The organism is Kitasatospora sp. NPDC092948, assembly GCF_044754805.1.
In the GTDB taxonomy this organism is placed as follows: Bacteria; Actinomycetota; Actinomycetes; order Streptomycetales; family Streptomycetaceae; genus Kitasatospora.
Genome location: NZ_JBIVPU010000009.1, coordinates 114,184 through 169,054 on the forward strand (window position 1 = coordinate 114,184; position 54,871 = coordinate 169,054).

A 54,871-nucleotide genomic window follows, 5' to 3' on the forward strand; every position below is an offset into this window, starting at 1 on the left:
CCCGTGCCTACCGCGAGTTGGAGGCGGCGGAGCTGATCCGCACCCGCCGGGGCGCCGGTACCCGGGTGGCGGCCCCGCCCGCCGGGCCGAAGCACGCACCGACCGATCAACTGGCTTCGCTCGCGGCGGACTTCACCGCCGCCGCGCGCGCCCTGGGGGCCGACGCCGAGGCCGTCCTGACCGCCGTCCACGACGCCCTGCACCGGCACGCCCGGTCCGGCGCCGGGGAGCGGTGAACAGTCGCCCGTCCGAGGAGCAAGACGGTTCGTCTCGCGGGATCGTCGGCGCGGCAGGATCGGGGGCGTTCGCCCGTTGTCGGCCCGGTTGGAGTGGGTGCAGTGAGTGTCGTCGAGATCCCCGGTTCGAAGTCGGTCACCGCGCGGGCGCTGTTCCTGGCGGCGGCCGCGGAGGGGGACACCACGCTGGTGCGGCCGCTGGTTTCGGACGACACGGAGGGGTTCGCGGAGGGGCTGCTCGCGCTGGGGTACGAGGTGGCGCGGGAAGCAGGCGAGTGGCGGATCGGCGGGCGGCCGCAGGGGCCGGGCGTGGACGGGGCGCGGGTGTTCTGCCGGGACGGGGCGACCACGGCGCGGTTCCTGCCGGCGCTGGCCGCGGCCGGACGCGGGACGTTCCACTTCGACGCATCGGCGCAGATGCGGCGGCGGCCGCTCGGTCCGTTGACGACCGCGCTGCGGGAGCTGGGCGTCGAGGTGGAGTGCCACGGGGCGGACGGCCACCATCCGCTGAGCGTGCGGACGGTCGGGGTGAAGGGCGGGGAGGTGACGCTCGACGCGGGGCTGTCCTCGCAGTACCTGACGGCGCTGCTGCTGCTCGGCCCGCTGACCGAGGACGGGCTGCGGATCCGAGTCACCGACCTGGTCTCCGCGCCGTACGTCGAGATCACCCTCGCGATGATGCGCAGCTTCGGCGTCGAGGTCGAGCGGGAGGGAGACGTGTTCCGCGTGCCGCCGGGCGGCTGCACCGCGACCCGGTACGCGATCGAGCCGGATGCGTCGACGGCGTCGTACTTCTTCGCGGCGGCCGCGGTGACGGGCCGCCGGGTGACCGTGCCGGGGCTCGGAAAGGGCGCGCTGCAGGGGGACTTGGGGTTCGTCGAGGTGCTGGAGCAGCTGGGCGCGGAGGTGGAGATCGGAGCGGACGCCACCACCGTCACGGGCCGGACGCTGAGCGGCGGGACGGTCAACATGCGGGACATCTCCGACACCATGCCGACGCTCGCCGCGATCGCGCCGTTCGCGTCGGGCCCGGTGCGGATCGAGGACGTGTACAACACCCGGGTCAAGGAGTGCGACCGGCTGGACGCCTGCGCGGAGAACCTGCGGCGGCTGGGCGTCGACGTGCGGACCGGGCGGGACTGGATCGAGATCCGGCCCGGGGCGCCGCGGGCGGCGGAGATCGCCACCCACGGCGACCACCGGATCGTGATGTCGTTCGCCGTCACGGGGCTGCGCACCCCGGGCATCACGTTCGACGACCCGGGGTGCGTGCGGAAGACCTTCCCGGGCTTCCACGACGCGTTCGCCGCGTGGGCCGGGCAGTAGGCGAGGTCAGTCCTTCACGGCGCCGCCGAGCCCGGACACCATGTGCCGCTGGACCAGCACGAAGAAGATCAGCACCGGGACGGTCATCAGGGTGGAGGCGGCCATGATGCCGCCCCAGTCGTTCTCGTCCGGCTTGAAGAACACCATCAGGGCGGCCGGCAGCGTCTGGTGGTCGGTGTCCAGGATCAGCGTCTTGGCGAACACGAAGTCGTTCCAGGCGGTGATGAAGGAGAACACGCTGGTCGCTGCCAGGCCGGGCGCGACCAGCGGGAAGAGGATGCGCCACAGGATGGTGAAGCGGCTGGCGCCGTCGATCCGGGCGGCCTCCTCCAGCGACTCGGGGACGGCGGCGACGAAGCCGCGCAGCATCCAGACCGCGAACGGCAGCGAGAACGCCAGGTTGACCAGCATCAGTGCGCCCAGCGAGGAGAGTCCGAAGCCGGGGGCGACCGTGCCGATGTCGCGGACCAGGAAGAACAGCGGGATGGTGAGCGCCTCGACGGGGACCATCTGGGCGACCAGGAACATGATCAGAACGGTCGTCCGGAACCGGAACTTGAACCGGGAGAGCGCGACGGCCGCCAGGAAGGCGATCGCGGCGGAGACGACCACCACGACCACGGCCACCGCCAGGCTGTTCAGGAAGTACCGGCCGAAGCCCGAAACCCCCAGCGCGTTGCGGAAGTTGTCGAGCGTCGGGGCGAACGTCCACGGACGCGGATGGGCGGAGGTGATCTCGCCCTTCGGCTTGAGCGCCGAGAGCACCATCCAGTACAGCGGGAAGACGGTCAGCAGGGCGAGCACGATCGCCATCACGTTCGCGCCCTGCCTCAGGACGCGGCTGTCGCGCTTCACAGTTCCTCCCCGGAGCGGCGCAGGCTGCGGATGTACACGGCGGTGACGGCCAGCAGAATCAGCGTCATCAGGACGCCGATGGCCGCGCCGAGGCTGTAGTTCTCCGCGACGAAGGCCTTCTGGTAGGCGTACACGTTGAGGACGAGGTTCTGGCCGGCGATGCCGCCGCCCCCGGTCATCACGTAGATCTGGGTGAAGACCTTGAAGTCCCAGATGATCGACTGGATGACCACGATCACCAGCAGCGGACGCAGCATCGGCAGCATGATCCTGTGGAAGATCGTGGCGGTGCCGGCGCCGTCCAGCCGGGCGGCCTCCAGGACGGAGTCCGGGATGGCCTGGATGCCCGCGTACAGGGTGATCATCACGAACGGGAAGCTGTGCCAGACCACGACCACGGCGACCATCGCGAACGCCGACCACTTGTCGTACATCCAGTTGTGGCCCTGGATGCCGAGCACTTCGTTGACCAGGCCGGAGTTGGTGTCCAGCAGGAACATCCACACCGTGGAGCCGGTCATCGCGGGCGCGGCCCACGCGCCGAGCGCGCCGAACATCAGCAGCAGCCGCGGCCACTTGCCGACCCGGGTCAGCAGCACCGCGCAGACCGCGCCGACCACCAGGGTGGCGACGACGCAGAACGCGGCGAACGCCAGGGTCTGTCCGAGCACCTCCCAGAACTGCGAATCGCCGAGGATGTCCGTGTAGTTGGACAGCCCGACGAACTCGGTCGGCACCCCGCCGGACGCCTGCGGCTGGCCGAACTTGAGCACCGACAGCAGGCCCAGCTGGTACAGCGGGTAGCCGAACAGCGGGATCAGCACCAGTGCGGCCGGCAGCAGCAGCCACAGCGGGACGGGGATCCGGGCGAGCGGCCCGGATCGGCGGCGGCCCTTCGCAGGGGCGCCGCCCGCCGGGCGGACCGGGGAGTCCCCGTGGTCCGCCCGGGCGGTGACGGTCGTGGCAGGCATCGACAACTTCCGCTTCTCGTCTAGACGTTGACGACTACTTGGCGGCGAACGAGGTGTTCATCGCGCCCGCCGCCTCCTTGGTCGCGGCAGCCACGTCGGCCTTGCCGGTGATGACCTTCTGCAGCATCGTCGGCACCACGTTCTGGGCGTCGATCTTCGCCCAGGCGGCGTCCTTCGGGACGAACTTGGTGCCCGCCTCGATGGTGTCCGTGAACGGCTTCAGCCACGGCTGCTTCTGCACCACCTCGGCCCGCGCCGAGGACAGCGTCGGCAGGTTGCCCATCGCGTCGAACAGCGCCAACTGGTTCTTCTTGGAGGCGAGTTCCTTGATGAAGTCGACCGCCAGGCTGCGGTGCTGGGTGGACTTCATGACACCCAGGTCGTTGCCGCCGGAGAACGCCGGCGCGATCTGGCCGGCCGACGCGCCCGGCAGCGGAACGATCGCGTACTTGCCGTTCGCGGCACCCGCCTCCACCGCGCTGCGCGAGGAGTTCGGCAGGATCGCCATGCCGGCCTTCCCCGCCGCGAACGCCTCCACCGTCTTGCCGCCGGTCAGGTCGGCGCACTGCTGCGCCGGACAGATCCCGTCCGAGAACAGGTCGGTGTAGGCCTTCACACCCGCCTGCGACTTCTCCGAGTCGATCGCCGAGGTGTACGACGAACCGCCCGCCGTCGCCAGGTCGCCGCCGTTCGCCCAGACGAACGGCAGCGCGCCGAAGGTGTACTTGCCGCCGACCGCGATGCCCAGCATGTCCCCGTGCGCCGAACGGACCTTCTCCGCCGCCGACTTCAGCTCCGCGTAGCTGGTCGGCGCCGACAGGCCCAGCTCGGTGAACACGTCGGTGCGGTAGTACAGCGCGCGCACGCCCAGCCACCACGGCAGGCCGTACGTCTTGCCGTCCACCACCGCGGTGTCCTTCAGGTCCTGCGGCAGGTCCTTGCCGTCCTCCCAGCTCGCCAGGTCGGAGGTGATGTCGGCGAGGCCGCCCGACGCGGTGTAGCCGAACAGGTCGGTGTTGCCGAACTCCACCACGTCCGGCGCGGAGGACGGGTCGTTGAACGCGCCCTTCATCTTCTCCGCGCGCGGGCCGGCGTCCGTCGGAATGTACGACACCTGCACCTCCACGCCCGCGTGCTTCGCCTTGAAGTCGGCGACGGCCTGCGCCACCACCTGCTCCTTCGGCGCCCGGTTCGCCTCGTCGTACAGCCACACCTTCACGGTGCCGGTCTGCTTGTCCTCGGACGAGGCGGTCTTGGCGGTGCCCGGCGCACAGGCCGTGGCCACAGTGCCCGCCAGCACGGCAAGGGCGGCACCACGGGCCAGCTTCTTCATGCTCAACGTCATCTCCTCGCCGAAAAGCGGGATGTACCTGCACGATCCGGAGAAAACTCGGACATGCGGTGGGGGATCGGTGTGAGCGGGACATTAGAAAGCCGCCGGGCACGGCGACAAGAGCAGAGCGCGAAAGTTCTGCACTGCAAAACGATGTGCTGCGGAACTGGCACCACGCCCCGGCGCGTCGTAGCGTCACACCCCATGACCAGCACTGCCGCCGACAGTCGGCCGCCTGACCGGCCGGAACGCAACCAGTCCGCGTCGCTGCGCCGCGCCCTGGCCGTGCTCGAACACGTCCGCGACCGTGCCGCGGCCGGCCCCGGTCTCAGCCTGACCGCGCTCGCCGAGGGCCTCGGCATGTCGAAGTCCACCGTGCTGCGGCTCGCCGCGCCGCTGATCGACGCCCAGCTGCTGGCCCGCGACCGCGACACCGGCCACTTCCGACTGGGCTCCGGCGCCCTCCAGCTCGGCCAGGCCTACCTGGCCACCCTCGACCTGCGCACCGCCGCCTCCGAGGAGGCCCACCAGCTGATGCGCGAGGTGGCCGGCACCGTCCACCTGTGCGTCCCCGACGCGCCGTACGTGGTCTACGTCGACAAGGTCGAGAACGAGACCGCCGTCCGGATGGCCTCCCGGATCGGCAGCCGCGCCCCCATGTACTGCACCGCCGTCGGCAAGGCCATGCTCGCCTGGATGCCCGAGGACGCCTTCACCACCGTGGTCACCCACGGCCTCCCCGCGATCACCCCCCGCACCCTCACCTCGGCCGCCGCCCTGCGCGCCGAACTCACCCGCATCCGCAGCCGCGGCTACGCCGTCGACGACCGCGAGAACGAACCCGAGGTCCGCTGCATCGCCGCCCCCGTCTTCGACCACAACAACACCGTCATCGGAGCGATCTCCACCTCCGCCCTCACCTCCCGCATCACCGCCGCCCGAGCCCGCGAACTCGGCCCGGTCGTCGCCGCGACCGCCGCCCGCGTCTCCCGAACGATGGGCTCCACCCGCTGACGGCTGTACGGCAACGCGGCAACAGGGCTGGACGGCAACGCGGCAACAGGGCTGTACGGCAACGCGGCAACAGGGCTGGACGGCAACGCGGCTGGACGGCTATACGGCGACCAGTCGGACCCGGCCGCCGCAGAGCTTGGTGAGATCGTCGACGTCGGAGGTCAGCACCACCACGGGCCGCTGCTGACGCAGCGCGAGCTCGGCCACGGCGGCATCGATCGCATACTTGTGGCCGTGCAGGCCGGCCGCCAGGAGGAGGGCCGACGCCGCCGTGGCCTCCTCGTCGCCGACCGGGGCTATGCGCATGCTGGAGAGCAGCCGGTTCAGGCGGGCCCGATCGGTCCGGCTCTGCACCGCCTCGATGATCGTCAGCGCGCTGATCACCACTTCCATGCCGCGGGCGCGCGCTTCCGCGACCAGGGCGACGACCGGCGCGTGGTCCGAGAGCAGCTTGGAGAGCCCCTCGGAGTCGAGAACCAGCGTCCCTTCGTGGCTCAGCCTGCGGCGGGCCATTCGCCCTCCCCGGCGAACACCTCGTCGAACACCTGGCGGGCACGGTCCTGGTCCGCGGCGGGGAGCGGCCCGTTGCGGCGCTCGTGGTCGGCCAGGTACTCGTCCAGTATCCGGCCGCGGAGCTCACGCTCGACGGCGGCGGTGATGAACGCGGAGAACTCGCGCTTGCCTACCCGCTCCCGGATCGCCGCCGCGGTGCCCTCCGGAAGGGAGAGACTGACCCTGGTCGCCGGCCCGTCGCCGATGTTGTAGGCGTGTTCGGTCATGCGGCCAGATTGTCAAAGGAGTGGGAATTGCCCTCGGGGCGACTCGCGGGTCAGGCCTTCGCCGGGGCCGCGGGCTCGCGGCGGAGCTTGGTGCCGAGGCGGTCGAGGCCGACGACCAGGGCGGCGAGGACGACGAACTCCACGGTGAGCTGGACCATTTGGAGGCCGACCCAGGCGTAGCCCTTTTCGGTGGGGTCGAGGAAGAAGTAGGGGTAGCGGAGGGGGAAGTTCGGGAAGGCGGCGGCGCGGGCCTCGGTGAGGAAGGCGTAGCCGAGGGGGTAGGAGAGCCAGAGCGGGAGGTCGCGCCAGCGGGAGGCGTTGCGGGGGGAGAGCACCAGCCAGTCGGCGAGCACCATCAGGGGGGTGGTGTAGTGCAGGAAGAAGCTCGACCAGTGCTGGAGGCGGTCCGGGCCGGAGAACAGGCCGGGCAGCGGGTTCTCGCCGTGGTTGAGCAGCACGTGCGCGACGATGCCGGTGATGGTGATGTACAGGACGACGGCGCCGCGCAGCCGGGGGGCCGGGGCGTCGACGGTTCCGCGCTTGACCATCCAGTAGGCCGCGCCGAGGAAGTAGCCCAGCACCAGCACGTTGCTCTGGAGCGTGAAGTACACCAGCGAGCTGTTGCTGAGGTAGATCCCCAGGAACGCGGACAGGGCTATGGCGCAGCGCCACCACAGGGCGGGGCGGGTCCAGACGGTCATGCGGTCACCGGTGTTCGTCTCGCTGGTGCCCCCCGTGGGCACGACTGGTCGCCGCACTCTACCTGCCGGTTCGACAGTCCGAAAAGATCACCGGTCGGTGGACGGGCCCGCCCCGTACGGGAGTTCGGGGCAGCTCAGTGGTTCAGAGCGGGAGGTGCGCCGGGTTGTGGGTGTGGCTCTCGATTCCGGTCTCCGCCTGGCCGGCCAGCTTGTGGGCGAGGTCGTGGCAGGCGCGGGCGGCGGCCAGCTCCTCGCCGATGACGCTGTCGGAGTCGTCGATGGGATTGCGTCGGGCCATGCCGGTGCCCTGAGCGCCGGGCGCGCTGAAGCCGCTGAGCTGGGCGGTGCAGGTGGTGCGGGACTCGTCCTCTTCGAAGGTCAGGTCGACGATCCAGTGGTTCTGCATGACGTGTCACCTTCCCGTGCGCACCGGCGACGGGCGGCCGGTGCGCCTTCTTTCCAGCGTCCGCCCGCCCCCGGCAAGGGGCAAGGGGCGGCGGTCGGGCCGGTCGGGATCGGGATCGGGATCGGGCTCGGTCGAGGTCGAGGTCGAGGTCGGGGGAGGCCGAGGTCGAAATCGGGGGAGGTCGAGGTCGGGCCGGTCAGGAGAAGTGCAGCTCCGGGTCGGCGACCTGCCCCTCGCCGAACGTCCGGGCGTCCTCGCGGTAGCTGGTCGAGGTCTGCCACGGCCCGCGGTCGCCCTGCCGGGGCAGTCCGTCGACGACGCGCAGGATGTAGCCGGCCGAGAAGTCCAGGAACGGCCGGGTGGGCATCGCCGGGTCGGCGACCTCGGGGCGGCAGACCCGGTGCCCGTGCCGGTCCATGTGGGCCAGCAGGCGGCAGAAGTGCTCGCACAGCAGGCCGATCTTCAGCGTCCAGGACGAGTTGGTGTAACCGATCGCGTACGCGAAGTTGGGGACGCCGGAGAGCATCATGCCCTTGAACGCGACGGTCTCGGCGAGCTGCACGGGCTTCCCGTCCACGCTCATCGGGATGCCGCCGAACGCCTGCACGTTCAGCCCGGTCGCGGTGACCACGATGTCGGCCTCCAGCTCCCGCCCGGACTCCAGCAGCACGCCGCGCTCGGTGAAGGTGCGGATCCGGTCGGTGACCACGGCCGCCCGGCCGCCCCGGATCGCCTTGAACAGGTCGCCGTTGGGGACGGCGCACAGCCGCTGGTCCCACGGGTTGTACGGCGGGCTGAAGTGCTCGTCCACCGGGTAACCCTTGGGCAGCTGGCGGGCGTTCACCCAGCGGATGATCCGCCGGGCGGCCTTCGGGTGGCGCTGGCAGAACGACCAGATCGCGTACTGCTGGGCGATGTTCTTGCGCCGGGCCAGCGCGTAGCCGCGGTCGTCGCCGAGCAGGCGCCGCAGCAGGTTGGCGATGTGGTCGCGGCGCGGCACCGGCATGATGTACGTCGGCGTGCGCTGAAGCATCGTCACCTGCCGGGCCCGCGCGGCCATCGCGGGCACCAGGGTGACGGCGGTCGCGCCGCTGCCGATCACCAGCACGCGCTTGCCGGCGTGGTCCAGGTCCTCCGGCCAGTGCTGCGGGTGGACGACGGTTCCGGAGAAACGTTCCAGCCCCTCGAACTCCGGGGTGAAGCCCTGGTCGTAGCGGTAGTAGCCCATCGCGCAGAACAGCCAGTCGCAGGTCAGCGTCAGCTGCTCACCGGTGTCGGCGCGCTCCACCCGGACGCTCCAGCGGGCGTCCGCCGACGACCAGGACGCCTCCAGAACCCGGTGGTGGTAGCGGATCCGGTCCTGCAAACCGTTCTCCCGGACGGTTTCGTGCAGGTAGGAGAGGATCTGCGGGGCGTCGGCTATCGACTCCTTCTCCCGCCACGGCTTGAACGCGTACCCGAAGGTGTGCAGATCCGAGTCGGACCGGATGCCCGGGTAGCGGAACAGGTCCCAGGTGCCGCCGAGCTCGGCCCGGGCCTCCAGGATCGCGAACGACTTGCCGGGCAGTTCGGTGGTCAGGTACCGGCCCGCGCCGATGCCGGAGATCCCGGCGCCGACGATCAGCACGTCCAGGTGCTCGACGGGCGCGGCGGCCCGGTCGTGGTGCGCGGCGGCGGCGACGGTGGACACGGGCGGCTCCCGGAAGTGGCGAACTGGTGGACGATGCCCCGTCATCGTCCACAAGGCACCGGGGAGTTGCCCAGGTTCAGACTGCACCGAACTGCCCCTTCCCCGCTGCATTCTGCACCACTACCGTGACGGGCATGCCGCCGCTGCCCCCGCCCCGGATCCGCAAGCTGATCCGCCAGGGCGCCGAGATCGCCCTCAACCCGCTGCCCGAGTGGCTGGCCGAACTCGACGCGGCCACCCTGGCCGGCGAGACCCGGCGGCCGATCGCCGACGACCCCGTCCTCTCGGCCGGCCTGCGCCGCGCCAACCGCGCCAACCTGCTGCGCTGGGCCGCCGCCAACGTCGCCGCCCCCGGCGCGCCCGTTCCGCCCGCCCCGGACAGCGAGGAACAGCGGCTGATCGCCCGCGACATCGTCCGCCGCGGCCTGGACGAACCCGCCCTCGACTCCTACCGCGCCGGCGAGAGCGTCGCCGTCCGCCTGTGGACCCGGATCGCCTGCTCCCTCACCGCCGACCCCGGCGAACTCCGGGACCTGCTGGAGGTCTCCCTGTGCTCCGTCTCCGCGTTCGTGGACGCCTGCGTCGGCGAGATGTCCGCCCTGCTCCGGGCCGAACGCGCCGCCCTCACCGGCTCCAACCACGCGGAGCGCCTGCACGCCGTCACCCTGCTGCTGGACGGCGCACCCATCGCCCGGGCCCGCGCCGAGGCCCGGCTCGGGTACCCCCTCGCCAGCACCCACACCGCGGCCGTGCTGTGGGTCGACGACCTCGACGAGGACTTCGCCCAACTCGACCGCGCCGCCGACCTGTTGGCATCCGCCGCAGGCCGGCCGCCGGTCCTCGACGTCACCGCGAGCGCCGCCAGCCGCTGGCTCTGGACCGCCGCCCGCCCCGATCCGTCGATCCTGCGCACGGGCCTGGAACGGCTCCCCGCCGTCCGGATCGCCCTCGGCCCCGCCGCCACCGGCGTCAACGGCTTCCGCCGCAGCCACCTCGACGCCCTCACCACCCAACGCATGCTCGCCCGCCTCGCCTCCGTCCAACGCCTCGCCTCCCACGACGAGATCGAACTGGTCGCCCTCCTCACCCAGGACCTCGACGGCGCCGACCGCTTCGTCCGCCGCGTCCTCGGCGCACTCGACGGCCCCCCGGCCGAAGCCGTCCGCGCCTACCTCGCCGAACAGTGCAACGCGAGCCGCGCGGCGGAGCGCCTGTTCACCCACCGCAACACACTCCTCCGCCGCCTCGCCCGCGCGGACGCGACGCTGCCGCGACCGCTGGCCGAGAACCCGCTCGAAGTGGCGGCGGCCCTGGAGATCCGCCACTGGCGGGGGCGGGCCAAACACTGACGCGCACTGGAAGCAGGAGTGCGCACCACGCACCCGGACAGGTCGCTGCGGAAGCTACTTCGCCGGAGGCGGGATGCCGCATCCTGCGTGCTTGTTCTCCAGCGCCCGCAGGATGCGGGCCGTCACGTGTCCGTCCATGCCCATCTCGGGCAGCTCACTCAGCCGGGTCACCCGCACCGCGCTGTACTCGCCGTCGGACAGGGGCCGCATCAGGAGTGCGTCGACGGGCCTGATGGTGCCCCCGTCGAAGACCAGCTCCATTCCGCCCTGCGCCATCAGGCCAACGTCGAGCAGGGTCGGGGAGACAGGCAGCCCTACTCCCAGACGGTCCTTGACGTGCCGGGTGGTGGTTGCGGCGGGGTGCTCGCGCATGTCCGTGGCCCAGGGGGCGCCAGGGAGGTCCCAGCGCTCCGACCGTTCGTCCTGCACCAGCACAATCTGCGCGTCCGAGGGCCGGCTGCTGGTCTGCGGCGCGTCGGGCTCCACCTCGAACAGGGCGAAGCCGCGCCCTGTGAGACAGGGCATCGCGAATCCAACTCCTTGAATGGTCCGGGGGGTTGATGGAACGGAGGGCCGGGTGCGGCGAAGCACCCTGCGCGGGGCGAACCCCAGATCCGCCAGCGACTTCTCCGGCCACATGTGCCGGAACACCCGCTGGTAGGCGTAGTTGGGGCAGCGAATCTCGCCGGCCTCCAGCCGCCCGACGTAGCGCGCGTCGCAGGACACGTGTTCACCGATCTCCCGGGCGGCCTTCTGGACCCGCTTGGCGAACTCCCTCGGCGAGAGGTTGCCGCGCAGCTCCCGCATCGCCAGGTTGGGGACGAGCGGGGGCCGGCGCGTGCGTGTGGTGGACACCGGCTGTCTCCGTCCTGTCGTCAATGTGTGGCCAACTGGGCCACGCCGGCGTGCGGTTACCTGCCTGCTGGCTCGGCTGGCGTCCACCAGCACTTCGCGTTTGGCAACTGGTACTCACCACCGTCGATTTGGGTCTAAAGTCCACACCCATCACATCGTGGCCCTCCGTAGTCGAGTCGCTACCGGGGGACTTCACTGTGGCCCAGCGCCGCGAAGTGTTCAACTTGCCAAAGTTGCTCGGAGAGTAAGGAGTTGAGTCGGTGAACCGGTCTGAGCTGGACCCTGATGCATCGCCTGAGTCCAAGTTCGGCGCGTTTCTGCGCAGCTCACGTGACGCGCGAAAGTGGACCCAGGAAGAGCTGGGCGCGCGAGTCGGCTACTCGGGCACCCACGTGTCCGCCGTGGAAAATGGTCGACGTCCCCCAACTCCCCGTTTTGCCCGTCAACTTGACAGGGTTCTGGGTACCGAAGACCTGTTCCAGCGCCAGGCGCGCGAGCTACACAGCTCGGCATTGCTCGAAGGGTTCGCGGAGTACGCCGCGCACGAGGCCAGGGCGGTGGAGCTGCGGCTGTTCGACCTCGGAATCGTTCCCGGGCTCCTCCAGACCCAGGGCTACGCCGCCGCCATCGCAGCCGCTGCCGTCCGCCGTGGCAGCATCACGCAGGATCAGGCAGATGAACGGGTCGCGGTTCTCGCTCGGCGGCAGGCGAAGCTCAACCGGGAACCTGCTCCGAGGCTTCACGTGGTGATGGACGAGAGTTGCATCCGTCGGCCGGTCGGGGGTCCGGGGACCATGGCTGCTCAGCTCGAACACTTGGTGGCCGTCGCGAAGCTACCCAACACGCTTCTACAGGTGGCGCCCTATGCGATAGGCGAAGACCGGGCGTTCGACCTGCCGGTGAACATCCTCACGCTTCCCGACCGGTCCCTGATGTCCTACGCCGAATCGTCGCAGCAAGGGCATTTGGAGCGGGACACAAACTCGGTCGAGCCGATACTGACGGCCTACTATCAGTTGCAGGCCCTCGCACTGCCTCAGGCGGACGCCGTGGCACTGCTCTGCCAGTTGAGAAAGGAACTACCGTGAACGAGCCCAAGTGGTTCAAGTCTTCTTACAGCAGCAACGGCGGCAACTGCGTAGAGGTGGCACGGAACCTGGTTGCCACCGAAGGCGTCGTCCCTGTTCGAGACAGCAAGGACCCGAATGGGGCGCACCTCCGATTCAGCCCTGCAAGCTTCGGTGCCTTCATCGGTGCTGTGAAGGCCGGGCGCTTCGGCGAGGTGTGAGCCTGCCCTGCCGACTGGCCTGGAGACCCCACTATCCGTCCCGGCAGTGGGGTCTCGCCAGGTCCGGATCCGCGCTCCCTGGCTTCGCGCCGGGCGTCGGCCCCGGCCGACTCAATCGCGCTGATCCGAACTGTTCGGAAGGATCTCGCCAACATGGCCGCCGCTCCGATCAACGGACCCGGCGCACACTGGTTCAAGTCCAGCTACTCCAATGGCCAAGGTCAGTGCGTGGAGGTCAGCACCGACTACGTGTCCTCTCGCGCCGGGGACAGCAAGGACCCGGACGGACCCGCGCTCAGCTTCTCCCCTTCCGCCTGGGCTGCCTTCGCGGATGCGGTGGGGAGCGGGAAGTTCGGCGATTCATTGTTTCTCGGCTCGCAGCCAGAGGATCAGTAGGGCGAGGACGACGACGCCGGCTCGGTAGCAGTTTGGCCGGTTCGTCGAACCTGGTTGCCATTGCCCGGAGTTGCTTCAGCTTGGCGAAGCACCGTTGCGGATCTTCCGGGAGGAGTAGGCCTTGTCGGCCATGACCCGATCGGGCCTGCTCCTCGGCGGCCCGCTCCCGACGCGCGGAACGCGGATGGTGTCGGGGGCGGCGGGCAGCATCGTGCAGTGAACGGTGTTGCCCGGTGGCCCCGTTCAAGGTGGGGCGTCGCTGCGCTTCCTGCATGCGCTGACGCTATTGACCACGTCGGATGGCTCAACTCTGGGCTGCACCTGAGACGCACCAGCGCGGATACCTGGAGAGGGGCAAGGGCTCGGTTGCGGCGTGGGGCGGGGACTGCGATCGGCTTCAGGTGGAAGCGCTCTTCCGAACATCGTCGCGAGCGTTGATCCGCCAGGCCCGGAAGGAACTGTCCCACGATGGAACATGACGTCGATCTGAGCGGGTGTTCGATGGTGGGGTGATTCCGGGTCACGGCGAGTTGACGTGGAACGGTCCCCGGAAATACCGAACGGCCCGGCTGCTCCGCCGAATTGGCGGAACGGCCGGGCCGTCGGAGTGGCTTCGGATCACAGGCTTCCGGTGATGCTGGCGGCGTAGTGGTTGCCGTAGACGCCGGCCAGCGGGATCGCGGCCGCGGGCTGCCAGCTGCCGTTCACGTGGCGAATCGCGTGCAGGATCCGGTCGTCGTTGGTCACGAAGGTCAGCTGGAGCTCGCTGTCCACCGACGCCGCGGACACACCCGTCGCCGTGAACGAACCCAGCGAGCTCGTCAGATCCGTCAGCGGCATCCACGTACCGTTCGCGAGCCGCGCGCCGTGGTACTGCTTCGTACCACCCGCCGTCGTCACCACGATCTGCATGTCGTTACCCGTGCCGGCCACCGCGACATCGCTGGCCACGCCCACGTTCCCTGCCGCCGTGTACACATCGCCCCAGGTGCCCCACGTACCCGACACCGTACGGATCGTGTGCACGACCCGACCGTCGGCCACCGCCGCCACCTGCAACTGACCGGCCACCGACGCCGCCGACGCACTCGTCACCACAGCGCCGGGCGATCCCGCCTGGGACGACACGTCCGCGAAGCCCGACCACGTCCCGTTCGCCAGCCGCGCCGCGTGGAACAGCTTCCCGCCGGCCACCGCAAGCACGTGCAGGTCATTGCCGATCGAGACCGCCGACAGCTTCGTCACCGTGCCCGGCAGCGCACCCGCCTGCGAGTTGACGTCACCGAACCCGGACCAGGTGCCGTCCGCGAACCGGATGGCGTGGTAGACGTGGCCGTCACCGCCCACCGCCACCACGTGGGTGTCGCCGTTGATCCCGGCGTCCGCGATCGAACCGACCGTGCCGATGTCCCCGGTCTGGCTGGCGATGTTCGCGAAGCCCGCCCAGTTGCCCGCCGCGTCACGCGTCGAGTGGTAGATCCCGCCACCACCGTTGACCAGCACCTGCGCCTTCCAGGTCGAGACCTGCGGAGGGGAGGACGGGTACGGGTTCGCGTGGTCGGTGTAGAGCGGGCCGTTGCACTTGGTGGACCAGGCGGTGGGGCCCTGGCCGGCCAGGATCTTCTCGGCGATCAGGATCTGCTGCTGCTTGGTGGCGAGGTCCGGCCGGGCGGCGTACTGCAGGCCGCTGAACGCCTTCCAGGTGGGGAGGCTGATCTGCAGGCCGCCGTAGTAGCTGTTGCCGGTGTTGATGCTCCAGTTGCCGGAGCTCTCGCACTGGGCGACCTGGTCCCAGCCGGCGACCGAGGTGGCGGAGGCACCGGAGGCCGCGGCGAACGGGACGGCGAGGGCGATCAGGGCGGCGGACGCGGCGGTCCGGCGGCGGAGGGCGGGGCGCGGGGCGTGCAGAGGCATGGCGGAACTCCAGTGGTGACGTCGTGTCAGGTAGAGCCGCGGCAGCGCGGCGGGCCCGTGGGGCCGGAGGTGCGGAGGCGTGCCCGGGACGGCTGCCCTGCGGGTGCAGCGTCGTACGGCGGCGCGGAGAGGTGACGCGGAGAGACTGCGCGGAGAAGTGGTGCGGCGGGACGGCCAGGAGCGGCCCGGAGGAGCGGCCCGGACGGGCGGTCGGTGCTCGGCGCGGTCCGCCGCGAACAGCGGCTTCAGCGGGCGGTACCGGCGGCGGAAGCCGGGCGAGACCCGGTGGGCTTCGGTGACCAGTCGACGGGCGATGGCGACCGGGTCGAGCGGGGAGCGGCTCAGGTGGTGGAGCAGGAAGTCGATCCGGTCGACGGAGGCCTGGGCGGTGACGTGCTGGAGTCCTTCGTCGGGCTCGGCGTGGGCCCGGAGCACGTCCACGGCCTCGGATTCCTCGACCGCGGGTTCGACGTGCGGCGCGGCCGAGTGGGTTCCACGCTGACGTGCACGATGTCCATCGGTGGATCAGCCGCCCCGGGTGACGCTGGCCGGGGCGACGCCCGGGGCCGAAGTGGTGGCGGTCGGGGTCGGGGCCGGGACGGAACCGGTGTCGGCGGCGGGGACGGCCAGGAAGGCGGCGAGGGCGGAGACCGCGGTGGCCTTGACGAGGCGGGAGGCGTTCATGGTGGTGGTCCTTCCGGTGGCTGCGACGAGTGGGTGTCCGTTCGGATTCGGCGCCCCGCGGCTGGCGCTTCGTCCTGCTTGCCGTTCGGGCTGTTTCCCTGGCGGCGATGAACAGCTTCGCCGCTCGTCGGGGCGGGTGGAAGGAGTTCCGGATGGCGCCAATCGGCCTGACCGGATCCAGACAAGTTGTCGTGTACGCGCCGCAAATGATCGGCCATGCCCGACCGGCCGTCCGATATCGGACGGGACGGGCGAAAGATGATCTCGCGTCGGCCTCGAATGACCGTTTGGCTGCAACCGGCCGTCCGCCCGGGGGCGGGCCGACATCCTTGAGGGATGCCGTGCCGGAGGCACTTGGCCTGACGGCCGGAGCGACCGAGATCTACCGGGCGATGCCGGACCATCCCGGACGCGGCGTGGACGAACTCGCCGTGCTCTGCGGGCTGCACGTCGCAGACGCGCAGAGGCAGTGCACTGGTCCAGGTGACCGTCCACGGCCGCACCGGCCACCAAGTCCGCTTCGACGGCGTCGAACTGATCGGCCGTAAGCCCTCCGCCGTCGATGCCGACATCAGCCGCTGCATCCGGGACCGCGACCTGAACCTGCGCGGCGGTGGCGACTTCGACTCCGGCCCGGGCGAGTCCGAGGTGTGGGTACGGGTGGAGCGGGCCGGAGACGCCTCCGTCAGCGCGGCCTCCTTCTGCGTCGAGGGCTCGGAGTGCCGCGGCTGACAGTGCGTCCGTAGGTCGGAGGGCCGGTCGATGCGGCCACCACGCCCGTTCTGTACGGGAGTTCGGGCGCGCATGCTCCGCCGAACCGTTCGCTCGCCGCCCCCGAGCCCCCGGGTTCGCGGCCTGCTACGGCGTGCGGAAGCCGCGGAAGGTGACCTCGGTGCGGATGGTGAAGCCGAGGCGTTGGTAGAGGGCCATGGCGGTGGTGTTGTCGGCGGCGGAGTGGAGGAAGGGGCGCTCGCCGCGGGCGGTGATCTGGTGGACGAGGGTGGTGATGAGGGTCGCGGCGTGGCCCCGGCCGCGGGCTTCGGGGGCGGTGCAGACGGCGCTGACCTCGGTCCAGCCCGGCGGCTTGAGCCTCTCCCCGGCCATGGCGACCAGCGCGCCGTTCTCGCGGATGCCGAGGTAGGTGCCGAGTTCGCGGGTGCGGACGTGGAACGGGCCGGGGCGGGTGCGTTCGACGAGGGCGAGCATCTCGGGGACGTCCGCCGGGCCGAGTTCGACCACCTGGGCGGTGGTGCGGGGGAGTGCGGGGAGCGGGCCGGTGTGGATCAACTGGTAGCCGGGGAGGGTGAATTCGGGCACCCAGTGGTCGGGTGGGAGGGCGGGGCAGTGGAAGAGGAGGGCGAAGGCGTCGGCGCCGAGGAGTTCGAGCAGGTCGTCCCAGCTGCCGGGGTCGGTGTGGGCGTTGAGGGTGGAGATGCCGGCCACCTCGGGGTGGTAGCTGGAGGCCCGGCCGTGGTGGCGGGCGAGGTGGGCGTGCCGGCCGGCGAGTGAGGAGGCGACGGGGTCGTCGAGGACGGTGGTGTGGAGGTCGGACATGAGTCCATGATCGGGGACCGCCTGCCGCAGACCGTGCGGTTCACTCTTGTTACTGGCGAGTTGCATCCCTATCATCACGACTGTGACAGCTTCACTGTCAAACCTGGGAGGCGGTCGCCGATGACCCCCGCAACACCCCCCGCCGACACTGCCGGGCCCCTGGCAGGCGTGCGCGTCCTGGAGCTGGCGGGCATCGGGCCCGGGCCGTTCGCCGCGATGCTGCTCGCCGACCTGGGGGCCGACGTGGTGCGGGTGGACCGCCCCGGCGGACCGGCGCTCGGGCCGGCCCCGGAACAGGACCTGACCAACCGCAACAAGCGTTCGGTGATCGTCGACCTGAAGTCCCCCGAGGGGGCCGGCCTGGTCCTCGACCTGGCCGCCCGCGCCGACCTGCTGATCGAGGGCTACCGTCCGGGCGTCGCCGAACGCCTCGGCGTCGGCCCGGAGCAGTGCCTGGCCCGCAATCCGGCGCTGGTCTACGGCCGGATGACCGGCTGGGGGCAGGACGGCCCGCTCGCCGACCGCGCCGGGCACGACATCACCTACCTCGCCACCTCCGGCGTGCTGGGGCTGATCGGCGAGGCCGGCGGCCCCCCGGCGATCCCCGCCAACCTGCTGGGCGACTACGCGGGCGGCTCGCTCTACCTGGTGGTCGGCCTGCTGGCCGCCCTGCACCATGCCCGGGCCACCGGCGCCGGCCAGGTCGTCGACGCCGCGATCGTGGACGGCGCGGCGCACCTGTCCACCATGCTCTGGGGCCTGCTCGGGGCCGGCCTGTGGCAGGACCGGCGGGGCGTCAACCTGCTGGACGGCGGCGCCCCCTGGTACGGGACGTTCGCCACCGCCGACGGGCAGTGGATGGCCGTCGGCCCGCTGGAGCCGCAGTTCTACGCCGAGTTCACCCGCCTGCTGGAGCTCGGCGAGGACGCCCCCGCGCAGTACGACCTGGCCCGCTGGCCCGAGCTGCGCGAGCGGATCGCGCGGCGTTTCGCCACCCGCACCCGGGCCGAGTGGACGGAACTCTTCGAGGGCCACGATGCGTGCGTGGCACCGGTCCTGACGATGCGTCAGGCAGCGGAGCATCCGCACCTGGCGGCCCGCGGCAGCTACACCGAGCAGCACGGCACCGTCCAGCCGGGCGTCGCCCCGCGGTTCTCCGCGACCCCGGGCGCGCTGCGCACCGCACCCGCCCGGCCCGGGGCGCACACCGCCGAGGTGGCCCGCGACTGGGCCGTCCCCGCACTCGACCCGACAGCCTCCTGAGGGGGAGATCCTTTGCAGCGCGAGCTCTACACCGAGGAACACGAGGACTTCCGGGAGAGCGTCCGGGCCTTCCTCGCCAAGGAGGTCATTCCGCACCACGCCCGCTGGGAGCAGCAGGGCATCGTCGACCGTGACGCCTGGCTGGCCGCCGGAAGGGCGGGGCTGCTGGGCCTCGCGGTGGACGAGCAGTACGGCGGCGGGGGCAGCCCGGACTTCCGGTTCGCCTCGGTGCTGGCCGAGGAGTTCACCCGGGTCGGGGCGAGCGGCCTGGCGATCGGGCTGCACAACGACATCATCGGCCCGTACCTGACGGGGTTGGCCACCGAGGAGCAGAAGCGGCGCTGGCTGCCGGGGTTCTGCTCCGGCGAGCTGATCAGCGCGATCGCGATGACGGAGCCCGACACCGGCTCCGACCTGCAGGCGATCCGTACCAGCGCGGTCGACGCCGGCGACCACTACGTGCTGAACGGCGCGAAGACGTTCATCTCCAACGGCATCCTGGCGGACCTCGTCGTGGTGGTGGCGAAGACCACCGCCGAGGGCGGGGCGCACGGGCTGAGCCTGCTGGTGGTGGAGCGCGGCATGCCGGGCTTCGAGCGCGGCCGCAACCTCGACAAGATCGGCCAGAAGGCCCAGGACACCGCCGAGTTGTTCTTCCAGGACGTGCGGGTGCCGAAGGCCAACCTGCTCGGCGAGGAGAACCAGGGCTTCCTGTACCTGATGCGCAACCTCGCGCAGGAGCGGCTGGCGATCGCGGTCGCGGCGATCGCCGGCGCGGAGTTCCTGGTGGAGGAGACCACGGCGTACGTGAAGCAGCGCACCGCGTTCGGGCGTCCGCTGGCGAAGTTGCAGCACGTGCGCTTCGAGATCGCCGAGATGGCCACCGAGTGCGCCGTCACCCGGGCGTTCGTGGACCGCTGCGTGCTGGAGCACAACACGTACGCCCTGACGCCGGTGGACGCCTCGATGGCCAAGTGGTGGGCCACCGAACTCCAGAAGCGCACCGCCGACCGCTGCCTTCAACTGCACGGCGGCTCCGGCTACATGAGCGACAGCGCGGTCGCCCGGGCGTTCACCGACGGGCGCGTCCAGACCATCTACGGCGGCACCACCGAGATCATGAAAGAGATCGTCGGCCGCTCCCTGCTCGGCTGACCGACACGTCTGAAAGGCACTGACACCGTGACGACCGAAGCGTACGTCTACGACGCGATCCGCACCCCGCGCGGACGCGGCAAGCAGACCGGCTCCCTGCACGGCACCAAGCCGATCGACCTGGTGGTCGGCCTGATCCACGAACTCCGGCGCCGTTTCCCGACGTTGGACCCGGCCGCGATCGACGACATCGTGCTCGGCGTGGTCAGCCCGATCGGCGACCAGGGCTCCGACATCGCCCGGGTCGCGGCGATCGCCGCCGGCCTGCCCGACACCGTCGCCGGCGTGCAGGAGAACCGCTTCTGCGCGTCCGGCCTGGAAGCCGTCAACCTGGCGGCGGCGAAGGTCCGTTCGGGTTGGGAGGACCTGATCCTGGCCGGCGGCGTCGAGTCGATGTCCCGGGTCCGGATGGGCTCGGACGGCGGCGCCTGGTTCGCCGATCCGATGACCGCGTACGAGACGAGCTTCATCCCGCAGGGCATCGGCGCCGACCTGATCGCCACCATCGAGGGCCTGTCCCGCACCGACGTGGACGCGTTCGCCGCCGAGTCGCAGGCCCGCGCCGCCAAGGCCCAGGCCGACGGCCTGTTCGACCGCTCGGTCGTCCCGGTGCGCGACCGCAACGGCCTGGTGGTGCTGGGCCGCGACGAGTTCATCCGCCCCGGCACCACGGTGGACACGCTGGCCGGGCTGAAGCCGTCCTTCGCCGACATCGGCGACCTCGGCGGCTTCGACGCCGTCGCGCTGCAGAAGTACCACTGGGTGGAGTCCATCGACCACGTCCACCACGCCGGCAACTCCTCCGGCATCGTGGACGGCGCCGCGCTGGTCGCGATCGGCTCCAAGGAGATCGGCGAGCGCTACGGCCTCACCCCGCGGGCCCGGATCGTCTCCGCCGCGGTCTCCGGCTCCGAGCCGACCATCATGCTGACCGGCCCCGCCCCCGCCACCCGCAAGGCCCTGGCCAAGGCCGGCCTGACCGCCGCCGACATCGACCTGGTCGAGATCAACGAGGCGTTCGCCGCCGTCGCGCTCCGCTTCATGCGCGAACTCGGCTTCCGGCACGACCAGGTGAACGTCAACGGCGGCGCGATCGCGCTCGGCCACCCGCTCGGCGCGACCGGCGCGATGCTGATCGGCACCCTGATCGACGAGCTGGAGCGCCGCGACCTGCGCTACGGCCTGGCCACTCTGTGCGTGGGCGGCGGCATGGGCATCGCCACCGTCATCGAGCGCATCTGACCACCCGCCACCTCACGTACCCGAAGAAGGACTTCGACACAATGACCGACGTGAGCCCCATCCGCTGGGAGCAGGACCAGGACGGCGTGGTCACCCTCGTCCTCGACGACCCCGCCCAGTCCGCCAACACCATGAACGCCGCGTTCACCGACGCGCTCGAAGCGACCGTCGAACGCCTCGCCGCCACCGAGGAGTTGACCGGCGTCGTCGTCACCTCCGCGAAGAAGACCTTCTTCGCCGGCGGCGACCTCAAGCTGCTCTCCTCGGTCGGGCCGGACGACGCCGAGCAGGTGTTCGCCAACTCGATGCGGATCAAGCGCGCGCTGCGCAAGCTGGAGACCCTCGGCAAGCCGGTGGTCGCCGCGATCAACGGCGCCGCGCTCGGCGGCGGCCTGGAGATCGCCCTCGCCTGCCACCACCGGATCGCGCTGGACGCCCCCGGCAGCAAGATCGGCCTGCCCGAAGTCACCCTCGGCCTGCTGCCCGGCGGCGGCGGAGTGGTCCGCACCGTGCGGATGCTCGGCATCACCGACGCCCTGCTGAAGGTCCTGCTCCAGGGCCGCCAGTACCGTCCCGCGCAGGCGTTGCAGAACGGCCTGGTGCACGAACTCGCCTCCACCGCCGAGGAGATGCTCGCGCAGGCGCGCGCGTTCATCGCCAACAACCCGGTCAGCGCGCAGCCCTGGGACGCCAAGGGCTACAAGATCCCCGGCGGCACCCCCAGCACCCCCGCGCTGGCCGCCAACCTGCCGGCCTTCCCCGCCAACCTGCGCAAGCAGCTGAACGGCGCGCCGTACCCGGCGCCGCGCAACATCCTGGCGGCGGCCGTGGAGAGCTCGCAGGTCGACGTGGAGACCGCGTTCGTCATCGAGGCCCGGTACTTCACCGAGCTGGCCTGCGGCGCCACCTCCAAGAACATGATCCAGGCCTTCTTCTTCGACATGCAGGCCGTCAACTCCGGGGCCTCCCGCCCGGATGCGGTGCCGGCCCGGAAGGCCTCGAAGGTCGCCGTGCTGGGCGCCGGCATGATGGGCGCGGGCATCGCGTACTCGTGCGCGCAGGCCGGGCTGACGGTGCTGCTGAAGGACGTCACCCTGGAGGCCGCCGAGCGCGGAAAGGCCTACTCGGCAGGCCTGTTGGACAAGCAGGTGCAGCGCGGCCGGCTGTCGCCGGAGGAGCGCGACGAGCTCCTCTCCCGGATCACCCCCACCGCGGACCCGGCCGACCTGGCCGGCTGCGACACCGTCATCGAGGCGGTCTTCGAGAACCCCGAGCTCAAGCACAAGGTGTTCCAGGAGATCCAGCACGTGGTCGCCCCCGACGCGCTGCTCTGCTCCAACACCTCCACCCTGCCGATCGGCGTGCTGGCCGAAGGCGTCGAGCGGCCTGCCGACTTCATCGGCCTGCACTTCTTCTCGCCGGTCGACAAGATGCCGCTGGTGGAGATCATCCGCGGCCCGCAGACCGGCGACCGGGCGCTCGCGCACGCCTTCGACCTGGTCCGGCAGATCCGCAAGACCCCGATCGTGGTCAACGACTCCCGCGGCTTCTTCACCTCGCGCGTCATCGGCCAGTTCATCAACGAGGGCGTCGCGATGATCGGCGAGGGCCTCGACCCGTCCTCCGTCGAACAGGCCGCCGCGCAGGCCGGCTACCCCGCGAAGGTGCTGTCGCTGCTGGACGAGCTCACCCTCACCCTGCCGCGCAAGATCCGCAACGAGTCCCGCCGCGCCGTCGAGGAGGCCGGCGGCACCTGGGTCGAGCACCCCGGCGAGATCGTCATGGACCGGATGATCGACGAGTTCGACCGCCCCGGCCGCAGCGGCGGCGCCGGCTTCTACGACTACGTCGACGGCCGCCGCACCCGGCTCTGGCCCGGCCTGCGCGAGCACTTCGGTAAGGACAAGCACAGCGCGCAGCCCGGCGCGGAGATTCCGTTCGAGGACATGAAGGAGCGGATGCTCTTCTCCGAGGCCCTCGACTCGGTCCGCTGCCTGGACGAGAACGTGCTCACCTCGGTCGCCGACGCCAACGTCGGCTCCATCCTCGGCATCGGCTTCCCCGCCTGGACCGGCGGCGTCCTCCAGTACGTCAACGGCTACCCGGGCGGCCCGGCCGGCTTCGTCGCCCGCGCCCGCGAACTCGCCGCCGCGTACGGCGAGCGCTTCACCCCGCCGGCGTCGCTGGTCGCCCTCGCCGAGAGCGGCGGCCGCTACCGCGACTGATCGCTCTCCTCCTGGCCCGCCCGGTCCGCCGGGCGGGCCAGCTCCTCCGCGAGCGACCGCTGGAAGGCCGTCACCAGCGCCTGCACCACCATCGGCTGGATCCGGTCCGTCAACTCCCGCATCCGCTCCAGCTCCTCGGGCTCCGGGCCGCTCTCCCGGTAGGGCCGCCACACGGTGTCCCGGAACAGCCGGTGCAGATCGTGCGCCGTCGCCTGGCTGTGCAGCCGCACCACCGCCCGCGCCGCGACCAGCGTCTCCAACGGGATCGGCACGTCCAGCACCCGCACCCCCAGCGGCAGCAGGCCCGGCTCGACCTTGAACACGTCCGGGTCGTCGGTGCGGTGCAGCGCGCCCATCGCGGCCAGGCCGTCCAGATCCGCGTCCGACAGTGCGCGCCCCGTCCGCCGCTCCAACTGCGCCCTGGTGGCCTCCTCGGCCGACTCCGGCGTCCAGGACGCCACCAGGGCGCGATGGATGGCCAAGTCCAACTCGCCGATGTCCGACGGGAGTTGCGTCAGATACCGGTCGATCGCCGCGAGCGTCAGCCCCTGCCGCTGCAACTCCTCGATCAACTCCAGCCGCCCCAGGTGCTCGGCCCCGTACAGCCCCACCCGCCGCGGCCCCAGCTCCGGCGGCGGCAGCAGCCCCTTCGCCCCGTAGAACCGCAACGTCCTGACCGTCACCCCGGCCCGGGCGGCCAGCTCGTCCACCGTGAACCGCAGCTCCCCGCCGCCCATCGCACCCCAGCCTTCGTGTCAGTGCCACTGTGACACCAGCAGTGTGACACCGGCGTCCGCTGTCGCACCAGGGCGCTACTCTCCCCGCCATGACCGTTCCCGACCTGATCCCGATCGCGTACGAGCCCCACTACCGCACCGACACCATCGGCCACTGGGCCGGCGGCCAGTTCCTCGCCCATGTGACCTGGGCGCCCGCCCGCACCGGCTGCTGGGTCGTCCTGCACACGTTCGACCCGGCCGGTCGGCACCTCGGCTCCACCGTCGAACTCGTCCCCGTCCCCGGCGATTCGGATGCCCGGCTCCACCAGTTGCTGGACGGGCTCCCCGGCCGCGAGTACGGCGACATCGCGATCGCCCCGTTCGCGGAGCACCGCGACGGCGACCTGTTCGGCCTGGTGCTGGAGTCCCACGGCGAGTACCCGCCCGGCGAGGAGCAGTTCGACTGGGCCGAGCTCTACCCGTGCCGCCTCGGCTTCGGCGCGCCGTGGGACGGCACCTACGACACCTGACCGGACGTCAGCAGTCGGACGCGGTCGAGTCGGTGATCCGGTACTGCTCGCGCTTGACGTTCAGCGTCTCGCCGGTCCGGACGTCCCACAGCGCGGCCCAGTCGCCGGCCGCCGGGAACACCAGGTACGGATGCTCCGCCACCGGCGCGGCCCCGTCCCAGCCGGCCTCGGCGACCGGCCGCAGACAGACCCGACGCGGGGCGATCCCGAAGTACGCCGCGGGCTGCCGGCCGTTCCTGGCCTGCTGCTGGGCGACGGCGGCGGCGTGCGAGGCGGGCACCATGATCTGGGTCTGGAACAGGGTGACGAAGCCCAAGCACGTGCAGAACATAAGGAACGCTGCGACCGACAGCCCGCTGGTCGTCCGGAAGGCGTGCAGGTGCCGTGCGTAACCGAGCAGTGAGACGGCGACCAGCGGCCCGACCGCCACGATCAGCGCCTTGGTGTCGGCGATCACCTGCCACATGGAGGGGACCTGCACGTCCTCGCGGTTCAAGCCGAACCCGTCCATGTAGAAGACGTGCAGCGAGAAGCCGAACCCGGGCAGCACGACCAGCACGACCGGCAGCAGCGCCGGGACCAGCCAGGCGGCGGTGGCCTGCCAGGTCAGGCCGCGCAGCAGCAGTCGGAGACCGTTGCCGCACAGCAGGATCGCGCCCGAGACCAGTGCGGCGTTGCCGAACCCGGGTGCGGACGAATCGAGCAGGGCCACCGCGACGGTCAGGGCCACCGCCGCGGTGGCGAGCGCGAGTGCGGCCTTGACTCCGCGTCGTGGCCCGGAGGCCCAGTGCCCGGAGTTGAATGCGGCCCCGGCCGCGGCACCACCGAGCGCGACCACCAGCAGGACGCCCGCCCAGGCAGCCGGGCCCGGCTGCGATCCGCCCAGCAGCACACCGGCAAGCACGGTCGCGCTCAGCAATACGACCGTGACCGGTCCCACCACCTGAGCCGGTACGAAGGGCGCGGAGGTTCGGCCGGGGCGGTCCAACTCGTGGCCGACCGGCCTGGGCGTGCCGTCCGCCGGGGGCGTCGGGGCTCCCGGCAGGGCCCGGACCGCCTCGGCCCCGGCCCGGCGGCGGATGTCCGGGCCCGGTGGCAGGAACAGCTCGCGGCCGGTGTCGAACAGCCGGGTGCGTGACGCTGCCGCGCGGAGCCAGGACGGCACCCGGGCCGGGCGCTGGACCAAGTACCGCCCGCGCGGCAGCTCCTGACGGACGATCGGCTCCATCAGCCGGAGATCGACGTCGACCGGGGTCCGGCCGACCAGCCGGTCGAGCGTCAACCGCACGGCGAGCCCCGCACCGGCCCGCGCGCCGGTGACGCCCGCCTCCACCAGCCAGCGGCCGTGGCGCGGCCCGCCGTCCACCAGCTCGGTGACCAGCCAGCCCTGGGCCGCCAGCAGCGCGGAGAGCGCGCCCCGGCCGTTGGCGGTGCCGGTCACCTCCAGCTCCAGCCGGAACCAGTGGTCGTACCCCGTCATCTTCCTGCCCCTTCGTTCCTGGGGCGGGAAACCTACCTCACGGCCCGGTGCCTGCTCAGCCCCGGGGGAGGAGGTCGGCGTGATGGCGGCGGGTGACCTCCGGGTGGGCCCGGGTGAAGCCCTTCAGCTCGTTCGTGCCGAACTCGGCGTGCAGCGGGTTGGCCGGGTCCCGGGTGACGCCGGGGGCGTGGTGGGCGTGCGGGAAGTCGAGCGGGGTGATCCGGGCGTCGAGGCGCGGGTTGTAGAAGAACGGGACGGAGAAGCGTTCGCGGGCGCCCGACGGGGACAGGACGCGGTGGCTGGTGGCCTTGAGGTAGCCGTCGGTGGCGACTTCGAGGAGTTCGCCGAGGTTGACGACGAAGGCGCCGTCCAGCGGGGGGACGTCCAGGAAGGTGCCGTCGGGGCGTTCGACCTGGAGGCCGCCGACGGTGTCCTGGAGGAGGAGGGTGATGAAGCCGTAGTCCTTGTGGGTGCCGACGCCCTGCTCGGCGCCGTCGGGGGCGGTGCCCGGGTAGCGGACCAGCTTCAGGTGCAGGTGGGGGTGCGGGGCGAAGGCGTCGTCGTAGAAGTCCGGGCGGGCGCCGATCGAGGCGAGGAGCTCGTGCAGCAGCCGGCGGGCGACGGCGTCGAGGCGGTCGATCCAGTGCAGGGCCGCGGTGCGCAGCTCCGGGAGCGCGGCGGGCCACTGGTTGGGGCCCTCCAGCCACCAGTAGGCGGGCTCGCCGGGCGCGGGCACGTGCGGGGGCAGTTCGGGGCCTATGTCGAGCTGGTCGCGCCAGTCGCGGCTGCCGCCGGTGCGTTCGTCGCCGGTGCGCGTGTAGCCGCGAAAGTGCGGGGAGTTGAGGTTGCTGACGGACAGTCGGTCGGCCTCGGGGAGCGCGAAGAACGCGCGCATCGCGGAGGTGAGGCCGGCGGTCTCGGCGGCGGTCACGCCGTGCCCGACGAGCTGGAAGAAGCCGACTCCGGTGGCGGCCTCCCGCAGCTCCCGGCGGAGCCGGTCCCGCTCGGCGGGGGCGCCGTCGGCGAGCGAGAGGTCGATGACGGGGAGGGCGGTGGGGTGCTGCATGGTCATGGGTGCGCGTCCACGGGGAAAGGCCCGGCCGTCACGGCGGGTCACGCCGGAGGTGCCGGGGTGGCGGCGCCCGGCCGGGGCCGGGTGGACCACGGACGGGCGGGGAGGGTGGCGGAGCGATCAGCCGGAGCGTCGACAGGACATGCTCGTGACGCGGAGCAGGTCCACGTGGCGACGGCTGACAAGAAGAAGCACCCCGCCAGGCTACAACCCCCGCCCGGACGCCGACCGGAAAATGACAGTATTCGATCAACCGATCGTTCGGTCGCCGGGCGGCTGCCCGCCCGCCGGTCAGTACCCGGTCGCGCCGTCGATGCGCTCGCGCAGCAGGTCGGCGTGGCCGTTGTGGCGGGCGTACTCGGCGAGCATGTGCAGCAGGATGCGGCGCAGCGAGACCGGCTTGCCGGTGGACTTCTGGATGCCGGTGGCGTCCAGCGAGGGCGCCTCGGCGAGGATCCGGCGGGAGGTCTCGACCTGGGCGTGCCAGCGGGCCAGGGCCTCGGCGAAGTCGCCGTCCAGGTGCTCGAAGTCCTGGTCCGGGTCGTCGTCGGAGTAGTACTGGAGCGGCCTGCTCTCGTCGCCGGCGAACTGGATCTCGAACCACCACTGCTCGACGCCCGTCAGGTGCCGCAGCAGCCCGTGCAGGCTCAAACCCGACGGGGGGAGCGCGAGTTCGGACAGCCGCTCGACCGGGACGCCCGCGCACTTCATGGCGAAGGTCTCGCGGTGGAAGTCCAGGTAGGAGGTGAGCAGCTCGCGCTCGTCGCCCACCAGCGGCGGCGTGGTCCGGCTGTCGGCGTCGGCCCAGGCGGGGGAGAGGTGCAGCGGGGGCGGAGTCGGTTCGGTCGTCATGGCCGCCAGCCTGTCAGAGCCCTCCGACAGCGATCAGTGCTTGCGCGGCTCGCCCCGGTAGGTGCCGAACGACCAGTGGTTGCCCTCCGGGTCGCGCACCGAGAAGTCCCGCGAGCCGTAGTCGGTGTCGTGCAGTTCGGCGACCACCCTGGCGCCGGCGCCCACCGCCCGCCGGTACAGGCCGTCCGGGTCGTCGGTCACCACGTACGCGCCGAACGTGCCGGGCCGCAGCGGCGACGAACCGCCCGCGCTCTCCGCGGGATCCTTCTCGGACCCGATCATGATGCCGCCTCCGGGCGGCCACGCCAGCTCGGCGTGCGACACGTGGTCGCCGTCCGTGTACACGGACGTCGCCTCGAAGCCGAATGCCTCCACCAGGAACGCGATCAACGCCCGGGCGTCCCGCGCCCGCAGCGTCGGCCACACCTGCGGCGGCGGGGGAACAGCGGCCCCGGTCATCTCCGGCCTCCTCGGCTCTCCGGCTGCGACGTGCGCCCCACCGTAGGTCGCGCCGCAGGTCGGAGGGGTGTGCCGCGCCGGAGAGATGACGGGGCGTCATCCCGATGGCGCGATGGCGCGATGGCGCGATGGCGCGATGGCGCGACGGCGCGACGGCGCGACCGCGTGACGGCGAGTCGGTGCGACGGCGCGAGGGCGAGTCAGCGTGACGGCGTGACGGTGGGAGGTCGGGTCGCGCGCCGGCCCCGGTCTCCGCCCGCCGACGGTGACCGGGGCCGGTGGCCGGCTGTCGGCCGGTCCGGGTGGGTGTCGGGGCGTCAGTGGGAGACGGCCAGCTGGACGGCGTGGTGCTTCGGGGTGTCGATCTCGTCCAGCAGGGCCACGGCCAGGTCGGCGTGCGAGATGCGGCCGGTGCCGGTGACGGTGTCGACCGCGGTGAGGTAGTGGCCGGTGGCGGGGGCGTCGGGGGTGAGGTCCATGGGCGGGACGACCATCAGCCAGTCGAGGGGGCCGGCTCCGGTGGCGAGGAGGTCGAACTCGACGACGTGGCCCTGGGAGAACGTCCGGTACTCCACCGGGAATTGGGGGTCGTCCATGATGCGGACCCCCGGGGCGGTCTCCAGCGTGGTGGCGATGCCCAGCACCAGCAGCCGGCCCACGCCGGCCTCGCGCAGGCCGGTGATCAGCGCGTGGGCGGTGGCCGTGAAATAGGCCTCGGACGAGACGTCCAGCCGCACCGAGGCGTTGATCGCCGCGTCGTGGCCGGCCGCCGCCCGGGCGACGGCGTCCGGGTCCGTCGCGTCGCCCCGCACCACCGTCACGCCCGAACCGCCGTCCAGATCCGGGTACTTGGCCGGGTCGCGGACCACCGCCGTCACGCTGTGGCCGCGCCGCACCGCCTCCGCGACCGCCGCGCGGCCGACTCGTCCGCCCGCGCCGAAAATCACGACCTTGCTCATGGCTCCTCCTCGGTGACCTGCTGCGTTCCGTGTCGTCGCCGACGGTAGGACGGGCACCCCCGGTTACTGCAACGAAACCGGGGCGGAGGAGAGTTATCGTCGTACGCGTGGCCACCATCGACGAAGCAGGCGTGTTCGACCTCCGGGAGTGCACGCATCGCTCACCGATCCAGGTCGGTGACAAGTGGTCCGGCGCCGTGCTGCGCTGCCTGGCGGACGGGCCGCACCGCTTCACCGAACTCAAGGCCCGGCTGCGCGGCGTCAACCCGAAGGTGCTCACCGAGACGCTGCGGGCGATGGAACGCGACCGCTGGCTCACCCGCGCCGACCACGGCGGCAACCCGCCGCACGTCGAATACGCGCTGACCGACGTGGGCCGCTCGCTGATCGGCGTGCTGGACACCGCCTGCACCTGGGCCCGCGAGCACAAGCCCGAGAACTGACGGAGCGTCAGAGCGTCCGGCGGTACATCTGGCGGGAGCCGCCCTCCGGGCCGGGTTCGACGGCCTCGGCGGGGGAGAAGCCGAGCCGCTCGTAGAACACCCGGGCGCCGCTGGCCACCGCCCCGGGGTGGTCCGCGCCGAACGTCACCACCTCGACGCCCACCACCCCGTCCGGGCAGCGGGCCAGCGCCTCCGTCACCAGCGCCCGGCCGACACCGGTACCCCGGGTGCGCTCGTCCACCACCAGCCAGTGCAGGTGGCACGCCGCCGCCTCGTACCCGACCAGCAGGCCGCCCACCACCCGCTCGTCGCGGACCGCCACCAGCGCCGTCCCCCCGGCGAGTTGACGCTCCACCGCGCCGTGGAACCCGGGGTCGTCCACCATCGCCCCGAACTAGTGCTCCACCTGCCCGGCCAGCCGCACCAACTCCGCCGCGTCGCCGTCCCGGCCGGTGCGGATCTGCATGTCCATCGGTTCTCCTCCTCCGGCCCCGCCGGATGCCGTGTCGTTCGGATTTCCCGCTGCTACGCGCCCACGTACTCCGCGAGGTGTCGTCCGGTGAGGGTGGTGCGGTCGGCGACCAGGGCGGTGGGGGTGCCCTGGAAGACGAGGCGGCCGCCGTCGTGGCCGGCGCCCGGGCCGAGGTCGATGATCCAGTCGGCGTGGGCCATCACCGCCTGGTGGTGTTCGACCACGATGACGGACTTGCCGGAGTCGACCAACCGGTCGAGCAGGCCCAGGAGTTGTTCGACGTCGGCGAGGTGCAGGCCGGCGGTGGGCTCGTCCAGGACGTAGATGCCGCCCTTCTCGGCCATCTGTGCGGCGAGCTTCAGGCGCTGGCGTTCGCCGCCGGACAGCGTGGTGAGGGGCTGGCCGAGCGTCAGGTAGCCGAGGCCGACGTCGGCGAGGCGGGTCAGGACGGTGTGCGCGGCGGGGGTGCGGGCCTCGCCGGTCGCGAAGAAGGACTCGGCCTCGTCCACCGACATGGCCAGCACCTCGGCGATGTTCCGGCCGCCGAGGCGGTACTCCAGCACCGCGGCCTGGAAACGCTTGCCCTCGCACTCCTCGCAGACCGTCGCGACCCCGGCCATCATCGCCAGATCGGTGTACACCACCCCCGCGCCGTTGCAATTCGGGCACGCGCCTTCGGAGTTGGCGCTGAACAGGGCGGGCTTCACCCCGTTCGCCCTGGCGAAGGCCTTGCGGATCGGCTCCAACAGGCCCGAGTAGGTGGCCGGGTTGGAGCGCCGCGACCCGCGGATCGGGCTCTGGTCGATCGCCACCACGCCCTCCGGCGCGCCGCCCTTCAGCGCCGCACCGCTGACCAGCGAGCCGTGGACCAGCGAACTCTTTCCGGAGCCCGCCACGCCGGTGACCACCGTCAGCACGCCCAGCGGCACGTCCACGTCCACCTCACGCAGGTTGTGCGCGTTCGCCCCGCGGATCTCCAACACGCCTGTGGGGGTGCGGACTTCATGCTTCAGTGCGGCCCGGTCGTCGAAGTGCCGGCCGGTGATGGTGCCGCTGGCGCGCAGCCCGTCCACGCTGCCCTCGAAGCAGACCGTGCCGCCCGCCGAACCCGCGCCCGGGCCGAGGTCCACCACGTGGTCGGCGATCGCGATGGTCTCCGGCTTGTGCTCCACCACCAGCACCGTGTTGCCCTTGTCGCGCAGCCGCAGCAGCAGGTCGTTCATCCGCCGGATGTCGTGCGGGTGCAGGCCGGTGGTCGGCTCGTCGAATACGTACGTCACGTCGGTCAGCGAGGACCCCAGCTGCCGGATCATCTTCACCCGCTGCGCCTCGCCGCCCGACAGCGTGCCCGCCGGGCGGTCCAGCGACAGGTAGCCGAGGCCGATCTCGGTGAACGAGTCCAGCACCTGCCGCAGCGAGGACAGCAGCGGCCCCACCGAAGGCTCGTCCAACTCCCGTACCCAGTCGGCGAGATCACTGATCTGAAGGGCGCACGCGTCGGCGATCGAGCGGCCCTTGATCTTCGAGGAGCGGGCGGCGGCGCTCAGCCGGGTGCCCTCGCACTCCGGGCAGGTGGCGAAGGTGACGGCCCGGTCCACGAAGCTCCGGATGTGGGGCTGGAGGGCGGCCCGGTCCTTGGACAGCATCGACTTCTGGAGCCGCAGCACCAGGCCCTCGTAAGTCATGTTGATGCCGGCGATCTTCATCCTGGTCGGCTCGAGGTACAGGAAGGAGTGCAGCTCCTTCTCGGTGTACCGGTGGATCGGCTTGTCCGGGTCGACCAGGCCCGACTCGGTGTACAGCCGGTAGTTCCAGCCACCGGGCTTGTAGCCGGGGATGGTCAGCGCGCCCTCGTTCAGCGACTTGGTGTCGTCGTACAGCTGACCCAGGTCGATGTCGGAGACGGCGCCCCGCCCCTCGCAGCGCGGACACATGCCACCGGTCCGCGAGTACGTGCGCTTCTCGGTCTTCGAGCCCGCGCCGCGCTCCACGGTGATCGCCCCCGCGCCGTGCACCGTCGGCACGTTGAAGGAGAACGACGGCGGCGGGCCGATGAACGGGTCGCCGAGCCTGCTGAACAGGATGCGCAGCATCGCGTTGGCGTCCGTCGCGGTGCCGACGGTCGAGCGCGGGTCGGCGCCCATCCGCTGCTGGTCCACGATGATCGCCGTGGTCAGGCCGTCCAGCACGTCCACCTCGGGCCGGGACAGCGTCGGCATGAACCCCTGGACGAACGCGCTGTACGTCTCGTTGATCAGCCGCTGCGACTCCGCGGCGACGGTGCCGAACACCAGCGAGCTCTTCCCCGAACCGGACACGCCGGTGAACACCGTCAGCCTGCGCTTGGGCAGTTCGACGCTGACATCCTTCAGGTTGTTCACCCGCGCCCCGTGCACCCGGATCAGATCGTGCGAGTCCGCCAGGTGTTGACGGTCCGCCTGCTTGCCCGCCCGCTCGGCGCCGCTCATCGTCCTCGCTCCTCCGTCCGACAGTGCCCGTGGCGGCACCGCCGCCCCCGATCCAACCACCCGGCCGGGCCGAGGGCCGGGAGGTGTCCGGCCTGTCATCGGCGGACGTGGGTAGAGTGGCTGGCCGAACCACGGGGGAGGCGCGCGATGCGTACACGGACAACGGGACGGCCGGCGACCCTGACAGCCCGGACGGCCGCCGGAGCACTCGCCGCCCTGCTGCTGCTCGGCACCGCGACCGTCACCGTCACGGCCACCGTGGCTGCGGCCGACCCGGGCCCCACACCGAGCGCCACCGCGACGGGTGCCACGGCGACGGGTGCCACGGCGACGGGCGGTGCGGCCGACAGCCAGAGCCGGGCGGACCTGCTGGCCGCCGAGCTGCGCAAGAACCCGGTGTACGTCTCCGCCGCCCGGCCGCGTGAACTGCCGCGCTCGCTGGCCCCGCAGATCGCCGCCCTCGCGAAGCGCACCGGCGTCCCCACCTACGTGCTGGCGGTGCCCGAGCCCAAGGCCGCCCAACTGCTCGCCGTGGTCCACGACCGGCTCGGCGAGAACGGCCTGTACGTGGTGATCGACGGGTACGGCGACGTCATCGCCTCCGCGTTCGGCATCGACGTCCCCGCCGAGGACGCCGAGCGGATCGCCAGGTACAGCACCTCGTACGACGCCGCTCCGCTGGCCCGCTTCGAGGCATTCGTCGACGCGGTGACCCTGAGCAAGGAACAGGCCGGCGCGAAGTCCGACGAACTGGCCGCCCGCTACCGCAACGTGGAGCGGTCCGACCAGTACATCAGCGCCACCGACCGGCAGAACCAGAACCTGGTCCTCGGCATCGTCTCGGTGCTGATCCCCGGCCTGCTGATCGCCCTCGGCCTCCGCTTCTCCCGCCGCTACGACACCCCGTACGAGGAAGCGCCGTCCGCCGCCGGGAAGCCGGCCCGGGAAGGCCGCGGAGGCGACGGCGGGAAGGTCGACCTCGGCAAGCCGACCGCTGCGAAGACCACGAAGACCACGAGGAATGCGAAGGGCGCGAAGGGCGCGAAGACCGCCGCGGCCGTTCGGGCGGCGCGCCACCGCGGCGTGCTGACGGCGACTCTGCTGGCGGCCGTGCTCGCCGTGGCCGGCGTGGTGCTCGCCGCGCCGAAGGTCTACCCGCAGACCGTGGACGGCCCCGACCTGGCGGTGAGTCAGGCCGACCTGGACGCCCGGGTGGACGAGATCGCCGCCGGCCTCGCCGCCGGCCCGATCTACCAGGACCCGTCCACGCCCTACGCGTTGACCGCCGCCGAGCTGCCCGCACTCCGGCAGCGGATCGCCGAACTCGCCCCCGTCGGCCCGGTCCACGTGGTGGTCACCGCGTCCACCAGCGAGGACGAGACCAACCACGACAGCCGCCTGCTGCTCTCCCTGATCCGCCAACGCACCGGCCAGAACGGCGTCTACATCCTGATCGACCCGTCGCTCGGCCGGATCGACCTGAGCAGCTACGGCACCGACCGGGACGTCGAACGCCGGTTCGCCCGGCTGGACTTCAACATCCGCTACCCGTACGGCTCGTACGACGACCCGAAGGTGATGCCGCGCCTCGGCCAGGTGCTGGACGCCGTCGCCGCCGCCGAGCCGCGCCCGGGCGACGACCCCGTGCCCACCGAGGTCACGCTGCCGCCGCTGCGCGGCAACCGGCTGCCGGCGCTGTTCACCGGCGACTTCCGGGGCGGCCTCGCGCTCGGCGCGCTGCTGCTCGGCCTGGTCCTGCTGGCCGTCCGGATCGTCGCCGCCGCCGTCCGCGCCGTGCTCCGCCGCCGCCGGGCCCGGTCCGCCGACCCGTCCCCGGCGCACCCCGCAGCGCACGCCGCCCGTCCCCGGCGCGGCACCGCGCAGCCGTCCCTGCGGCAGCTGCGCGGCTGGGCCGAGGACGACGTCCGCGCACTGGCCGCCGCGCTCGCCGCCGCCGCACCGGACGCGCCCGGCCGGGCCCGCGCCTGGGACTGCCTGGACGCCGCCGAACTGCTCGCCGACGCCCCGCACGGCGCGGACGAGCCCGCCGGGCTGGCCGCCGTCGTGGTGCTCGCCCAGGGCGGGCTGGCCGCACTGCACGGCGACCTCCCCCCGACCGTCTGCCGGCTCAACCCGCTGCACGGCGCGGCCACCGGCGGCCGGGTGCCGACCTGGTTCGCCCGCATCGGCATCGGCCCGCAGTCCGCCCAACTCTGCCCCGACTGCCGGGACGCCCTCCGCGCCGCCGGCGCCAACCGCCGCGACGCCGACCCGGCCGCCCGCCTCCGCCTGGTCGCCGACCGACAGCTGCGCCTGCCCGCGCCGGACGGTCATGCCGTCTGGGACGAGGCGGGGTCGGTGCTGTCGGCTGCTCGTGAGGGTCTCGATCCGCTCGTTCTCAGGGCCAGGGAGTCCGTCAGTGTCCAGTGATCGTCCGGCCGTTCGCCGCCCCCGTGCCGCCGGCCTGCTCGCCGTCCTGCTGTTGGCCTGTGCCGCCCTGCTCGGCACTGGTGGTCCGGCCCGTGCCGACAGCACCCCGGCTGCCGGGTCGGCCGCCACCGTCGTGGACGTGCTGCGCACCGGCCCGATCTACGTCGACCCGGCGTTCGCCGCCGCCGTCACCCCCGCCCAGCAGAAGGAACTCGCGGACCGGATCGCCGCGACCGGCCTGCCGATCAAGGTGGCGCTGGTGCCGCTGGCCAAGGGCGACGCGTTCGACGGCAGCGCCAAGTCGCTGGCCGCCGTGGTCAACGAACGTCTCGGCCTGCCGCAGCTGATCCTGCTCACCAACGACGACTTCGGCACCTGGCTGACCGGCACCGAGTGGCCGACCGACACCCACCAGACCCACGACTCGGCGTTCGCCGTCAGCCTCCTCAAGGAACTGAAGGACGCCGGACTGGCCGCCCGGGTCGGCCGGGCGATCGACCTGATCGGCAGCGGAACGGGCACCGCGGTCTACAAGGCCGAGAGCGAGCGGATGGACCGCGAGTACGCGGCCCGCCCGCACACCGAGTCGCCCGCGCCCGGCACTTCGTCCGGCGGCGGCTCCACCGTCCCGGTCGTCACCGCCGCCGTCGTCGTGGCGGTGCTGGTGTCGGCCGGCGGCGGGTACCTGGTGCGCCGCCGCCGCTCGCACCGCCGGGACGCCGCGTTCGCGCTTCCGGCCGTGGTGTTCGCCGCCGACCTGGCCGCCGACGAGGCGGGGCTGCGCCGGCAGGCCGCCGCCGAGGTGCTCGCCCTCGGTGAGGCCATGGACGGTGCGGACGGCACTGCCACCCCCGGCCTGTCCCGCGCCCTGGATGCCTACGACGCGGCCGGCCGGGTGCTGGACGGCGCCCACGACCTCGCCGACCTGGCGGGCGTGCTCGCGCTGGCCGCCGAAGGGCGTGCCGCGCTCGCCCCCGAGCCCGGCCTGCCGCTCTGCTTCTTCGACCCCCGGCACGGCGCCGCCACCGGCCGCACCGCCTGGCGGCCGCTCGGCCGCCGCGAACAGGTCGACATCGCCGCCTGCGCGGACTGCACCCAGGCCCTGCGGGCCCGGCGCGCCCCGCAGGTCCTCGCGGTCCGCGACCAGGGCCGCACCGTCCCGTACTTCGAAGTTCCCGCCGAGCGCAGCCTGTGGGCCGCCACCGGCTACGGCTCCCTGCTGTCCGGCCCGGACGACACCCTCGCCGCCCGGGTCGGCACCGGCCAGTTCAGCCGCGCCCGGCAGTACTCGACGGATCCCAAGGACTGACCGCAGCCCCGGAGCCGGCCGCGGTGGTGGTCGCCGCGCCGGAGCCGGCCGCGGTGGTGGTCGGCACGCCGCGGGCGGCCAGGCGCTCGCGCAGCCAGGCGACCTCGGGGAGCGTGCCGACCAGCCCCTGATCGGCCAACTGGGCTGCGAACTCCCCGGCTTGGGGCAGCGTCAGGTGCCATGCCTCGCGCAGGGTCTTCAGCACCGCGACCCGCCCTGCCGCCGGATCGGTCAACCGCAGCCGTGCCGTGCCGTGTCGGGCGATCAGCGGGTCGCGCACCCAGCGCGGCGTCCCGTCGACGCCGAAGCCCAGGCACCCCCCGGCCCCGCAGGTGGGGCAGTGGGACTCCGCGTCCCAGCAGACCCGTCCGTCCCGCAGCGCCTGCCCGACGTCCTGCCTGGCCTCGGCCCCGCACGGGCACTCCACCGTCAATGTCACACCCCACGCGGCCACTTCGTCCCCCTTCGGTCAACAGTCCTATTCTTCTCGCAGTAATTGGGAAGCAGACGAAGGGCCGACTCGTGGATCTCACCGGACGCACCATGGTCATCACCGGCGCGGGCCGCGGCACCGGCCGGGCGCTCGCGATCCGGGCCGGGCGGCTGGGGGCGCGGGTGCTGGTGTCGGCGCGCGGGCTGGACGCGGCTCGGCGGACGGCCGCGGAGATCGCCGCCGACAGCGGGGCCGAGGCGGAGGGCCTGGCCTGCAACATCGCCGACCCCGGGTCGGTACGGGACTTCGCCGCCGAGGTCGCGTCCCGCACCGACCGGGTCGACGTCCTGGTCAACAACGGCGCCCGCTACCTGCACGGCGCCGACCTGCTGGGCGCCGACGACGAGGCGATCGTCGACACCATCGCCTCCGGGGCCACCGGCACCGTCCTGGTGACCCGTCACCTGCTGCCGCTGCTGCGCGCCTCGGCCGGCGCCGACGTGGTCAACCTGGTCTCCGCGGTCGGCGAACTGCGCAACCACCGCTCCGACTCGCACCCCGCCTACTACGCGGCGAAGTCCGCCCAGTCCGGCTTCTCCGACGTGCTCTCCGCCCGCCTGCGCCCCGAGGGCATTCGGGTGATCGCGCTCTACCCGCCGGACTTTGACGACGCCGATCCGCTCGCCCCCGCGTGGGACGCCGCCTCCCGCACGGCCGACGACGTGCTCACCGCCCAGTCCGTCACCGACTGCGTGCTGTTCGCGATCGGTCAGCCCCGGGACTGCTTCATCCGCAGCTTCTACTTCGAGCAGCGGTAGGCGTTCCCGGTAAGCGCTTTCACGGTTCGACGAACTCGACGGTCTGCATCATGCCGAGCTCTTCGTGGTGGAGCTGGTGGCAGTGGGCGAGGGCGCGGCCGGTGAAGTCCTGGTACTTGACCAGGAAGGTGACGGAGTCCCCGGGCGTGCCGCCGACCAGGCCGACGGTGTCGTGCCAGACCGGCGGGTCGAGCGGCCGGCCGTTCCGGTGGGTGACCAGGAACTGGTTGGTGTGCAGGTGGAAGGGGTGGCCGTGGTCCGGGACGGTCTCGTCGGTGCGGACGGTCCACCGCTCCACGGCGCCCAGCCGCAGGGTGTGGTTGACGTAGCCGGGGTCGAAGCGGCCGTAGGCGGGGTCGTGGGCGAGGTCGCCGCCCGGGTCGGCCGGGGGCGTGGAGTTGCTGCCCAGCATGCGGTAGGCGTTGGGGAAGTCCCCGGCGAAGGCCCCCGGGTCGACGTGCAGGACCACCTCGCGGTCGGGGCCGGCGATCTCGCGCTCGTCGAGGAACGGCCGGCCGGGCGGCAGCGAGGCGGGCAGCTCCATCGGCGGGTCGACGGACTCCTCCGTCACCTCGACCGTCATCAGCGGCTCGGACACCCCGTCGGCCCGTAGCTCGTACCGGCCGGGCGCCTCGCCCCGGACCAGGACGTCGGCGCGGTTGCCCATCGCCATGACCACCGTGGTCCGGGGGGCCGGCGCGGCGAACCCGATGCCGTCCTGGGCGATCTGGTGCAACGTCAACTCTCCGCCGTCGCCGGAGAGTTGGAGCTTCAGTGCGGTGAAGGCGGTGGCGGCGACCAGCCGCCACCGCTGGACCTCGCCCCGGCGCAGCCCGAGGGTGGGATTGACCGCGCCGTTGACGGTGAAGACGGACGGGACGCCGGTCACCCAGCCGCCCGAGGTGAAGGCGGGGATCCGGCCGTCCTCGACCTTCAGCTCGTTGATGCAGACGACCAGGTCCGCGGCCGCCTTGATCTCCGGCACCCGATCGACGTCGCCCTCGACGACGATCACCCCGGCCATGCCCCCGGCGATCTGCTCGGCGGTGGATCCGTGCAGGTGCGGGTGGTACCAGTAGGTGCCGGCGGGGTGGTCGGCCGGGACGCAGATGGTCGTCGTGTACCGCGGCTCCGGGGTGCCGGCGGCGACCTCGTCGGCCGTGCGCGGGGTGAACTCGCGCTGGACGTTGTCGGCCTCCCCGGACGGGGAGACGTGCATGCCGTGGGTGTGCACGTTGAAGCTGTTCGCGTGGTGCGGCGTGTTGTGGTCGCCGTGGAAGGGCGAGTTGGGCGGCAGCCCGTTGACATGCGTCAGCCGCAGGGTGTCCCCGGCGCGCACCCGCAGGGTCGGCCCCGGAATCGCCCCGTTGTAGGTGCGCGTGGTGACCGTCCCGTAGCCCGGGACGTCGACCTCCGTGAACCGGACGTCCAGCGTCTGCTCCACCGTCGTCGCCACTGCCCTCGCCGCCGCCGCCCGCGAGGCCGGCCCGGCCGGCTGCGGGAAGCGCGCCGCCGCCGGTGCCGCGGTCGCCGACGGCCCGGTCAGGATCGCGTCGGACGCCACCGCGAGGCCGATGGCGGCCTTGAGGACCAGGCGGCGACTGACCACACCACTCTCTCCCATAGCCGGACAATCTATGCCAAACGGCCAGGCGGGACTTCGGCGGCGCACCGGGGTGTCGCTCTCCGGTGGATCGTACGCGTGTTCGAATGAGGCGTACGCTGGGCGGCATGACGTACCAGCTGCAGGGCTCGCTGTTCGACGTCGGCGATCCGGAGGCGGAACCCGCGCTCGGCCCGCTGGACGGGATCGAACGGACGGTGCTCGGGCACGGGGCGTGGATCGACGTGCTGCCCGGCTGGCTGAGCGGCGCCGACACGCTGTTCGAGCGGCTGGCCGACCGGGTGCCGTGGCGGGCCGGGCGGCGGGAGATGTACGAGCGGGTGGTGGACGTGCCCAGGCTGCTGGCCTTCTACCGCGAGGACGCCGCGCTGCCCGACCCCGTTCTGGCCGAGGCCCGGAACGCGCTCGGCGCCCACTACCGGGAGGAACTCGGGGAGCCGTTCGCCACCGCCGGGCTCTGCCTCTACCGGGACGGGCGGGACAGCGTCGCCTGGCACGGCGACCGGATCGGCCGCGGCGACCGCGAGGACACCATGGTCGCCATCCTCTCGGTCGGCCAGGCCCGCCCCCTGCTGCTCCGCCCCCTGGCCGGCGGCGGCCCGACCGTACGCCGCTCGCTCGGGCACGGCGACCTGCTGGTGATGGGCGGCTCCTGCCAGCGCACCTGGGAGCACGCCGTCCCGAAGAGCACCGGCACGGCCGGCCCGCGGATCAGCATCCAGTTCCGCCCGCGCGGCGTCCGCTGAAGCGCCCGGCCGCGCCCCTGCCCCGTACGGGGCGCGGCAGAACTCCGGACCGGTCGGGGCCGGGTGCCGGCTCAGGGGCGGAGGCGCCCCGTGACGGCGGTGTGGGCGATCGGCGGGCGGTCCCGGAGCGCGAGAAGGTCGTTGGCCACGCTCACGACCGTCAGCGGGTGCTCGTCGCCGCGCACCTCGACACAGGCGGCGGACAGCCCCCGCGGGACCGCCCCGGCGTCGAGGAGGACGCGCCACTCGTCCGGCCCGAGCCCCAGGTACTCCAGCCCGGTCAGGCCGGTGATCTCCAGCGGGTCGGCGAGCGTGCCGGGGTGCGCGATGAGAGTGCGCACCCGCGGCAGCCCGGCGATGGGGGCGAGGCCGAGGGGCGCTCCGCTCCGGTGGAAGATCTGCACGACCTCCAGGTCGGGGTGCGCGGCGGATGCGAGGTCGACCAGGTCAAAGTGGTCGCCGATCCGGGCCGTGACCGGCGACCGCTGCTCGTGTCGGCTGACCGGGACGCGGTTCTCGAAACGGCTCAGGACCAGGTCCGTCAGGGATTCGCCGTACAGCTCGGCACCGATGTGCTGCTCGTGGTCGATGAGGACGACCTGCCCGAGGTGGCCGCGCGGGCCGGGCGTCAGGTCGACGGCGAAGTCGTCACCGCCGTTGCTGCCGAAGACGATCCAGCCGGGCGAGCCGACCAGGCCCTGGACGGCGGCGTCGGGCGGGGTGACGACCGCCTCGGTCGCGGCGTACTGCCACGGGCCCGGCCGTCGGGTCGTATCGGCTATGAACAGCCCGTCCAGGGAGGTGAGTTCGCAGCCGACTGCGGACTCGGCGTCCGCCGGCTCCGCGGAGTCGGCCTCCCAGTCCCCCGATCCGTCCGGTCCGGCCGGGCACACCCTGGTCACGCGGTAGAGCGCCTTGAGCTCCTCGGGCAGTGTGACGCCGAGCCGCTTCTCGGCGGTGGCGATCTCCTCCTCGGTTGCGCCGACGGCATCGGGGAGCCGCTCGCGGAGCGTCCGCTCCAGCAGGGCCGGGTCGGCGGACGGCGCCGGCACCGCCCCGGGCGTCGGCGCGGGCAGGCGGCGCCAGGGCTCGGCGACGGCGCCCTCGACCAGGACGAGCGTGCCGGGGCTCGGGTGCCGGAAGCCGGAGGCGGACTCCATCGCCGGGCCGGCGTCGAACACGTGCAGTACCGTTCGCCCGTCCGGCGCGACGTCCGCCGCGAACATCGCCTCGCGGATGCCCGCCGCTGCGAGCGCGTACTGCACTGCCGCCGCGGCCCGGGCGACGGGCTGCCGGTCGCGGGGCACGGCCGGCTGCCCCCGCGGCGGGAGCCGATGGCTCAGGGGCAGGCTCCACCCCGTCGAACTGATGCTTCCCGCCAGGTGGCCGGCGCCGGCGGCCGGGCGGTCGGCGTGCTCGGCCCGGAGGAGTGTCAGCAACGGTTCCCAGGTGTCGAAGTCGTGGAGCGCGGACACAGGTGGTTCTCCAAGCGGTGGGGCGGGTGCGGGCGGCGGCCCGAGGGACTTTACCGACCGCCGCCGACGGCCGTGCCGGGCACGGGTGGTCACCGAGGGTCGTCGGGCGGGCGTTTCTGCAGCTCAGTCAGATTCCCGGACTTGAATATTTGCGAACGAATGTTCGATGCTGGAGTCGTGCACATGTTCGAACAAGACTCGATCGACTCGCCCGGGGCGGGAGCTTTCGCCCCATTTGCCCACGAGCGGGCGGCGAGTGGCGTTCGAACGCTCGAACGGGATCGAACGGTCGTCGTCCCGCTGCGGCCCGGCACCACCCCCGCTCCCGACGCAGTCCTGTCGGCCGTCGCCGAACCCGAGCTGCTGCCCGTCCTCCCCGCCCTCGCGCCGCTGCTCCCCGGCGGCGGACTGCGGCCCGGCACCGCCGTCTCCGTCACCGGGGACACCGGACTGCTGCTCGCCCTCGGGGCCGGCGCATTCACCGGGACGACCGGGGACGCCGCCTGGGCCGCCGCCGTCGGACTCCCCGAACTGGGGCTGTCCGCCGCCGCCGGCTACGGCTACGACCTGCGCCGCCTGCTGCTCGCCGACCACCCGGGACCGCACTGGCCCGACGTGGTCGCCGCCCTCGCCGGCGCCGTCGGCCTGATCCTGCTGCGCCCCACCGGCCCGGTCGCCCCCGCGCTCGCCGCCCGCCTCACCGCCGTGCTGCGCCGCACCCGCTGCGCGCTGCTGGTCGCCGGACCCTGGCCCGGCGCCACCCAGCGGCTCAGTATTCGCACCGGCCGCTGGTTCGGCCTCGGCGACGGCCACGGCCAGCTCGCCGGCCGCCAGGTCGAAGCCGTCGCCGAAGGCCGCGGCACCGCGACCCGCCCCCGCACCGCCCGCCTCTGGCTCCCCGACGCGCAGGGCGCCGCCCGCGCCCTGGCCCCCGCCGAGCCCGCCCTCGCCCGGCCGGCCCTGGAGGCGGTCTGAGCCGGCCCTGCCCCTCCGTCCCCCCTCTCTTTCCCGTCGACTTCCTCAGATCTCCTCCGATTTCCTTCGAGTGACCAGCCATGAAGCACCCCAATCCGATGCGTAGGCCGACATCGTCCGCGAGCCGTGGTGGCGGCGGGCCGCTGTGGGGTACCGCGCGGGCGGGGGAGGGGGGGTCGGGGTGGGGGCCGGCGGCGCAGCGGGTGCTGGTGGTGTGGTGTCCGGACTGGCCGCTGGTGGCGACCGCGCCGGTGGGCGGGGACGTCGGCGCGGTGGCGGTGGTGGAGGGCGGCCGGGTGCTGGCGTCCTCGGACGCGGCGCGCGCCGCGGGGGTCCGCCGGGGGCAGCCGCTGCGGTTGGCGCAGCGGTTCTGTCCGGAGTTGCGACTGCGCGAGCGGGACGAGGAGGCGGAGGCACGCCGGTTCGAGCCGGTGGTCGCGGCGGTCGAGGCGTTCACGCCGCGGGTGGAGGTGCTCCGGCCGGGGCTGTGCGCGATTCCGGTGAAGGGCCCGGCCCGGTACTTCGGCGGTGAGGAGGCGCTCGCGGTCGGCATCCGGGACGCGGTCGCCGCCGTCCTGGCCGAGACCTGGCCGGCCGCCGCGCCCGCCACGCCGGAGGAGTCCGACACGCTGACCGACGAGGCGGAACCCGCCTGGGTGGACGAGGTGTTCACCGAACAGGAGCCCTCACGCCCACCGCTCACCGTACTCGACGGCGGCTCCGCCGAACCCGCCCCGGCCGGGCCGTCCGCCCCGCTCGCGCTGGTCGCCCCCACTCACCCGGAACCGAAGCCGTCGTCGGCCCCCGAATCGCACCCGGAGCCGGGGCCGGGGCCGGAGCCGGAGCCGGGGCACGAGCCGGGGCACGAGCCGTCGCCGGGGCCTGAGCTGTCCCCGAAGCCTGCGTCCGCTCCGCTCGCGCTGGTCGCCCCCGCCCACCCGGGGCCGAAGTCGTCGTTCGTCCCCGAGCCCAAGCTGTCGCCGCAGCCGCAGCCGCAGCCGCAGCCGCAGCCGTCGCCCGCCCCCGTCCCCGAGCCCAAGCTGTCGCCGCAGCCGCAGCCGTCGCCCGCCCCCGTCTCCGAGCCCAAGCTGTCGCCGCAGCCGCAGCCGCAGCCGCAGCCGTCGCCCGCCCCCGTCTCCGAGCCCAAGTCGTCGCCGCAGCCGTCGCCCGCCCCCGAGCCGCAGTCCGAGCCGGAGCCGTCGCCCCCGCGTGGCCTGCTCGGGGTCGCCGACGGCCTGTTCGCCGCCGTGCTGGCGGCCCGTGCGGAGCTGCTGGTGCCGGCGGGGCGGACGCCGGAGTTCCTCGCGCCGTACCCGGTGTCGACGCTGGGGGAGCCGGAGTTGGCGGAGCTGCTGCACCGGCTGGGGGTGGAGACGGTGGGGGCGTTCGCGGAGTTGGCCGCAGACGTGGTGGCGAACCGGTTCGGCCCGACCGGGAGCGCCGCGCACCGGCAGGCCCGCGGGTTGGACCCGCGTCCGCTGGCGCCCAAGGACCAGGGGCTGGACCTCGCGGTCGAGCAACTCTTCGACCCTCCGGAGGAGTTGGCTGAGCCCCTGGTGTTCGTCGGCCGCACCCTCGCGGAGCGCCTGCACGCCCGGCTGGCCGAGGTCGGACTGGCCTGCCAGCGGGTGGCGGTGGAGGTGTCCTGCGAGGGCGGCCGTACCGTGGCTCGGCTGTGGCAGCACGAGGGGCGGCTGACGGCGGCGGCCCTCGCCGAGCGGATCCGCTGGCAGTTGAACGCCTGGCAGTCCACCGGCACGTTCACCGACGCGGACGGCGCGTTCACCGCGCTGCGGCTCGTCCCGGACGGCCTGTTCCCGGACCGGGGACGGCAGTTGGCGCTGTGGGGCGAGGCGGTCGCGGAGGACCGGGTGGAGCGCGCGGTGGCCCGGGTGCAGTCGCTGCTGGGCTACGCGGGGCTGCGGCGCGGCGCGCCGGAGGGCGGCCGGGCCCCCGGCGAGCAGCAGGTGCGGCTGCCGTGGGACGAGGCCGAACTCGGCGGGAACGCCGAGGCGGACGGCCCCTGGCCGGGCCGGCTCACCGACCCGTCGCCGTCCGTGGTGCCGCCGGACCCGGTGCCGGTGCTGGTGCTGGACCGCGACGGGCAGCCCGTCGCGGTGGACGGCCGCGCCGAGGTGTCCGCCCCGCCGGACCGGGTCGAACTGCACGGCCGCACCCTCGACGTGCTCGGCTGGACCGGCCCCTGGCCGGCCGTCGAACGCTGGTGGGACCAGCGCACCGCCCGCCGCCGGGCCAGGTTCCAGGTCGCGGTGGAGGGCGGACGGGCCCTGCTGCTCACCGTGGAGGGCGGCCGATGGTTCGTCGAAGGAGCCTATGACTGAAAGAAATTGACGAAGCGTCAGGACGAGAAGCTGCTCGGGGGGAGCAGCGGCAACCAGCCACCCCCGAGACCGGAGCACCACCCGCGATGGGATTCACCAGTCACCCCTCGCTCCCCTGGACGGAGCTGCAACGCCGGATGACCGGCGCGGGCACTGCCGCCGTCCCGCGCGCACCCGAGGAGCCCGAACGCCCCAGGCCCGCGCCGCCGAAGGACGCCGTCCCGTGGGCCGAACTGCACGTCCACTCGGCGTTCAGCTTCCTCGACGGGGCCAGCGACCCGGAGCAACTGCTCGACGAGGCAGCCGCGTTGGGCATCGAGACGGTGGCGATCACCGACCACGACGGGTTCTACGGGGCGGTCCGGCTGGCCGAGGCCGCCAAGGGCACCGGCATCCGTACCGTGTTCGGCGCCGAACTCACCGTCGGCCCGGACGACCACCTGCTGGTGCTGGCCCGCGACCCGGAGGGCTACCGGCGGCTGTCCGCCGCGATCAGCGCCGCCCAGCTGCGCGGCGGCGCCAAGAACAGCCCGCGCTACCTGTTCGACGAACTCGCCGACACCCACCACGGCCACTGGGCGGTGCTCTCCGGCTGCCGCCGCGGCCGGGTCCGGCACGCCCTGGAGACCGCCGGCGAGGACGCCGCCGAACGTGAACTCCGCACGCTGGAAGAAGCGTTCGGGGCGCAGAACGTGTACGTCGAACTGACCGACCACCGGCTGCCCGGCGACGACCTGCGCAACGACCGCCTCGCCGCGCTCGCCGCCCGCACCGCGCTGCCGCTGGTCGCCACCAACAACGTCCACCACGCCGCACCCGCACAGGGCAGGCTCGCCCAGACGCTGGCCGCGCTGCACGAACGCCGCACCCTGGAACAGGCCGCGCCGTACACCATGGCCGCCGGCACCGCGCACCTGCGCTCCGGCCGCGAGATGGCGAACCGGCTGCGCAGGTTCCCCGGCGTCCAGCAGGCCACCGTCGACCTCGCCCGGGCCTGCGCCTTCGACTTCGCCACCCTCGACCCGCAACTGCCCGGCTACCCCGTCCCCGACGGCCACACCGAGAGCAGTCATCTGCGCGCCCTGGTCGCCGAGGCCGGACCGCGGCGCTTCGGCCCCGACAACGACAAGGCCCGCCGCCAACTCGCCCGCGAACTCGACGTGATCGAGACCCGCGACCTCGCCGGGTACTTCCTGATCGTCCACGACATCGTCGACTTCTGCCGCCGCGAGAACATCTGGTGCCAGGGCCGCGGCTCCGCCGCCAACTCCGCGGTCTGCTACGCCCTCGGCATCACCGCCGTCGACCCCGTCGCCTACGGCCTGCTGTTCGAACGATTCCTCAGCGTCGCCCGCGACGGGCCGCCCGACATCGACCTCGACATCGAGAACCGCCGCCGCGAGGAGGTCATCCAGTACGTGTACGGGCGCTACGGCCGCGCCCACGCCGCCCAGGTCGCCAACGTCATCACCTACCGGCCCCGGCTCGCACTGCGCGACGCAGCCCGGGCGCTCGGCTACCCCGCCGAGCAGGTGGACGCCTTCACCCGGCAGGTCGAGTTCCACGGCACCGTCCGGGACGACGCCGTCATCCCCGCCGACGTCCTCGACCTCGGCGGTCAACTCCACGGCCTGCCACGCCACCTGGGCATCCACTCGGGCGGCATGGTGCTCACCCGGGAGCCGGTCGGCGAGATCTGCCCCACCGAGTGGGCCCGGATGCCCGGCCGCTCCGTCCTCCAGTGGGACAAGGACTCCACCGCCGGCGCCGGACTCGTCAAGATCGACCTGCTCGGCCTCGGCATGCTCGCCGCCCTGCACGACGCCTGCGACCTGATCGAACAGCACTACGGCGAACGGCTCGACCTCGCCACCATCCCCCAACACGACGCCCAGGTCTACGAGATGCTCTGCCGGGCCGACACCGTCGGCGTCTTCCAGGTCGAGTCGCGCGCCCAGATGGCCACCCTGCCCCGGCTCAAACCCAGGCACTTCTACGACCTGGTGGTCGAAGTCGCGCTGATCCGCCCCGGCCCGATCCAGGGCGGCTCCGTCCACCCCTACCTGCGCCGCCGCGACGGCGTCGAACCCGTCAAGATCCCGCACCCCAGCATGGAACGCGCCCTCGCCAAGACCCTCGGCGTCCCGCTGTTCCAGGAACAGATGATGCAACTCGCCATCGACTGCGCCGGATTCAGCCCCGACGAGGCCGACCGGCTCCGGCAGGCGATGGGCGCCAAACGCTCCCTGGAACGCGTCGCCGTGCTGCGCACCCGCCTGCTGGAAGGGATGGCCGAACGCGGCATCCCGCCGGAGACCGCCGAGGACGTCTACGCCAAGATCGAGGCCTTCTCCAGCTACGGCTTCCCCGAGTCGCACGCGATCAGCTTCGCCTACCTGGTGTGGGCCAGCGCCTGGCTCAAGTACCACCACCCGGCGGCGTTCACCTGCGCGCTGCTCGCCAACCAGCCGATGGGCTTCTACTCCCCGCTCAGCCTGATCACCGACGTGCGCCGGCACGGCGTGCGGGTGCGCGGCGTGGACGTCGCGGTCAGCGACCCCGGCCCGACGCTGGAACCCGGGCGGCACCCGTCCTACCCGCACCCGCTCACCGCCGGGACCCCGCAGGCCGCGATCCGGCTCGGCCTCACCTCGGTGCGCGGCCTCGGCCGGGCGCAGGCCGAGACCATCGCCGCCGGGCGCCCCTACGCCGACCTGGAGGACTTCGCCCGCCGCACCGCACTGCCCCGGCCGATCATGGAGGCGCTGGCCACCGCCGGCGCGTTCTCCTGCTTCGGGCTGAGCCGCCGTCAGGCCCTCTGGTCGGCCGGCCTGTACGCCGCCACCGACCCCGACTCGCTGCCCGGCACCCTCCCCGGTGCGGACGCCCCGCCGCTGCCCGCGATGACCCCGATCGAGGAGACCATCGCCGACCTGTGGGCCACCGGCAGCTCCGCCACCAGCCACCCCGTCCAGCACCTGCGCGAGGCCCTGCACCGCTCCGGCGCCGTCACCGCCGCCCAGCTCCGGCACGTCCCGCCCGGCACCCCCGTCGTGGTCGGCGCCCTGGTCACCCACCGCCAGCGCCCGCCCACCGCCGGCGGCGTCCTCTTCCTCAGCCTGGAGGACGAGACCGGCCTGATCAACGTCATCTGCAACCGCCCCGTCTGGCAGGCCCACCGCCGCACCGTCCTGGAACGCGCCGGCCTGCTCGTCCACGGCACCGTCGAACGCACCCACGGCGCGACCAACCTGGTCGCCACCCGCATCGCGCCACTGCGGCTCGGCATCTGACGGCCCGACAGCAGAAATGGGGTTGCGGGCGTCGGTACCGTATGGATTCGATCAAGGGGGGACACATGTCCAGACGTCTTGCCGCGGCCCTCGCCGTGGCCGCATTCGCCGTCGCCGGCTGCACCTCGGCCGGCCACTCGGGCCCGGCCGCCGGGCCGACCGCGCACGCCGCTCCCGTCGACACCGCCGGGCCCGGGCCGGCCTGCAGCGCGGCGCCCAGTCCCACCGAGACCTACGAGGGTGACTGGAGGGGGCCGCTGCCGGACGAAATCCGCTGCCTGCCGCACATCGCCGAGGGCACCTACTCCTACCTGGCGAGCGGCCCGACCCCCGGCGGGTGGAAGGCCCTCGAAGTCCACGTCACCGAGGACACCACCCCGGAGCAGGCCAGGGCCCTGTGCCTGCGCATCACCGACCTCGGGTGGGGAAGCGGCGGTTCGCACGACGTCACCCTGCTCACGGTCGACGGGTCGGGCCACTACCAGTCGGAGCCCGACGCGCCCAGCGCCTGCTTCGACGGGACCCGCTCGACCGTCTCGCCGACCCTGTCGTAGCGGCCCGCGCTCCTGGCCCGGCGGCCCCGCGAACGCCTGCGCGTGGGGCCGCCGGGCATCTCCGGAACGGCCGTGGAAAGCGCTTGCCAGGGTCGATACGGTGGTGCCCGAACAAGGAGGGAACCATGTCCAGACGCCTCGTCAGCACCCTTGCCGTAGCAGCTTTCGCCGTCGTCGGCTGCACCGCCGCCGACCACCCGGGCCCGACCGCCGGCCCGACCGCGCAGGCGACCCCGGCCGCGGCTGTCGACGCAGCTTTCGGCGAACCCGGCCCGGCCTGCAAGGCCGAACCCAGCCCCACCGAGAGCTGGATGGGCGGCTGGGCGGGGCCGCTGCCGGAGGAGATCCGCTGCCTGCCGCACGTCGACCACGGCACCTACTCGCACCACCCTCCCGAGGCGAACGTCCAGGAGGGCGGCGAGAACGCCGTCTCGGTCAATGTCACGCCCGACACCACCCGCGACCAGACCCTGGCCCTCTGCCTGCGGATCACCGAACTCGGCTACGGCCTCGGCGGCCCGGACAACATCACCTTCCTCACCGTCGGCAATGGCGAGGCGACCGGCCGCTACGCTTCGCTGCCCGGGTGGGCCCCCTGCTTCATGGTGCGCTGACCGGCCGCCGCCCCTCGCCGGGCGGGCCCGCGAAGGCCTGGGCGAGCGGCAGCCAGGCGCGGGCGGTGTCGCCCTCGGCGGTCAGGGCGAGGTCGTCGGGGTGGCGGCGCTGGGTGACCAGCAGGCAGAAGTCCAGGGCCGGGCCGGACACCCGGTCGGCGGCGCCCTCCTCGCCCCACGTCCACAACTCTCCGGCGGGGGAGCGGAGTTCGAAACGGATCGGGGCGGCGGGGGCGGGCCGACCGTGAGCGGCGAACGCGAAGCCGACGGTGCGGACGCCCAGGTGGGCGATGTGCCGCAGACGGTCGGTGGGGGTGCGGACCGCGCCGAGCGCGTCCGCGACGTCCTGGCCGTGCGCCCAGGTCTCCATCAGGCGGGCCGTCAGCATCGACCGCGCCTTCATCGGCGGCCCGAACCACGGCAGCCGCGCCTCCGTCGGTGCCTCCGCCAGCGCCCGGGCCACCTCCGCCCGGCCCGCCCGCCAACGCGTCAGCAACGCGGCCGGCTCCTCCCCGACGCCCTCCGCCGCGCCCCGGTCCACCGCCGCGAGCCCGTCCGCGAACTCCCGCCCCAGCGCCGCGACGAACCCCTCCGGGTCGCGCGCCGCGAGCAGCGTCCACCGATCGGTCCACGCCAGGTGCGACACCTGATGCGCGACCGTCCACCCCGCCGCGGGCGTCGCCACCGCGAACCCGGCCGCGTCCAACCCGCCCACCAGGGAGTCCAGTTCCTCCCCCTCGGCCACCAGATCCGCCGCCAGCCCGTCCACCCGCCACCCCTTTCGCCGCCGATTCCCCCACTCCTACCCCGCCCCACCTCACCCGCACCGGTGACCCCGCTCACCCGTCCGCCGCCGGCCGACCTCTCGACGTCCCCGCGGGCCCTGCGCAGCGGGTTTCGTTGCCGGGCGGGCGGCCCGTCGCGTGGTCTGATGAAGAGTCGGGCGGGCGGAGCGGGAGGTCGGTCGGGTATGCGGGTGGCGGTCGTCGGGGCCAATGGCGAGATCGGTCGGTGTGTGGTGACCGAGGCGCTGGCACGGGGGCATCGGGTGACGGCGGTGGTGCGGCGGCCGGCGGAGTACCAGGGGCTGGCGATCAGTGTGGAGCGCGGCGACGTGCTGGAGCCGGCGGACATGGCCCGGGTCGCGGCGGGGAGCGAGGCGCTGGTGAGCGCGGTCGGCGGTGGGGACGGCCCGGGGCGGGGGCGGCTGATCGAGCCGGCCGCACACGCGCTGGTTGCGGGGCTGCGTCAACTCGGCGACCGGGCACCGAGGTTGATGGTGGTGGGAAGCGCCGGCGGGTTGACCGCCCCGGACGGCGCCCGGCTGTGGGACGACCCGTCGGTGACGCCCCGCCAGCTGGAGGTGATGCGGGCGCACGGCCGCGCGCTGGAGTACCTGCGTACTGTCAGCGACCTGGACTGGACGGTGCTCAGCCCGCCGCAGAGCCTGCTGCCGGGCGAGCGCACCGGCGCCTACCGCACCGCCGTCGACGAGCTGGTCGCCACCCCGGACGGCCTGTCCACCATCTCGCTGGCGGACTTCGCGACCGCCCTGGTGGACGAGCTGGAGACGCCCCGCCACCACGGCGAGCGCTTCACCTGCGGCTACTGAGGGCCGGTCGGCAGAGCGGCGGAGTCGCCGTAGTGGTGCGGCCCGAGGATGTCATGGGTGATCTGCGCGATCTGCCACTGGTAGAAGCTGGCCACCACGGTCAGCGCCAGCACCGCCGCGAGTGCCAGGCCCCGTCCGTCCAGCGGCGCGCGCCTGCGGACGACCCTGCCCAGCTGCCGGACGCTCCACAGGACGGCGGCGACGTCGAGCACCAGCCCGGCCACGGCGAGCACCAGGAGGTAGCCGGGCACGCCCGGCCCGTCGTGGCCGCGAAGGGCCGCGTTCAGCTCCTCCAGCAAGGCCAGAACGGCGGGTGCGGTGCAGAGCCAGCCCGCGACGGCGAGCGGTGGGCAGAGCCACATCCAGGGTCGCCACAGCGCCCGGTCGTTCATCACAGTGAAACCTCCGTTGGCGGGACATCCTGCCAGACGGAGGTTTCACTGTGGTCGTCCGAGCCGTACCGCCGACGCGGGCCCGCCGGTTGACGGGCGGTCAGCCGAGCTGGATCGAGCGCTTGGCCAGGCCCATCCAGAACCCGTCGATGACGCTGCGCTGTTCGCCGAGGTCGGCCTCGCCCGCGCCGAGGGTGACGAAGAGCGGGGCGAAGTGCTCGGTGCGGGGGTGGGCGAGGCGTCCGGCGGGGGCCTTGTGCTCGAAGTCGAGCAGGGCGTCGAGGTCGCGGGCCTCCAGGGCGCGGCGGCCCCAGTCGTCGAACTCGGCCATCACGGAGGTGACCCGGCCGTCGGGGGAGAGGGCGCGCAGGTTGTGGGTGAAGAAGCCGGAGCCGACGATCAGCACGCCTTCGTCGCGCAGCGGGGCGAGCTTGCGGCCGATCGACAGCAGCTGCTGCGGGTCCAGGGTGGGCAGCGAGATCTGCAGGACGGGGATGTCCGCGCCCGGGTACATCTCGACCAGCGGGACGTACGCGCCGTGGTCCAGGCCGCGGTCCGGCACGTCCTGCACGGGAGTCCCGGCGGTGCGCAGCAACTTGCGGACGGAGTCGGCGAGTTCGGGCGCGCCGGGGGCGGCGTACCGCACCTGGTAGTAGTGCTCGGGGAAGCCCCAGAAGTCGTACACCAGGGGGATGGTCCGCACCGCGCCGATCGCCAGCGGGGCCTCCTCCCAGTGGGCGGAGACCATCAGGATCGCCTTGGGGCGGGGCAGGTCGGCGGACCAGGAGGCGAGCTGGCCGGGCCAGATCGGGTCGTCGGCCAGCGGGGGCGCGCCGTGCGAGAGGTAGAGAGCGGGCATGCGCTCGGTGGTGGCGGTGCTCATGGTCCGTCCTCCTGGCGTGGTCCGGCGATCCGAAGAGTTCGAAGGTTCAAATTTGAACCGAACGCTGTCGACGGTACACCTGAGTTCAAATTTGAACAACCGGAGTAGGATGCGGGGCATGGACGAACCCCGCTGGCTCGACGAGACCGAGATGGCCGCCTGGCGCGGATTCGTCGAGGCCACCAACCTGGTCGCGCGGCGACTGGAGCGGCAGCTCAAGGACGATGCGGGGCTGTCGCACACCCAGTACGAGATCCTGGTGCAGCTGTCCGCCGTCCCCGACGGCTCGCTGCGGATGACCGACCTGGCCGACCGGCTGGTCACCTCCAAGAGCGGCCTGACGTACCAGATCACCCAGCTGGAGAAGGCCGGACTGGTCGGCCGCCGGTCCTGCCCCAGCGACGTTCGCGGCGTGTTCGCCGAACTCACCGAGCAGGGCCGGCAGGCGTTGCGGGCCGCCGCCCCGGGGCACGTCGCCGCCGTCCGCGAAACGCTGATCGACGTGCTCACCCCGGAGCAGCTGACCGCCCTGGCCGAGAGCCTCGGCGCCGTCGCCGACCGCCTGCGCGCCGCCGACGCGTAGAGAGCGGAAACGTGGGGGCCGGACGCCTGGAGATCGGGCGGCTGGCGATCGGGCGCCTGGAAATCAGAGGGGCGTCGCGCGGACGCAGAGCACGTCCGGCAGATGCGAGGTGAGCAGCGACCAGTTCTCGCCGCCGTCCGCCGAGCCGTACACCTCGCCGTTGCGGTTGCCGAAGTAGACGCCCGCCGGATCGGCGTCGTCGGTGCACAGGGCGTCGCGCAGGACCACGCCGTAGTGGTTCTCGTGCGGCAGGCCGGTCTCCAGCGGCTGCCAGGTCTCGCCCGCGTCGGTGGTGCGGAAGATCCGGCAGCGGCGGTCCACCGGCAGCCGGGCGTAGTCGGCGTCCAGCGGGAACAGGTACGCGGTGCCCGAGGTGTGCGGGTGGGCGGCCACGCCGAAGCCGAAGTCGGCGGGCAGGTTGCCGGCGATCGACGTCCAGGTCCGGCCGGAGTCGTCGCTGCGGTACACCCCGCCGTGGTTCTGCAGGTACATCCGGTCGGGATCGGTCGCGTCCCGGGCGATCTTGTGCACGCACTGGCCGTACTCGGGGAAGCGGTCCGGCAGGAAGTCCGCCTTGATGCCGGTGTTGGACGCCTCCCAGCTGCTTCCGCCGTCGGCGGTGCGGTAGACGCCGCCGGAGGAGACCGCCACCGTCAGCGCGTCCGGGTCGCGCGGGTCGGTGAGGACGGTGTGCATGCCCTGGCCGCCGAAGCCGGCGCCCCAGTGCTCCCGCTGCGGGTGGTCCCACAGTGCGTCGACCAGGCTGAAGGACTCGCCGCCGTCGGTGGAGCGGAACAGCGCGGCCGGTTCGGTGCCCGCGTACACCACGCCCGGCGCCTCCGGGCCGGCCGGCTGCAACTGCCACACCCGCTCCAGCGAGGCGCCCGTCCGCTCGGGGAAGCGCACCGCCGGCTTCGACGGCTCCTGCCAGCTCGCGCCCAGGTCGTCCGACCACCACACCGACGGGCCCCAGTGGCTGCTGTCCGCCCCCACCAGCAGCCGGGTGCGCCCGCCTCGGCGGTCGATGCCCACCGAGTAGATCGCGTTCATCTGGAAGTGCGGGCCGCTGAACTCCCACCTCTCGCGGTCCGAACTGCGGCCCAGGAAAAGGCCCTTCTGCGTGCCGACGGCCAGCAGGACGTCCCGTACGTCGCTCATCGTGAACCATCCGGAATTCGGTTGTGCACGGTCCCGCAGCAGTCTCCTCCCGAGGTCCGACAGGTGCACGGCAGCGCGCCGCGACACCCGGGCCGGGGCATGGTGGAATGCATGGGCGCCCTTGATGGTTTATGATTCAACAACACCCCGATGGAGGAGGACCCGATGGCATCCACGATCGACCTGCGCCGCGCCGACCAGCGCTTCCACACCCGCGCCGGCTGGCTGGACTCCAAGCACTCCTTCTCGTTCTCGCGCCACTGGGACCCGGCCAACACCCACTTCGGCCTGCTGCTGGTCTCCAACGACGACATCGTCGCCCCCGGCACCGGCTTCGACACCCACCCGCACCGGGACATGGAGATCATCACCTGGGTGCTCGACGGCGGCCTGGTCCACCAGGACTCCGAGGGCCACAACGGCGTCATCTACCCCGGGCTCGCCCAGCGGATGAGCGCCGGCACCGGCATCCTGCACAGCGAGAAGAACGACTCCTGGACTCTCACCGGCGAGCCGGAGCACCAGGACCCGGTGCACTTCATCCAGATGTGGACCATCCCCGACGCCGCCGGAATCGCCCCCGGCTACGAGCAGCTCGACATCAACGACCAGCTCGTCCAGGGCGGTTGGACCACCCTCGCGTCCGGCATGAGCAAGCACTCCAACCAGCGCGCGATCGGCATCCGGCAGAAGCACGCCGCGCTGCACGTCGCCCGCGTCCGTCCCAACGAGACCCTGGAACTCGCCACCGCCCCGTTCGTCCACCTCTACGTGGCCCGCGGCGAGGCCGCCGTCGAAGGCGCCGGCCTGCTGCACGAGGGCGACGCGCTGCGCATCACCGGCGCCGAGGGCCAGCGGGTCACCGCCGGGCCGGAGGGCGCCGAGCTGCTCCAGTGGGAGATGAACGCCACCCTGAACTGAGCCCGCAACGCCAAGAGGC

53 protein-coding genes and 2 pseudogenes (1 of these 55 cut by a window edge) are annotated in these 54,871 nt (G+C 72.8%); 26 read left to right on the forward strand and 29 right to left on the reverse strand.

From position 1 onward, the window contains the following. Both ACIQF6_RS24705 and aroA read left to right on the forward strand, forming a co-directional pair. Positions 1-236: the 3' portion of a GntR family transcriptional regulator gene (locus ACIQF6_RS24705; RefSeq protein ID WP_400898546.1), read on the forward strand. It extends 169 nt beyond the left edge of the window; 236 of the gene's 405 nt are visible here — the last part of the coding sequence; its start codon lies off the left edge, out of view; its stop codon occupies positions 234-236. A 102-nt stretch (positions 237-338) separates the two neighbouring features. Continuing rightward, on the forward strand, positions 339-1,562 hold the full coding sequence (gene aroA / locus ACIQF6_RS24710; protein ID WP_400898548.1) for a 3-phosphoshikimate 1-carboxyvinyltransferase: 1,224 nt from the start codon (positions 339-341) through the stop codon (positions 1,560-1,562). A 6-nt stretch (positions 1,563-1,568) separates the two neighbouring features. On the opposite strand, the gene ACIQF6_RS24715 is transcribed toward aroA, so the two are convergent. The 3 genes from ACIQF6_RS24715 to ACIQF6_RS24725 are packed head-to-tail and all read right to left on the reverse strand — an operon-like array spanning position 1,569 to position 4,721. After that, positions 1,569-2,375 (reverse strand): carbohydrate ABC transporter permease, encoded by an 807-nt coding sequence (locus tag ACIQF6_RS24715; protein ID WP_400898859.1) that lies wholly within the window; start codon positions 2,373-2,375, stop codon positions 1,569-1,571. A 38-nt stretch (positions 2,376-2,413) separates the two neighbouring features. Next, complete coding sequence (locus tag ACIQF6_RS24720; protein ID WP_400898550.1) at positions 2,414-3,388, reverse strand: carbohydrate ABC transporter permease; 975 nt, start codon at positions 3,386-3,388, stop codon at positions 2,414-2,416. 34 nt (positions 3,389-3,422) lie between these two features. Continuing rightward, on the reverse strand, positions 3,423-4,721 hold the full coding sequence (locus ACIQF6_RS24725) for an extracellular solute-binding protein (protein ID WP_400898861.1): 1,299 nt from the start codon (positions 4,719-4,721) through the stop codon (positions 3,423-3,425). A 204-nt stretch (positions 4,722-4,925) separates the two neighbouring features. Between ACIQF6_RS24725 and ACIQF6_RS24730 the strand changes: the two genes are divergently transcribed. After that, positions 4,926-5,735, forward strand: coding sequence for an IclR family transcriptional regulator (locus ACIQF6_RS24730; protein ID WP_400898552.1), 810 nt, complete (start codon positions 4,926-4,928; stop codon positions 5,733-5,735). Between the two features lie 99 nt (positions 5,736-5,834). On the opposite strand, the gene ACIQF6_RS24735 is transcribed toward ACIQF6_RS24730, so the two are convergent. The 5 genes from ACIQF6_RS24735 to ACIQF6_RS24755 all read right to left on the reverse strand — a co-directional run bounded on the left by ACIQF6_RS24735 (position 5,835) and on the right by ACIQF6_RS24755 (position 9,311). Further along, complete coding sequence (locus ACIQF6_RS24735; RefSeq protein ID WP_400898554.1) at positions 5,835-6,248, reverse strand: DNA-binding protein; 414 nt, start codon at positions 6,246-6,248, stop codon at positions 5,835-5,837. After that, positions 6,230-6,514, reverse strand: coding sequence for a hypothetical protein (locus ACIQF6_RS24740; protein WP_400898556.1), 285 nt, complete (start codon positions 6,512-6,514; stop codon positions 6,230-6,232). The genes ACIQF6_RS24735 and ACIQF6_RS24740 overlap by 19 nt, the downstream gene beginning before the upstream one ends. Positions 6,515-6,564: 50 nt before the next feature. Continuing rightward, positions 6,565-7,215, reverse strand: coding sequence for a Pr6Pr family membrane protein (locus ACIQF6_RS24745; protein WP_400898558.1), 651 nt, complete (start codon positions 7,213-7,215; stop codon positions 6,565-6,567). A gap of 142 nt (positions 7,216-7,357) precedes the next feature. After that, positions 7,358-7,621: a DUF1876 domain-containing protein gene (locus ACIQF6_RS24750; RefSeq protein WP_400898560.1), complete on the reverse strand. Its 264-nt coding sequence runs from the start codon at positions 7,619-7,621 to the stop codon at positions 7,358-7,360. A gap of 196 nt (positions 7,622-7,817) precedes the next feature. Next, the gene (locus tag ACIQF6_RS24755) at positions 7,818-9,311 is read right to left on the reverse strand and encodes a flavin-containing monooxygenase (RefSeq protein WP_400898562.1); all 1,494 of its coding nucleotides are present in this window, start codon (positions 9,309-9,311) and stop codon (positions 7,818-7,820) included. A gap of 134 nt (positions 9,312-9,445) precedes the next feature. Between ACIQF6_RS24755 and ACIQF6_RS24760 the strand changes: the two genes are divergently transcribed. Next, positions 9,446-10,660, forward strand: a complete 1,215-nt coding sequence (locus ACIQF6_RS24760; protein WP_400898564.1) for a PucR family transcriptional regulator — start codon at positions 9,446-9,448, stop codon at positions 10,658-10,660. Between the two features lie 587 nt (positions 10,661-11,247). Here ACIQF6_RS24760 and ACIQF6_RS24765 read toward each other — a convergent pair. After that, positions 11,248-11,467, reverse strand: a pseudogene (locus ACIQF6_RS24765) (tetratricopeptide repeat protein); the annotation flags it as partial. A 308-nt stretch (positions 11,468-11,775) separates the two neighbouring features. Here ACIQF6_RS24765 and ACIQF6_RS24770 point away from each other — a divergent pair. The 3 genes from ACIQF6_RS24770 (at position 11,776) to ACIQF6_RS24780 (ending at position 13,199) form a co-directional block, all read left to right on the forward strand. Further along, the gene (locus ACIQF6_RS24770) at positions 11,776-12,603 is read left to right on the forward strand and encodes a Scr1 family TA system antitoxin-like transcriptional regulator (protein ID WP_400898566.1); all 828 of its coding nucleotides are present in this window, start codon (positions 11,776-11,778) and stop codon (positions 12,601-12,603) included. Further along, positions 12,600-12,803, forward strand: a complete 204-nt coding sequence (locus ACIQF6_RS24775; RefSeq protein WP_400898568.1) for a DUF397 domain-containing protein — start codon at positions 12,600-12,602, stop codon at positions 12,801-12,803. Before ACIQF6_RS24770 ends, ACIQF6_RS24775 begins: the two co-directional genes overlap by 4 nt. 153 nt (positions 12,804-12,956) lie before the next feature. Continuing rightward, complete coding sequence (locus ACIQF6_RS24780; RefSeq protein ID WP_400898570.1) at positions 12,957-13,199, forward strand: DUF397 domain-containing protein; 243 nt, start codon at positions 12,957-12,959, stop codon at positions 13,197-13,199. A gap of 96 nt (positions 13,200-13,295) precedes the next feature. On the opposite strand, the pseudogene ACIQF6_RS24785 reads toward ACIQF6_RS24780, so the two are convergent. The 3 genes and pseudogenes from ACIQF6_RS24785 to ACIQF6_RS24795 form a co-directional block, all read right to left on the reverse strand. Further along, positions 13,296-13,385 (reverse strand): annotated as a pseudogene (locus ACIQF6_RS24785) (IS5/IS1182 family transposase); the annotation flags it as partial. A gap of 432 nt (positions 13,386-13,817) precedes the next feature. After that, entirely contained in the window at positions 13,818-15,554 is a 1,737-nt protein-coding gene (locus tag ACIQF6_RS24790) for a transglycosylase family protein (RefSeq protein WP_400898572.1), read from the reverse strand. An 84-nt stretch (positions 15,555-15,638) separates the two neighbouring features. Next, positions 15,639-15,797 carry a hypothetical protein gene (locus ACIQF6_RS24795; protein ID WP_400898574.1) on the reverse strand — a complete coding sequence of 53 codons (159 nt, stop codon included), beginning with the start codon at positions 15,795-15,797 and terminating at the stop codon, positions 15,639-15,641. 483 nt (positions 15,798-16,280) lie between these two features. Here ACIQF6_RS24795 and ACIQF6_RS24800 point away from each other — a divergent pair, with 483 nt between their 5' ends. Continuing rightward, complete coding sequence (locus ACIQF6_RS24800; protein ID WP_400898576.1) at positions 16,281-16,529, forward strand: hypothetical protein; 249 nt, start codon at positions 16,281-16,283, stop codon at positions 16,527-16,529. Between the two features lie 126 nt (positions 16,530-16,655). On the opposite strand, the gene ACIQF6_RS24805 is transcribed toward ACIQF6_RS24800, so the two are convergent. Then, the gene (locus ACIQF6_RS24805; RefSeq protein ID WP_400898578.1) at positions 16,656-17,351 is read right to left on the reverse strand and encodes a GNAT family N-acetyltransferase; all 696 of its coding nucleotides are present in this window, start codon (positions 17,349-17,351) and stop codon (positions 16,656-16,658) included. Between the two features lie 120 nt (positions 17,352-17,471). Here ACIQF6_RS24805 and ACIQF6_RS24810 point away from each other — a divergent pair, with 120 nt between their 5' ends. Genes ACIQF6_RS24810 through ACIQF6_RS24825 form a run of 4 tightly spaced genes read left to right on the forward strand, consistent with a single transcriptional unit; the run spans position 17,472 to position 23,236 of the window. After that, the gene (locus ACIQF6_RS24810; protein WP_400898580.1) at positions 17,472-18,614 is read left to right on the forward strand and encodes a CaiB/BaiF CoA transferase family protein; all 1,143 of its coding nucleotides are present in this window, start codon (positions 17,472-17,474) and stop codon (positions 18,612-18,614) included. A 12-nt stretch (positions 18,615-18,626) separates the two neighbouring features. Further along, complete coding sequence (locus tag ACIQF6_RS24815) at positions 18,627-19,769, forward strand: acyl-CoA dehydrogenase family protein (RefSeq protein WP_400898582.1); 1,143 nt, start codon at positions 18,627-18,629, stop codon at positions 19,767-19,769. A gap of 27 nt (positions 19,770-19,796) precedes the next feature. Continuing rightward, positions 19,797-21,011, forward strand: a complete 1,215-nt coding sequence (locus tag ACIQF6_RS24820) for an acetyl-CoA C-acetyltransferase (protein ID WP_400898584.1) — start codon at positions 19,797-19,799, stop codon at positions 21,009-21,011. 41 nt (positions 21,012-21,052) lie between these two features. Continuing rightward, positions 21,053-23,236, forward strand: coding sequence for a 3-hydroxyacyl-CoA dehydrogenase NAD-binding domain-containing protein (locus ACIQF6_RS24825; RefSeq protein WP_400898586.1), 2,184 nt, complete (start codon positions 21,053-21,055; stop codon positions 23,234-23,236). Here the strand turns inward: ACIQF6_RS24825 and ACIQF6_RS24830 are convergent. Further along, positions 23,224-23,973 (reverse strand): MerR family transcriptional regulator, encoded by a 750-nt coding sequence (locus ACIQF6_RS24830; RefSeq protein WP_400898588.1) that lies wholly within the window; start codon positions 23,971-23,973, stop codon positions 23,224-23,226. The two genes, ACIQF6_RS24825 and ACIQF6_RS24830, sit on opposite strands and share 13 nt — an antisense overlap. 89 nt (positions 23,974-24,062) lie before the next feature. Between ACIQF6_RS24830 and ACIQF6_RS24835 the strand changes: the two genes are divergently transcribed. Next, positions 24,063-24,485 (forward strand): hypothetical protein, encoded by a 423-nt coding sequence (locus ACIQF6_RS24835; protein WP_400898590.1) that lies wholly within the window; start codon positions 24,063-24,065, stop codon positions 24,483-24,485. Between the two features lie 7 nt (positions 24,486-24,492). On the opposite strand, the gene ACIQF6_RS24840 is transcribed toward ACIQF6_RS24835, so the two are convergent. From ACIQF6_RS24840 to ACIQF6_RS24865, 6 genes are all read right to left on the reverse strand, one after another. After that, on the reverse strand, positions 24,493-25,965 hold the full coding sequence (locus ACIQF6_RS24840) for a hypothetical protein (protein ID WP_400898592.1): 1,473 nt from the start codon (positions 25,963-25,965) through the stop codon (positions 24,493-24,495). Positions 25,966-26,020: 55 nt separating this feature from the next. Continuing rightward, positions 26,021-27,037, reverse strand: coding sequence for an isopenicillin N synthase family dioxygenase (locus ACIQF6_RS24845; RefSeq protein WP_400898594.1), 1,017 nt, complete (start codon positions 27,035-27,037; stop codon positions 26,021-26,023). A 120-nt stretch (positions 27,038-27,157) separates the two neighbouring features. Then, a complete protein-coding gene (locus tag ACIQF6_RS24850; RefSeq protein ID WP_354644872.1) occupies positions 27,158-27,232 on the reverse strand; it encodes a putative leader peptide in 75 nt (24 codons plus the stop codon). A 96-nt stretch (positions 27,233-27,328) separates the two neighbouring features. After that, on the reverse strand, positions 27,329-27,889 hold the full coding sequence (locus tag ACIQF6_RS24855) for a DinB family protein (protein WP_400898596.1): 561 nt from the start codon (positions 27,887-27,889) through the stop codon (positions 27,329-27,331). Between the two features lie 33 nt (positions 27,890-27,922). Further along, positions 27,923-28,348 carry a VOC family protein gene (locus ACIQF6_RS24860; protein WP_400898598.1) on the reverse strand — a complete coding sequence of 142 codons (426 nt, stop codon included), beginning with the start codon at positions 28,346-28,348 and terminating at the stop codon, positions 27,923-27,925. Positions 28,349-28,665: 317 nt separating this feature from the next. Continuing rightward, a complete protein-coding gene (locus ACIQF6_RS24865; RefSeq protein WP_400898600.1) occupies positions 28,666-29,307 on the reverse strand; it encodes an NAD(P)-dependent oxidoreductase in 642 nt (213 codons plus the stop codon). A gap of 107 nt (positions 29,308-29,414) precedes the next feature. Between ACIQF6_RS24865 and ACIQF6_RS24870 the strand changes: the two genes are divergently transcribed. Beyond that, positions 29,415-29,750 carry a winged helix-turn-helix transcriptional regulator gene (locus ACIQF6_RS24870; protein WP_400898602.1) on the forward strand — a complete coding sequence of 112 codons (336 nt, stop codon included), beginning with the start codon at positions 29,415-29,417 and terminating at the stop codon, positions 29,748-29,750. Positions 29,751-29,757: 7 nt separating this feature from the next. On the opposite strand, the gene ACIQF6_RS24875 is transcribed toward ACIQF6_RS24870, so the two are convergent. Further along, a complete protein-coding gene (locus ACIQF6_RS24875; RefSeq protein ID WP_400898603.1) occupies positions 29,758-30,135 on the reverse strand; it encodes a GNAT family N-acetyltransferase in 378 nt (125 codons plus the stop codon). A 140-nt stretch (positions 30,136-30,275) separates the two neighbouring features. Beyond that, positions 30,276-32,690, reverse strand: a complete 2,415-nt coding sequence (locus ACIQF6_RS24880; RefSeq protein WP_400898604.1) for an ATP-binding cassette domain-containing protein — start codon at positions 32,688-32,690, stop codon at positions 30,276-30,278. A gap of 147 nt (positions 32,691-32,837) precedes the next feature. Between ACIQF6_RS24880 and ACIQF6_RS24885 the strand changes: the two genes are divergently transcribed. Then, positions 32,838-35,120 (forward strand): hypothetical protein, encoded by a 2,283-nt coding sequence (locus tag ACIQF6_RS24885; protein ID WP_400898606.1) that lies wholly within the window; start codon positions 32,838-32,840, stop codon positions 35,118-35,120. Next, entirely contained in the window at positions 35,110-36,429 is a 1,320-nt protein-coding gene (locus tag ACIQF6_RS24890) for a hypothetical protein (RefSeq protein WP_400898608.1), read from the forward strand. The genes ACIQF6_RS24885 and ACIQF6_RS24890 overlap by 11 nt, the downstream gene beginning before the upstream one ends. Here ACIQF6_RS24890 and ACIQF6_RS24895 read toward each other — a convergent pair. Next, positions 36,389-36,883: a hypothetical protein gene (locus ACIQF6_RS24895; protein WP_400898610.1), complete on the reverse strand. Its 495-nt coding sequence runs from the start codon at positions 36,881-36,883 to the stop codon at positions 36,389-36,391. The two genes, ACIQF6_RS24890 and ACIQF6_RS24895, sit on opposite strands and share 41 nt — an antisense overlap. Before the next feature lie 89 nt (positions 36,884-36,972). On the opposite strand from ACIQF6_RS24895, the gene ACIQF6_RS24900 reads away from it, so the two are divergent. Next, positions 36,973-37,680: an SDR family oxidoreductase gene (locus tag ACIQF6_RS24900; protein ID WP_400898863.1), complete on the forward strand. Its 708-nt coding sequence runs from the start codon at positions 36,973-36,975 to the stop codon at positions 37,678-37,680. Between the two features lie 19 nt (positions 37,681-37,699). Here the strand turns inward: ACIQF6_RS24900 and ACIQF6_RS24905 are convergent, their stop codons facing one another. Continuing rightward, the gene (locus tag ACIQF6_RS24905) at positions 37,700-39,304 is read right to left on the reverse strand and encodes a multicopper oxidase family protein (RefSeq protein ID WP_400898612.1); all 1,605 of its coding nucleotides are present in this window, start codon (positions 39,302-39,304) and stop codon (positions 37,700-37,702) included. A 107-nt stretch (positions 39,305-39,411) separates the two neighbouring features. Between ACIQF6_RS24905 and ACIQF6_RS24910 the strand changes: the two genes are divergently transcribed. Further along, the gene (locus tag ACIQF6_RS24910) at positions 39,412-40,050 is read left to right on the forward strand and encodes an alpha-ketoglutarate-dependent dioxygenase AlkB (protein WP_400898614.1); all 639 of its coding nucleotides are present in this window, start codon (positions 39,412-39,414) and stop codon (positions 40,048-40,050) included. A gap of 71 nt (positions 40,051-40,121) precedes the next feature. On the opposite strand, the gene ACIQF6_RS24915 is transcribed toward ACIQF6_RS24910, so the two are convergent. After that, positions 40,122-41,525, reverse strand: coding sequence for an SMI1/KNR4 family protein (locus tag ACIQF6_RS24915; protein ID WP_400898616.1), 1,404 nt, complete (start codon positions 41,523-41,525; stop codon positions 40,122-40,124). Between the two features lie 183 nt (positions 41,526-41,708). On the opposite strand from ACIQF6_RS24915, the gene ACIQF6_RS24920 reads away from it, so the two are divergent. The 5 genes from ACIQF6_RS24920 to ACIQF6_RS24940 all read left to right on the forward strand — a co-directional run bounded on the left by ACIQF6_RS24920 (position 41,709) and on the right by ACIQF6_RS24940 (position 49,303). After that, positions 41,709-42,500: a hypothetical protein gene (locus ACIQF6_RS24920; RefSeq protein ID WP_400898618.1), complete on the forward strand. Its 792-nt coding sequence runs from the start codon at positions 41,709-41,711 to the stop codon at positions 42,498-42,500. Between the two features lie 203 nt (positions 42,501-42,703). Continuing rightward, entirely contained in the window at positions 42,704-44,842 is a 2,139-nt protein-coding gene (locus ACIQF6_RS24925) for a hypothetical protein (protein ID WP_400898620.1), read from the forward strand. Between the two features lie 86 nt (positions 44,843-44,928). After that, a complete protein-coding gene (locus ACIQF6_RS24930; RefSeq protein ID WP_400898622.1) occupies positions 44,929-48,135 on the forward strand; it encodes an error-prone DNA polymerase in 3,207 nt (1,068 codons plus the stop codon). Between the two features lie 65 nt (positions 48,136-48,200). Then, positions 48,201-48,689 carry a hypothetical protein gene (locus ACIQF6_RS24935; RefSeq protein WP_400898624.1) on the forward strand — a complete coding sequence of 163 codons (489 nt, stop codon included), beginning with the start codon at positions 48,201-48,203 and terminating at the stop codon, positions 48,687-48,689. A gap of 125 nt (positions 48,690-48,814) precedes the next feature. Then, on the forward strand, positions 48,815-49,303 hold the full coding sequence (locus tag ACIQF6_RS24940) for a hypothetical protein (protein WP_400898626.1): 489 nt from the start codon (positions 48,815-48,817) through the stop codon (positions 49,301-49,303). Here the strand turns inward: ACIQF6_RS24940 and ACIQF6_RS24945 are convergent. Further along, positions 49,290-50,072, reverse strand: coding sequence for a TIGR03084 family metal-binding protein (locus ACIQF6_RS24945; protein ID WP_400898628.1), 783 nt, complete (start codon positions 50,070-50,072; stop codon positions 49,290-49,292). The two genes, ACIQF6_RS24940 and ACIQF6_RS24945, sit on opposite strands and share 14 nt — an antisense overlap. A 201-nt stretch (positions 50,073-50,273) precedes the next feature. On the opposite strand from ACIQF6_RS24945, the gene ACIQF6_RS24950 reads away from it, so the two are divergent. Then, on the forward strand, positions 50,274-50,915 hold the full coding sequence (locus ACIQF6_RS24950; RefSeq protein ID WP_400898630.1) for an NAD(P)-dependent oxidoreductase: 642 nt from the start codon (positions 50,274-50,276) through the stop codon (positions 50,913-50,915). On the opposite strand, the gene ACIQF6_RS24955 is transcribed toward ACIQF6_RS24950, so the two are convergent. Both ACIQF6_RS24955 and ACIQF6_RS24960 read right to left on the reverse strand, forming a co-directional pair. Then, positions 50,909-51,307 carry a hypothetical protein gene (locus tag ACIQF6_RS24955; RefSeq protein WP_400898632.1) on the reverse strand — a complete coding sequence of 133 codons (399 nt, stop codon included), beginning with the start codon at positions 51,305-51,307 and terminating at the stop codon, positions 50,909-50,911. The genes ACIQF6_RS24950 and ACIQF6_RS24955 overlap by 7 nt on opposite strands. 100 nt (positions 51,308-51,407) lie before the next feature. Further along, positions 51,408-52,190, reverse strand: a complete 783-nt coding sequence (locus ACIQF6_RS24960; RefSeq protein ID WP_400898634.1) for a dioxygenase — start codon at positions 52,188-52,190, stop codon at positions 51,408-51,410. Between the two features lie 118 nt (positions 52,191-52,308). On the opposite strand from ACIQF6_RS24960, the gene ACIQF6_RS24965 reads away from it, so the two are divergent. Further along, on the forward strand, positions 52,309-52,773 hold the full coding sequence (locus ACIQF6_RS24965; RefSeq protein WP_400898636.1) for a MarR family winged helix-turn-helix transcriptional regulator: 465 nt from the start codon (positions 52,309-52,311) through the stop codon (positions 52,771-52,773). A gap of 63 nt (positions 52,774-52,836) precedes the next feature. Here ACIQF6_RS24965 and ACIQF6_RS24970 read toward each other — a convergent pair whose 3' ends face one another. Then, complete coding sequence (locus ACIQF6_RS24970) at positions 52,837-53,931, reverse strand: WD40/YVTN/BNR-like repeat-containing protein (RefSeq protein WP_400898638.1); 1,095 nt, start codon at positions 53,929-53,931, stop codon at positions 52,837-52,839. A 165-nt stretch (positions 53,932-54,096) separates the two neighbouring features. Between ACIQF6_RS24970 and ACIQF6_RS24975 the strand changes: the two genes are divergently transcribed. Beyond that, entirely contained in the window at positions 54,097-54,852 is a 756-nt protein-coding gene (locus tag ACIQF6_RS24975) for a pirin family protein (protein ID WP_400898640.1), read from the forward strand. The last annotated feature ends 19 nt before the right edge of the window (positions 54,853-54,871 follow it).

What these genes read in the sequence shown, in the direction of transcription:
- ACIQF6_RS24930 (WP_400898622.1), top strand. Translation starts at nt 44,929, where the DNA reads ATGGGATTCACCAGTCACCCCTCGCTCCCCTGGACGGAGCTGCAACGC.
- ACIQF6_RS24745 (WP_400898558.1), bottom strand. Translation starts at nt 7,215, where the DNA reads ATGACCGTCTGGACCCGCCCCGCCCTGTGGTGGCGCTGCGCCATAGCC.
- ACIQF6_RS24880 (WP_400898604.1), bottom strand. Translation starts at nt 32,690, where the DNA reads ATGAGCGGCGCCGAGCGGGCGGGCAAGCAGGCGGACCGTCAACACCTG.
- ACIQF6_RS24835 (WP_400898590.1), top strand. Translation starts at nt 24,063, where the DNA reads ATGACCGTTCCCGACCTGATCCCGATCGCGTACGAGCCCCACTACCGC.
- ACIQF6_RS24845 (WP_400898594.1), bottom strand. Translation starts at nt 27,037, where the DNA reads ATGACCATGCAGCACCCCACCGCCCTCCCCGTCATCGACCTCTCGCTC.
- ACIQF6_RS24810 (WP_400898580.1), top strand. Translation starts at nt 17,472, where the DNA reads ATGACCCCCGCAACACCCCCCGCCGACACTGCCGGGCCCCTGGCAGGC.
- ACIQF6_RS24720 (WP_400898550.1), bottom strand. Translation starts at nt 3,388, where the DNA reads ATGCCTGCCACGACCGTCACCGCCCGGGCGGACCACGGGGACTCCCCG.
- ACIQF6_RS24750 (WP_400898560.1), bottom strand. Translation starts at nt 7,621, where the DNA reads ATGCAGAACCACTGGATCGTCGACCTGACCTTCGAAGAGGACGAGTCC.
- ACIQF6_RS24950 (WP_400898630.1), top strand. Translation starts at nt 50,274, where the DNA reads ATGCGGGTGGCGGTCGTCGGGGCCAATGGCGAGATCGGTCGGTGTGTG.
- ACIQF6_RS24840 (WP_400898592.1), bottom strand. Translation starts at nt 25,965, where the DNA reads ATGACGGGGTACGACCACTGGTTCCGGCTGGAGCTGGAGGTGACCGGC.
- ACIQF6_RS24830 (WP_400898588.1), bottom strand. Translation starts at nt 23,973, where the DNA reads ATGGGCGGCGGGGAGCTGCGGTTCACGGTGGACGAGCTGGCCGCCCGG.
- ACIQF6_RS24910 (WP_400898614.1), top strand. Translation starts at nt 39,412, where the DNA reads ATGACGTACCAGCTGCAGGGCTCGCTGTTCGACGTCGGCGATCCGGAG.
- ACIQF6_RS24780 (WP_400898570.1), top strand. Translation starts at nt 12,957, where the DNA reads ATGGCCGCCGCTCCGATCAACGGACCCGGCGCACACTGGTTCAAGTCC.
- ACIQF6_RS24960 (WP_400898634.1), bottom strand. Translation starts at nt 52,190, where the DNA reads ATGAGCACCGCCACCACCGAGCGCATGCCCGCTCTCTACCTCTCGCAC.
- ACIQF6_RS24760 (WP_400898564.1), top strand. Translation starts at nt 9,446, where the DNA reads ATGCCGCCGCTGCCCCCGCCCCGGATCCGCAAGCTGATCCGCCAGGGC.
- ACIQF6_RS24730 (WP_400898552.1), top strand. Translation starts at nt 4,926, where the DNA reads ATGACCAGCACTGCCGCCGACAGTCGGCCGCCTGACCGGCCGGAACGC.
- ACIQF6_RS24900 (WP_400898863.1), top strand. Translation starts at nt 36,973, where the DNA reads ATGGTCATCACCGGCGCGGGCCGCGGCACCGGCCGGGCGCTCGCGATC.
- ACIQF6_RS24905 (WP_400898612.1), bottom strand. Translation starts at nt 39,304, where the DNA reads ATGGGAGAGAGTGGTGTGGTCAGTCGCCGCCTGGTCCTCAAGGCCGCC.
- ACIQF6_RS24875 (WP_400898603.1), bottom strand. Translation starts at nt 30,135, where the DNA reads ATGGTGGACGACCCCGGGTTCCACGGCGCGGTGGAGCGTCAACTCGCC.
- ACIQF6_RS24725 (WP_400898861.1), bottom strand. Translation starts at nt 4,721, where the DNA reads ATGAAGAAGCTGGCCCGTGGTGCCGCCCTTGCCGTGCTGGCGGGCACT.
- ACIQF6_RS24935 (WP_400898624.1), top strand. Translation starts at nt 48,201, where the DNA reads ATGTCCAGACGTCTTGCCGCGGCCCTCGCCGTGGCCGCATTCGCCGTC.
- ACIQF6_RS24920 (WP_400898618.1), top strand. Translation starts at nt 41,709, where the DNA reads ATGTTCGAACAAGACTCGATCGACTCGCCCGGGGCGGGAGCTTTCGCC.
- ACIQF6_RS24955 (WP_400898632.1), bottom strand. Translation starts at nt 51,307, where the DNA reads ATGAACGACCGGGCGCTGTGGCGACCCTGGATGTGGCTCTGCCCACCG.
- ACIQF6_RS24885 (WP_400898606.1), top strand. Translation starts at nt 32,838, where the DNA reads ATGCGTACACGGACAACGGGACGGCCGGCGACCCTGACAGCCCGGACG.
- ACIQF6_RS24855 (WP_400898596.1), bottom strand. Translation starts at nt 27,889, where the DNA reads ATGACGACCGAACCGACTCCGCCCCCGCTGCACCTCTCCCCCGCCTGG.
- ACIQF6_RS24970 (WP_400898638.1), bottom strand. Translation starts at nt 53,931, where the DNA reads ATGAGCGACGTACGGGACGTCCTGCTGGCCGTCGGCACGCAGAAGGGC.
- ACIQF6_RS24805 (WP_400898578.1), bottom strand. Translation starts at nt 17,351, where the DNA reads ATGTCCGACCTCCACACCACCGTCCTCGACGACCCCGTCGCCTCCTCA.
- ACIQF6_RS24975 (WP_400898640.1), top strand. Translation starts at nt 54,097, where the DNA reads ATGGCATCCACGATCGACCTGCGCCGCGCCGACCAGCGCTTCCACACC.
- ACIQF6_RS24865 (WP_400898600.1), bottom strand. Translation starts at nt 29,307, where the DNA reads ATGAGCAAGGTCGTGATTTTCGGCGCGGGCGGACGAGTCGGCCGCGCG.
- ACIQF6_RS24860 (WP_400898598.1), bottom strand. Translation starts at nt 28,348, where the DNA reads ATGACCGGGGCCGCTGTTCCCCCGCCGCCGCAGGTGTGGCCGACGCTG.
- ACIQF6_RS24715 (WP_400898859.1), bottom strand. Translation starts at nt 2,375, where the DNA reads ATGGCGATCGTGCTCGCCCTGCTGACCGTCTTCCCGCTGTACTGGATG.
- ACIQF6_RS24825 (WP_400898586.1), top strand. Translation starts at nt 21,053, where the DNA reads ATGACCGACGTGAGCCCCATCCGCTGGGAGCAGGACCAGGACGGCGTG.
- ACIQF6_RS24740 (WP_400898556.1), bottom strand. Translation starts at nt 6,514, where the DNA reads ATGACCGAACACGCCTACAACATCGGCGACGGGCCGGCGACCAGGGTC.
- ACIQF6_RS24965 (WP_400898636.1), top strand. Translation starts at nt 52,309, where the DNA reads ATGGACGAACCCCGCTGGCTCGACGAGACCGAGATGGCCGCCTGGCGC.
- ACIQF6_RS24795 (WP_400898574.1), bottom strand. Translation starts at nt 15,797, where the DNA reads ATGAACGCCTCCCGCCTCGTCAAGGCCACCGCGGTCTCCGCCCTCGCC.
- ACIQF6_RS24940 (WP_400898626.1), top strand. Translation starts at nt 48,815, where the DNA reads ATGTCCAGACGCCTCGTCAGCACCCTTGCCGTAGCAGCTTTCGCCGTC.
- ACIQF6_RS24735 (WP_400898554.1), bottom strand. Translation starts at nt 6,248, where the DNA reads ATGGCCCGCCGCAGGCTGAGCCACGAAGGGACGCTGGTTCTCGACTCC.